Origin of the sequence: Marichromatium sp. PS1 (genome assembly GCF_041155115.1) — a bacterium.
Taxonomy (GTDB): domain Bacteria; phylum Pseudomonadota; class Gammaproteobacteria; order Chromatiales; family Chromatiaceae; genus Marichromatium; species Marichromatium gracile.
This window is the reverse complement of the sequence record NZ_BAAFHB010000002.1, coordinates 186367-242725: the sequence shown is the minus strand read 5'-3', so window position 1 is coordinate 242725 and position 56359 is coordinate 186367. Positions and strand designations below refer to the sequence as shown.

Annotated in this window: 50 protein-coding genes (2 of these 50 running past the window's edge); 29 read left to right on the top strand and 21 right to left on the bottom strand. The window is 69.8% G+C overall.

The window, feature by feature from the left end:
- Window positions 1-795: the 5' portion of an L-lactate dehydrogenase gene (locus ACAM26_RS02355; RefSeq protein ID WP_369613063.1), read on the bottom strand. It extends 348 nt beyond the left edge of the window; only the first 795 of its 1143 coding nucleotides appear in the window; its start codon is at window positions 793-795; its stop codon lies beyond the left edge, outside the window.
- A gap of 266 nt (window positions 796-1061) precedes the next feature.
- Between ACAM26_RS02355 and ACAM26_RS02350 the strand changes: the two genes are divergently transcribed.
- Window positions 1062-2717 carry a methyl-accepting chemotaxis protein gene (locus ACAM26_RS02350; protein ID WP_165913410.1) on the top strand — a complete coding sequence of 552 codons (1656 nt, stop codon included), beginning with the start codon at window positions 1062-1064 and terminating at the stop codon, window positions 2715-2717.
- Here ACAM26_RS02350 and ACAM26_RS02345 read toward each other — a convergent pair.
- On the bottom strand, window positions 2707-3501 hold the full coding sequence (locus ACAM26_RS02345) for an ABC transporter ATP-binding protein (RefSeq protein WP_062271624.1): 795 nt from the start codon (window positions 3499-3501) through the stop codon (window positions 2707-2709). The genes ACAM26_RS02350 and ACAM26_RS02345 overlap by 11 nt on opposite strands.
- A 10-nt stretch (window positions 3502-3511) precedes the next feature.
- Complete coding sequence (locus ACAM26_RS02340) at window positions 3512-4327, bottom strand: ABC transporter permease (RefSeq protein ID WP_223806166.1); 816 nt, start codon at window positions 4325-4327, stop codon at window positions 3512-3514.
- Window positions 4328-4761: 434 nt separating this feature from the next.
- Here ACAM26_RS02340 and ACAM26_RS02335 point away from each other — a divergent pair, with 434 nt between their 5' ends.
- The 3 genes from ACAM26_RS02335 (at window position 4762) to ACAM26_RS02325 (ending at window position 9123) form a co-directional block, all read left to right on the top strand.
- A complete protein-coding gene (locus ACAM26_RS02335; RefSeq protein ID WP_223806933.1) occupies window positions 4762-5916 on the top strand; it encodes a GNAT family N-acetyltransferase/peptidase C39 family protein in 1155 nt (384 codons plus the stop codon).
- Window positions 5909-7417 carry a RimK family protein gene (locus tag ACAM26_RS02330; RefSeq protein ID WP_369613062.1) on the top strand — a complete coding sequence of 503 codons (1509 nt, stop codon included), beginning with the start codon at window positions 5909-5911 and terminating at the stop codon, window positions 7415-7417. Before ACAM26_RS02335 ends, ACAM26_RS02330 begins: the two co-directional genes overlap by 8 nt.
- Before the next feature lie 185 nt (window positions 7418-7602).
- A complete protein-coding gene (locus tag ACAM26_RS02325) occupies window positions 7603-9123 on the top strand; it encodes an RsmB/NOP family class I SAM-dependent RNA methyltransferase (protein ID WP_369613061.1) in 1521 nt (506 codons plus the stop codon).
- Between the two features lie 88 nt (window positions 9124-9211).
- Here the strand turns inward: ACAM26_RS02325 and ACAM26_RS02320 are convergent, their stop codons facing one another.
- From ACAM26_RS02320 to gshB, 10 genes are all read right to left on the bottom strand, one after another.
- The gene (locus ACAM26_RS02320) at window positions 9212-10201 is read right to left on the bottom strand and encodes an IS110 family transposase (protein ID WP_369613000.1); all 990 of its coding nucleotides are present in this window, start codon (window positions 10199-10201) and stop codon (window positions 9212-9214) included.
- Between the two features lie 365 nt (window positions 10202-10566).
- Window positions 10567-11604 (bottom strand): type IV pilus twitching motility protein PilT, encoded by a 1038-nt coding sequence (locus ACAM26_RS02315; RefSeq protein ID WP_369613060.1) that lies wholly within the window; start codon window positions 11602-11604, stop codon window positions 10567-10569.
- 86 nt (window positions 11605-11690) lie between these two features.
- A complete protein-coding gene (locus ACAM26_RS02310; protein WP_123141770.1) occupies window positions 11691-12989 on the bottom strand; it encodes a dihydroorotase in 1299 nt (432 codons plus the stop codon).
- Complete coding sequence (locus tag ACAM26_RS02305; protein WP_005223002.1) at window positions 12979-13980, bottom strand: aspartate carbamoyltransferase catalytic subunit; 1002 nt, start codon at window positions 13978-13980, stop codon at window positions 12979-12981. Before ACAM26_RS02305 ends, ACAM26_RS02310 begins: the two co-directional genes overlap by 11 nt.
- On the bottom strand, window positions 13977-14531 hold the full coding sequence (pyrR, locus tag ACAM26_RS02300) for a bifunctional pyr operon transcriptional regulator/uracil phosphoribosyltransferase PyrR (RefSeq protein WP_123141769.1): 555 nt from the start codon (window positions 14529-14531) through the stop codon (window positions 13977-13979). The genes ACAM26_RS02305 and pyrR overlap by 4 nt, the downstream gene beginning before the upstream one ends.
- The gene (ruvX, locus tag ACAM26_RS02295; protein ID WP_005222999.1) at window positions 14488-14934 is read right to left on the bottom strand and encodes a Holliday junction resolvase RuvX; all 447 of its coding nucleotides are present in this window, start codon (window positions 14932-14934) and stop codon (window positions 14488-14490) included. Before ruvX ends, pyrR begins: the two co-directional genes overlap by 44 nt.
- A 29-nt stretch (window positions 14935-14963) precedes the next feature.
- Entirely contained in the window at window positions 14964-15527 is a 564-nt protein-coding gene (locus ACAM26_RS02290; protein WP_123141767.1) for a YqgE/AlgH family protein, read from the bottom strand.
- 148 nt (window positions 15528-15675) lie between these two features.
- A complete protein-coding gene (locus tag ACAM26_RS02285) occupies window positions 15676-16632 on the bottom strand; it encodes an energy transducer TonB (RefSeq protein WP_132228371.1) in 957 nt (318 codons plus the stop codon).
- Window positions 16629-17711 carry an FAD:protein FMN transferase gene (locus ACAM26_RS02280; protein ID WP_123143431.1) on the bottom strand — a complete coding sequence of 361 codons (1083 nt, stop codon included), beginning with the start codon at window positions 17709-17711 and terminating at the stop codon, window positions 16629-16631. The genes ACAM26_RS02285 and ACAM26_RS02280 overlap by 4 nt, the downstream gene beginning before the upstream one ends.
- Window positions 17712-17772: 61 nt before the next feature.
- Window positions 17773-18729: a glutathione synthase gene (gshB, locus tag ACAM26_RS02275; RefSeq protein ID WP_123141764.1), complete on the bottom strand. Its 957-nt coding sequence runs from the start codon at window positions 18727-18729 to the stop codon at window positions 17773-17775.
- Window positions 18730-19173: 444 nt separating this feature from the next.
- Here gshB and ACAM26_RS02270 point away from each other — a divergent pair, with 444 nt between their 5' ends.
- From ACAM26_RS02270 to argE, 7 genes are all read left to right on the top strand, one after another.
- A complete protein-coding gene (locus ACAM26_RS02270; RefSeq protein WP_062276543.1) occupies window positions 19174-19599 on the top strand; it encodes a PleD family two-component system response regulator in 426 nt (141 codons plus the stop codon).
- A gap of 8 nt (window positions 19600-19607) precedes the next feature.
- Window positions 19608-20036: a PleD family two-component system response regulator gene (locus tag ACAM26_RS02265; RefSeq protein ID WP_223806174.1), complete on the top strand. Its 429-nt coding sequence runs from the start codon at window positions 19608-19610 to the stop codon at window positions 20034-20036.
- Window positions 20037-20040: 4 nt separating this feature from the next.
- Window positions 20041-20619 carry a chemotaxis protein CheW gene (locus ACAM26_RS02260; protein WP_123141763.1) on the top strand — a complete coding sequence of 193 codons (579 nt, stop codon included), beginning with the start codon at window positions 20041-20043 and terminating at the stop codon, window positions 20617-20619.
- 82 nt (window positions 20620-20701) lie between these two features.
- Entirely contained in the window at window positions 20702-22714 is a 2013-nt protein-coding gene (locus ACAM26_RS02255) for a methyl-accepting chemotaxis protein (RefSeq protein WP_132228375.1), read from the top strand.
- Between the two features lie 87 nt (window positions 22715-22801).
- The gene (locus tag ACAM26_RS02250) at window positions 22802-28540 is read left to right on the top strand and encodes an Hpt domain-containing protein (RefSeq protein WP_369613059.1); all 5739 of its coding nucleotides are present in this window, start codon (window positions 22802-22804) and stop codon (window positions 28538-28540) included.
- Entirely contained in the window at window positions 28537-29007 is a 471-nt protein-coding gene (locus ACAM26_RS02245) for a chemotaxis protein CheW (protein WP_062274163.1), read from the top strand. The genes ACAM26_RS02250 and ACAM26_RS02245 overlap by 4 nt, the downstream gene beginning before the upstream one ends.
- 97 nt (window positions 29008-29104) lie before the next feature.
- Complete coding sequence (gene argE, locus ACAM26_RS02240; RefSeq protein WP_369613058.1) at window positions 29105-30259, top strand: acetylornithine deacetylase; 1155 nt, start codon at window positions 29105-29107, stop codon at window positions 30257-30259.
- 52 nt (window positions 30260-30311) lie between these two features.
- On the opposite strand, the gene argH is transcribed toward argE, so the two are convergent.
- Window positions 30312-31706, bottom strand: coding sequence for an argininosuccinate lyase (argH, locus tag ACAM26_RS02235; protein ID WP_369613057.1), 1395 nt, complete (start codon window positions 31704-31706; stop codon window positions 30312-30314).
- 343 nt (window positions 31707-32049) lie between these two features.
- Here argH and ACAM26_RS02230 point away from each other — a divergent pair, with 343 nt between their 5' ends.
- The 4 genes from ACAM26_RS02230 to rpmG all read left to right on the top strand — a co-directional run bounded on the left by ACAM26_RS02230 (window position 32050) and on the right by rpmG (window position 35182).
- Entirely contained in the window at window positions 32050-32802 is a 753-nt protein-coding gene (locus tag ACAM26_RS02230) for a LytR/AlgR family response regulator transcription factor (RefSeq protein WP_369613056.1), read from the top strand.
- Between the two features lie 66 nt (window positions 32803-32868).
- Entirely contained in the window at window positions 32869-34677 is a 1809-nt protein-coding gene (locus ACAM26_RS02225) for a cation:proton antiporter (protein ID WP_369613055.1), read from the top strand.
- An 86-nt stretch (window positions 34678-34763) separates the two neighbouring features.
- Window positions 34764-35000 (top strand): 50S ribosomal protein L28, encoded by a 237-nt coding sequence (gene rpmB / locus ACAM26_RS02220; RefSeq protein WP_369613054.1) that lies wholly within the window; start codon window positions 34764-34766, stop codon window positions 34998-35000.
- Window positions 35001-35014: 14 nt separating this feature from the next.
- The gene (gene rpmG, locus ACAM26_RS02215; RefSeq protein WP_012969431.1) at window positions 35015-35182 is read left to right on the top strand and encodes a 50S ribosomal protein L33; all 168 of its coding nucleotides are present in this window, start codon (window positions 35015-35017) and stop codon (window positions 35180-35182) included.
- 123 nt (window positions 35183-35305) lie between these two features.
- Here the strand turns inward: rpmG and ACAM26_RS02210 are convergent, their stop codons facing one another.
- Window positions 35306-35671 carry a 4a-hydroxytetrahydrobiopterin dehydratase gene (locus tag ACAM26_RS02210; RefSeq protein WP_369613053.1) on the bottom strand — a complete coding sequence of 122 codons (366 nt, stop codon included), beginning with the start codon at window positions 35669-35671 and terminating at the stop codon, window positions 35306-35308.
- 123 nt (window positions 35672-35794) lie between these two features.
- Between ACAM26_RS02210 and pabB the strand changes: the two genes are divergently transcribed.
- The 6 genes from pabB (at window position 35795) to ACAM26_RS02180 (ending at window position 41765) form a co-directional block, all read left to right on the top strand.
- Complete coding sequence (gene pabB, locus ACAM26_RS02205) at window positions 35795-37177, top strand: aminodeoxychorismate synthase component I (RefSeq protein ID WP_369613052.1); 1383 nt, start codon at window positions 35795-35797, stop codon at window positions 37175-37177.
- 135 nt (window positions 37178-37312) lie between these two features.
- On the top strand, window positions 37313-38236 hold the full coding sequence (hemF, locus tag ACAM26_RS02200) for an oxygen-dependent coproporphyrinogen oxidase (protein WP_369613051.1): 924 nt from the start codon (window positions 37313-37315) through the stop codon (window positions 38234-38236).
- Window positions 38237-38353: 117 nt separating this feature from the next.
- Window positions 38354-39367 (top strand): porphobilinogen synthase, encoded by a 1014-nt coding sequence (hemB, locus tag ACAM26_RS02195; protein WP_369613477.1) that lies wholly within the window; start codon window positions 38354-38356, stop codon window positions 39365-39367.
- A gap of 150 nt (window positions 39368-39517) precedes the next feature.
- Window positions 39518-40339: a shikimate dehydrogenase gene (gene aroE / locus ACAM26_RS02190; protein ID WP_123143443.1), complete on the top strand. Its 822-nt coding sequence runs from the start codon at window positions 39518-39520 to the stop codon at window positions 40337-40339.
- 33 nt (window positions 40340-40372) lie between these two features.
- Window positions 40373-41032, top strand: a complete 660-nt coding sequence (locus ACAM26_RS02185) for a hypothetical protein (protein WP_369613050.1) — start codon at window positions 40373-40375, stop codon at window positions 41030-41032.
- 85 nt (window positions 41033-41117) lie between these two features.
- Complete coding sequence (locus ACAM26_RS02180) at window positions 41118-41765, top strand: carbonic anhydrase (protein WP_062274195.1); 648 nt, start codon at window positions 41118-41120, stop codon at window positions 41763-41765.
- 28 nt (window positions 41766-41793) lie between these two features.
- On the opposite strand, the gene ACAM26_RS02175 is transcribed toward ACAM26_RS02180, so the two are convergent.
- A complete protein-coding gene (locus tag ACAM26_RS02175) occupies window positions 41794-42573 on the bottom strand; it encodes a zinc-dependent peptidase (protein WP_369613049.1) in 780 nt (259 codons plus the stop codon).
- Between the two features lie 540 nt (window positions 42574-43113).
- Here ACAM26_RS02175 and ACAM26_RS02170 point away from each other — a divergent pair.
- From ACAM26_RS02170 to ACAM26_RS02155, 4 genes are all read left to right on the top strand, one after another.
- Window positions 43114-43764: an SCO family protein gene (locus tag ACAM26_RS02170; protein WP_369613048.1), complete on the top strand. Its 651-nt coding sequence runs from the start codon at window positions 43114-43116 to the stop codon at window positions 43762-43764.
- Window positions 43764-44219, top strand: a complete 456-nt coding sequence (locus ACAM26_RS02165; RefSeq protein ID WP_369613047.1) for a copper chaperone PCu(A)C — start codon at window positions 43764-43766, stop codon at window positions 44217-44219. The genes ACAM26_RS02170 and ACAM26_RS02165 overlap by 1 nt, the downstream gene beginning before the upstream one ends.
- 217 nt (window positions 44220-44436) lie before the next feature.
- On the top strand, window positions 44437-45069 hold the full coding sequence (locus ACAM26_RS02160) for a cytochrome c (protein ID WP_123141196.1): 633 nt from the start codon (window positions 44437-44439) through the stop codon (window positions 45067-45069).
- A gap of 129 nt (window positions 45070-45198) precedes the next feature.
- A complete protein-coding gene (locus ACAM26_RS02155) occupies window positions 45199-45993 on the top strand; it encodes an endonuclease/exonuclease/phosphatase family protein (protein WP_123141197.1) in 795 nt (264 codons plus the stop codon).
- Here the strand turns inward: ACAM26_RS02155 and ftsX are convergent.
- The 3 genes from ftsX to ftsY all read right to left on the bottom strand — a co-directional run bounded on the left by ftsX (window position 45990) and on the right by ftsY (window position 48951).
- Complete coding sequence (ftsX, locus tag ACAM26_RS02150) at window positions 45990-46946, bottom strand: permease-like cell division protein FtsX (protein WP_123141224.1); 957 nt, start codon at window positions 46944-46946, stop codon at window positions 45990-45992. The genes ACAM26_RS02155 and ftsX overlap by 4 nt on opposite strands.
- 2 nt (window positions 46947-46948) lie before the next feature.
- Window positions 46949-47617, bottom strand: a complete 669-nt coding sequence (gene ftsE / locus ACAM26_RS02145; RefSeq protein WP_005222939.1) for a cell division ATP-binding protein FtsE — start codon at window positions 47615-47617, stop codon at window positions 46949-46951.
- 80 nt (window positions 47618-47697) lie between these two features.
- Window positions 47698-48951 carry a signal recognition particle-docking protein FtsY gene (ftsY, locus tag ACAM26_RS02140; RefSeq protein ID WP_369613046.1) on the bottom strand — a complete coding sequence of 418 codons (1254 nt, stop codon included), beginning with the start codon at window positions 48949-48951 and terminating at the stop codon, window positions 47698-47700.
- Between the two features lie 470 nt (window positions 48952-49421).
- On the opposite strand from ftsY, the gene ACAM26_RS02135 reads away from it, so the two are divergent.
- The 4 genes from ACAM26_RS02135 (at window position 49422) to ACAM26_RS02120 (ending at window position 53556) form a co-directional block, all read left to right on the top strand.
- A complete protein-coding gene (locus tag ACAM26_RS02135) occupies window positions 49422-50798 on the top strand; it encodes a pitrilysin family protein (protein ID WP_123141198.1) in 1377 nt (458 codons plus the stop codon).
- Window positions 50788-52134, top strand: coding sequence for a pitrilysin family protein (locus ACAM26_RS02130; protein ID WP_123143127.1), 1347 nt, complete (start codon window positions 50788-50790; stop codon window positions 52132-52134). Before ACAM26_RS02135 ends, ACAM26_RS02130 begins: the two co-directional genes overlap by 11 nt.
- A complete protein-coding gene (gene rsmD, locus ACAM26_RS02125) occupies window positions 52121-52699 on the top strand; it encodes a 16S rRNA (guanine(966)-N(2))-methyltransferase RsmD (protein ID WP_123141226.1) in 579 nt (192 codons plus the stop codon). The genes ACAM26_RS02130 and rsmD overlap by 14 nt, the downstream gene beginning before the upstream one ends.
- Window positions 52700-52929: 230 nt before the next feature.
- Window positions 52930-53556 (top strand): LysE family translocator, encoded by a 627-nt coding sequence (locus tag ACAM26_RS02120; protein WP_190287965.1) that lies wholly within the window; start codon window positions 52930-52932, stop codon window positions 53554-53556.
- Between the two features lie 193 nt (window positions 53557-53749).
- On the opposite strand, the gene gspD is transcribed toward ACAM26_RS02120, so the two are convergent.
- Both gspD and ACAM26_RS02110 read right to left on the bottom strand, forming a co-directional pair.
- Window positions 53750-55876 carry a type II secretion system secretin GspD gene (gene gspD, locus ACAM26_RS02115; RefSeq protein ID WP_369613045.1) on the bottom strand — a complete coding sequence of 709 codons (2127 nt, stop codon included), beginning with the start codon at window positions 55874-55876 and terminating at the stop codon, window positions 53750-53752.
- A gap of 31 nt (window positions 55877-55907) precedes the next feature.
- Window positions 55908-56359, bottom strand: the 3' portion of a protein-coding gene (locus ACAM26_RS02110) for a type II secretion system protein N (RefSeq protein WP_132228399.1). 97 nt of this gene lie beyond the right edge of the window; 452 of the gene's 549 nt are visible here — the last part of the coding sequence; its start codon lies beyond the right edge, outside the window; its stop codon occupies window positions 55908-55910.

Here is a 56359-nt window from a genome sequence, read left to right as displayed (position 1 = left end):
CGCGACACAGGCGCGCGCGTCCTCGGCCTCCATGATCCCCTTGATGATCAGCGGCCCGTCCCACCACTCGCGATAGCGCTTGATGTCGTCCCAGCCGAGCTTGGGGTCGAAGGAGGCGGCGGTCCATTGCATCAGGTCGCGCATGTCCTCGACCCCGGTGGCGCAACCCTGGATGTTGCCGAAGCCGCGGTTGCGGGTGGCGAGCATGCCGAGCGCCCAGCGTGGACGCCGGGCGATATCGATGAGATTGGGCAGGGTCAGGCGCGGCGGTGCGGTCATGCCGTTGCGGTGATCGGCGTGACGCTTGCCGATCATCTGCAGGTCGAGGGTGAGCACCAGCGCCGAGCAGCCGACCGCGCGGGCGCGCTCGATCAGCTTGCGGGTGAAATCGCGATCGCGCTGAACGTAGAGCTGGAACCAGAACGGCTTGGTGGTGTGGCGCGCCACCGTCTCGATCGAGCAGATGCTCATGGTCGAGAGGGTGAAGGGCACGCCGAAGTCCTCGGCGGCCTGGGCGGCCTTGACCTCGCCGTCGGGGTGCTGCATGCCGAGCAGTCCCACCGGGGCCAGGGCGACGGGCATCCGCACCGGCTGGCCGACCAGGGTGGTGGTCAGGGTACGCGGTTCGAGATCGCGCGCCACGCGTTGGCGGAAGAGGATGCGCTGGAAGTCGGCGCGGTTGAGTGCGAGCGTCTGCTGGGTCCAGGAGCCCGACTCGCAGTAACCCTGGAACATCCTGGGGACGCGGCGATGATAGAGGCGTTGCAGGTCGGCGAGTTCGCAGATCACGGTCATGGTGAAGGGTCCTGTCGCTCAAAAACACGAGGCTACACCAAGATCTGCCCGCCGGGTCGGCGTGCCGGCATCGTGTCGACGGCGTGGATTCCGACGAGCGAGGGTTGAATCACGATCAGCGACACCAGTTACCAGTGGGGCAATGCGTTATTGCGGAACGGCTGACGGCGCCAGGCTCCGTCCGCCGTGCCCCCGAAGGTATGCGATCGATGTCGGTCGTTGAGAATGTTCACCCCTTTCAACTCGGACAGGATGGAGGCGTCTCCGTGCAATGGTTTCGTGACCTGAGCTTCCGCTGGAAGCTCGCCCTGCCGATCCTGCTCATCGCCGCGATCATGGTGGTGAACGCGCTCCTCGCCCTCAACGGTATCGCCGCCCTCAAGCGGGAGTCGCAGTCCGTCTCGCGTGGTTTCCTGCCCGGGATCGATGCCCTGATCGAGGCCGATCGCGATCTCTATCAGGCGCTGCTGGCCGAGCGGACTGCGCTCTTCGCCGCCCCGGGTACGCCCGAGTTCGCGGCGGCCCTGGCCTCGCACGAGGAGAACGCCGATCAGGCCAGGACCCGGGTGGGACGCTTCGCCACGGCGATCCGGCTGACCGGGATCGAGCGGCCCGAGGAGATCGAGACCCTGTTGCGAGGCTTCGATCAACTCTATGCTCAGTGGCTGGAGTCGAGCCGGCGGGTCATCCGGTTGCGCCAGGGCGAGGGGCGGGAGGGCGCCGAGGCTTTGAGTTACGGCACGGCCGCCACGCGCTTCGAGGAGATGCGCGAGGTGCTCGACACCCTGACCGAGCGCTCGCTCGTCGCCGCCGACCACGCCAGCGAACGGATCGATCAGGTGGCCCTGGGCTCGACCCTGTCGAGCCTGAGCGGGCTGCTGCTGGGGTTGGTGCTGTGCACGCTGCTGGCGGTGCTGTTTCCCGGCATGATCACCAGGCCGCTGTATCAGATCATCGCGCGGCTGGAAGACATCGCCCAGGGCGAGGGCGACCTGACGGTGCGCCTGAGCGCTGACAGGCGCGATGAACTCGGCCGTCTGGCGGCGGCCTTCAACCGCTTCGTCGACAAGCTCCAGGGGCTGATCGGGCGGATCGCCGGCGCCACCGCGCAGGTCGCTACCGCCGCAGAGCAGGTCTCGACCGTCACCGCCGAGGTCACCGACGCGCTCACCCAGCAGGAGGCGATGACCGATCAGGTGGCCACCGCGGCCAATCAGATGGCGACCACGGTGCAGGTGGTGGTGAGCAATACCAGCGAGGCGGCGCAGGCCGCCGCGCACGCCGATCGCGCCTCACGCGATGGCCAGGCGGTGGTCAATCAGACCGTCGATGCCATGGGGCGCCTGGCGCGCGAGGTCGAGGAGGCCGCCGAGGTGATCCGGCGTCTCGGCAGCGATACCGAGCAGATCGGCTCGGTGCTGGACGTGATTCGCGGCATCGCCGAGCAGACCAACCTGCTGGCGTTGAACGCCGCCATCGAGGCCGCGCGCGCCGGTGAGCAGGGACGCGGCTTTGCGGTCGTCGCCGCCGAGGTGCGGACCCTGGCCAGCCGCAGCCAGCAGTCGACCCAGGAGATCCAGACCATGATCGAGCGTCTGCAGTTGGCCGCGCGGCAGGCGGTCGAGGCGGTCGAGAGCGGTCAACGGCAGGCGCACCAGGGGGTCACCACCGCCAGCGGTGCCGGCGAATCACTGCAGTCGATCGCCGAGGCGGTCGGTCGGATCAACAGCATGAACGGCCAGATCGCGACCTCGTCGGAACAGCAGAGCGCGGTGACCGAGGACATCAGCCGCAACATCAGTCAGATCAGCGAGGTCATGCAGCGCACCGTCCAGGGCGCGCGTCACACCGCCGGGGCGAGCCAGGAACTCTCCAAGCTGGCCGTCGAGCTGCAGAGCCTGATCGGGCAGTTCAGGGTGTGATGATTGAGCGACCGCTCGTGACACGAGACAGACCGTACTGGGCGCGATACTCGGACAGGATGTCTTCCGTCGGGCCGGCGGCGATGATGCGCCCGTGCTCCATCAGCACCGATTTCTCGCACATGCTGCTGAGCAGTTCGTCGTCGTGCGACGAGAGCACGATGATCGAGACCTGCTCGGTGAAGCGTTGCAGGCGCTCGCCGGCCTTCTGCAGGAAGGCCGCGTCACTGGTTCCGATGCCCTCGTCGAGCAGCAGGATGTCGGGCGCGACCGAGGTCGAGATGGCGAAGGCCAGACGCATCTGCATGCCCGCCGAATAGGTGCGGATCGGCAGGTTGAGGAAGTCGCCGAGCTCGGTGAACTCGGCGATCTCGTCCATCTGCGCGCGGATCTGCTTGCGGGTGAGCCCGAGGAAGAGCCCGCGCAGCATGATGTTCTCGTAGCCGGTGCTCTCCTGGTCCATCCCCAGGCTGATGTCGAACAGCGGGACCGTGCTGCCCTGCAGCGCCACCCGACCGCAGTTGGGCTCGTAGATGCCACCGAGCACGCGCAGCAGGGTGGTCTTGCCGGCGCCGTTGTGGCCGACCAGACCGACGCGCTCGCCGTCGCGCAGCGACAGGTTGATGTCCTGTAACGCCTCGACCACCGAGATGCGATTGCCGCCGGCGTCGGCGCGGATCTGTCCGCCGGTGGCGCTCTGCATCAGCCGGTTCTTCAGCGAGCGGGTGGAGGCGCTGTAGACGGGGAAGGAGACCGAGACGTCGGTCAGTTCGATCGAGGCCATGACGACTTCCTCAGACCCAGTAGGCGATGCGCCAGCGGTAGGCGGAATAGAACAGCAGGGTGACGGCCCAGCCGACCGCGGCGAGCAGCAGCACCGCCAGCCAGTTGGTGAGCGCCGGTGGCTGGCCGAGCAGCGGGGCGCGGATCACCTCGACCAAGTGGTAGAAGGGGTTGAGGTGTAGCAGCAGGGCGCGCCCGGGCAGCATCTCCGGCTTCCAGATCACCGGGGTGATGAAGAACAGCACCTGCACCATGCTGGCGATGATCAACGGCACGTCGCGGAAGCGCGCGCTGAGCAGCCCGAAGAACAGCCCGATCCACAGCCCGTTGAGCAGCAGCAGCGCCAGTGCCGGGAACACCCACAGCAGGCTCCAATCCCAGCTCACGCCGAACCACAGCGCCACCCCGACGAAGACCCAGATGTTGTGGGCGAAGGCGATCAGCGCCGACCACAGCTTGCGGTAGACATAGATCGACAGCGGCGCGTTGAGCTGCTTGATCATCCCCTCGGCGGCGATGAAGGCCTCGCTGCCGTCGAGGATGATCGCCGAGATCAGTCCCCAGATGACGAAGCCGGCGGCGAGGAAGGGCAGGTAGTCGTGCAGGTCCTGACCGAAGATCTGGCCGTAGAGCAGGCCCAGGGCGAGCACCATGATGCCCATCGAGATGGTGATCCAGAACGGCCCGAGCTTGGAGCGGCGATAGCGCTGACGGACGTCGTGCAGTCCGAGCGTTCCCCATAACTCGTAGTGCTTCCAGCCGTTGCGGACATCCGCGAGGGCATCGTGAATCTGTTCGCGGCGCAGACCATGACGGAACTGCCTCACGAGGGATGATCTGCCGCTGTCGGCATCTGTAGACATCAGGGTGGTTCCGGGAGCGAAGTCACGCGGTGGTGGCCGTGGACACTAAGTCGACCGGACACGTCCATGTTCGGCGTCGTGTCGGTCAGCCTCCACATCGCGCCAGAGGATGAGCATGCGGCATGCATCCCGGCGTCATCGCGCCATCGGGGAGTGCCTGCGTGCTTCAAGATTGAGTGAGGACCTATCTTAAAAAGTGCCCTTAGGTTCACCCCAGGCATTGCTGCGATGGGCGCGGGCCTAAGGAGAAAAAACACTGCTGAGTATATCACGCCTCTTCGGGGGCCTGCTCCGGGTTCTTCCGCTGGGTCTGGCGGCTTTCGTCGGTCGCGCCCCTTGCGTTTCCCCGGCCACGCGCTAAAGTCAGCGCACTTCCTCCCTTGCGCGTGCTCCGACTCGTGCCCGACCCCGAACCCCATTCCCTCACGCCGCCGGTGTCCACCGGCGAGGCCAGCGTGCGTGCCGCCGCGCTCGCCGATCTCGACGACCTGCTCCGCCTCGAGACCCAGTGTTTCACCAGCGACCGCATCAGTCGCCGGCAATGGCGCTATCTGCTCACCCGTGCCCGGGCGCGCACCCTGGTGGTGACGCGTGCCGATCGGGTGGTCGGCTATGTGCTGCTGCTGTTCAGTCGCGCCACCTCGGTGGCGCGGCTCTACTCGATCGCCGTCGACCCCGACACCCGTGGCGAGGGCGTCGGCCGGACGCTGGTCGAGGCGGCCGAGCGCGCCGCCTGGGCGCAGGATCGCGCCTATCTGCGCCTCGAGATCCGGCGTGACAACCGCGCCTCGCAGGCGTTGTTCGAGGGCGCCGGCTATCGCCGCTTCGCGACGCGCGCCGATTACTACGAAGACCGCATGGCGGCGCTGCGCTACGAGAAGCCGCTGGCCCCGGGGTTGAAGCCGGCCTTCGATCGGGTGCCCTTCTACGAGCAGACCCTCGACTTCACCTGTGGCCCGGCCTCGCTGATGATGGCGATGCGGGCGCTGCGCCCGGCGCTGGTCCTCGACCGCGCCCTGGAGCTGCGGCTGTGGCGCGAATCGACCACCATCTTCATGACCTCGGGACACGGCGGCTGTGGCCCGCTGGGGCTGGCGCTGGCCGCCGATCGGCGCGGCTTCGCCGTCAGCGTCCACGTCAACGACCCCGGGGTGCCGCTGATCGACTCGGTGCGCAGCCCCGAGAAGAAGGCGGTGATGCGCCTGGTGCACGAGGACATGCTCGCCGAGGCCGGGCGGGTGGGCCTGGCGGTGCACTACGAGCGTCTGCCCCTGGAGGCGGTCGAGCGTCACTGGGAGGGCGGCGCGGTGCCGCTGGTGCTGATCAGCTCCTATCGCATCTATCAGGAGAAGTTCCCCCACTGGGTGGTGGTAACCGGGTTCGACGCGCGCTTCGTCTACGTCCACGACCCCTATGTCGACGCCGAGCGCGGCGAGACCCGGCTCGACTCGATGGACATGCCGATCCAGCGCGCCGAGTTCACCCGCATGGCCCGCTACGGGCGGGTCGGGCTGCAGGCGGTGGTGCTGGTGGCGGAGGCGCATCATGGCTGAGCACCTGCTGGTGGTGGAGCGTCCCGCGGCCTGGGCGGGGCGGATGCCGGGGGTGGCCGTGGTCGACGTGCGCGACTATCTCGCCGGTGGCGAGCATGCCGCGCGGCGCGGGCTGCGGGTGATCAATCTCTGCGACAGCTACCGCTATCGCTCGCTCGGCTACTACTGTTCGCTGCTCGCCGAGGCGCGCGGCCATCGCGTCCTGCCGAGCGTGGCGACCATCCAGGAGCTCTCCAGCCGGGCGCTCTATGCCCTAGCCACCGAGGAGCTGGACATCCGCGTACAGCGCCTGCTCGGCGCCCGGCGCAGCGCGGCGCCGATCGGCGCCGAGACCCATGTGCTCACGCTCTACTTCGGCCACTGCGAGGCCGAGGCGCTGCGCGCGCTGGGGCGGCGCATCTTCGAGACCTTCCCCTGCCCGATCCTGCGTGTGACCTTCCGCCGTCAGGGCGAGTGGCGGATCAGCGCGATCGAGGCCCTGCCGACCTCGTCGCTTCCCGACGAGCCCGCCCGTGCCGCGCTGCTCGCGGCGCTGGGCGCGCACCTGTCGCGCCGTTGGCGCCGCCCGCGCGCCCCGCACCCCTATCGCTACGACCTGGCGGTGCTGCGCGACCCGGAGGAGGAACTCGCCCCTTCGGACCCCGGCGCGCTGGCGCGGCTGGTCCGTGCCGGTCGGGCGCTGGGGGTCAACGTCGAGCTGATCGGGCGGCGCGACTACAGCCGGTTGGCCGAGTACGATGCGCTGTTCATCCGCGAGACCACCCGCATCGCCCATCACACCTTCCGCTTCGCCAAGAAGGCCGAGCGCGAGGGACTGGTGGTGATCGACGACCCACGCTCGATCCTGCGCTGCACCAACAAGGTCTATCTCGCCGAGCTGCTCGCCGCGCACCGCGTCCCGCGTCCGCGCACCCTGGTGTTGCGGCGCGAGACGCTGCTCGAGGCCGAGCGCGAGATCGGCTATCCGGTGGTGCTGAAGATCCCCGAGGGGTCGTTCTCGCGCGGGGTGTTCAAGGCCGAGGATCGCGCCGCGCTGCGGCGCATCGGTACGCGGCTGTTGCGCGCCTCGGACCTGATCCTCGCTCAGGAGTATCTCTACACCCCCTTCGACTGGCGCATCGGCGTGCTCGGGCGCGAGCCGCTCTATGCCTGCAAGTACTTCATGAGCCGGGATCACTGGCAGATCGTCAAGCACGGGGTCGACGGCGGGTGTGAGGAGGGCGGGTTCGAGACCCTGGCGCTGGAGGCGGTGCCCCCGGCGGTGCTACGGGTGGCGCTGCGTGCGGCCGAGCCGATCGGCGACGGGCTCTATGGCGTGGACATCAAGGAGACGTCGCGCGGTCCGGTGGTGATCGAGGTCAACGACAACCCCAGCATCGACGCCGGCGTCGAGGACGCGGTGCTGGGCGATGCGCTCTATCGTCGACTGATCGAGTTCTTCGTGTGCCGCCTCGACCGTCAGCGCCAGCGCGGCGAGCCGCGCAGGGCCAAGGGGGCGTAGGGCGGGCGCGCGGCGCCGCGCCCAAACCCTTGGCGGCCTTCGCGGCCGTGCGGTTCAATCCCCTGACGGCTGGCCTTGTCGCGGGCGCTTCTCTATCATCGGTCGCCTTCGCTCCGTCCCGTGTCGCCGCGCGGCCCCGTCCGTGCCGGGCGTGCGCGGGTTTCCTGTCACCGAGTACCCGATCCATGACCGACCGATCCCCCCGCGGCAGCGCTGCCGCGTCGTGTACCCCGGCGCAGATCGCCGCCTCCGCGCTGACCCGTTACCGTGACCTGATCGATGACTGGGACGCCTTCGTCGCCGCCCTCGGGCGTCCACTGGCGCCCTGCATCTGGGCCAACCCGACACGGATCTCGGTGGCCGGGCTGGCGGCGCTGCTCGCCGAGGAGGGGGTCGCGGCCGAGCCGCTGGCGGCGCTGCCCGGCGCGCTGCGTCTCGCCCCCGAGGCGCGCACCGGTCAGCACTGGTGGTATTGCGCGGGGCTCGCGCACGCCCAGGAGCTGGTCTCGCAGCTGCCGGCGCTGCTGCTCGATCTCGCCCCGGGACAGCGGGTGCTCGACATGTGCGCCGCCCCCGGTGGCAAGACCGCGCAGATCGCCTTCGCCCTCGGCAACCGTGGCACCCTGGTCGCCAACGACATCTCCAGCGATCGCATCAAGGCGCTGCAGGGCAATCTCGACCGGCTCGGGGTGATCAACGTCAGCACCACCTGCAAGGATGCCTCGAACTGGCCGCTGCGCGGTGGTCAGTTCGACCGCATCCTGCTCGACGCGCCCTGTTCGAGCGAGGGCACGCTCAGGCGTACCCCCTCGCTGCTCGGCAGGCTGGGGCCGGAGAACGCCGCGCGGCTCGCGCCCAAGCAGCGCTTGCTGCTGGAGAAGGCGGTGCGGCTGCTGCGCCCCGGCGGGCGACTGGTGTACTCGACCTGTACCTTCGCGCCGGAGGAGAACGAGCTGGTGCTCGACGCGGTACTCGCCGCCGCGGGCGAGGGGCTGCGGCTGTTACCGGCGGCGCTGCCAGGTATCCGCTGCGCGCCGGGGCTCACCGAGTGGCAGGGGCGCGCGCTCGACCCGCGGCTCGCCGGCTGCATGCGTATCTGGCCGCACCACAACGACAGCGGCGGTTTCTTCATCGCGGTGCTGGAGAAGCCCGCCGAGGTCGCGGCGAACCGTCAGGGCCATGTGCCGGTGACGCCGCCCGGCGATCCGGCCGAGATCGCCCCCTGGCTGGAGGGGGTGGCGTCGCGCTACGGCCTGCCCGAGGACATCTGGGCACGCTATCGGGTGCACCGCCAGACCAAGCGCGGTCTGCACCTGAGCGCCGCCGATCACTGCCCGCCGCGGGCGCCGCGTCCCGAGGCCAGCGGCCTGTTCTTCCATCGCACCAATGTACGCCCGCCCAAGCCGACCACCGCCGGGGCGCTGCTGCTCGGGCGCGAGGCGAGCGCGCACCGCATCGAACTCGACGCCGAGCAGCGCGATCGTTACCTGCGCCGCGAGACCTTCGCGCCACACCCCGAGCAGCTCGCCGCCGGCGCCTATGGCCAGGTGGTCGCGAGCTATCGCGGGCACGTGCTGGGGATGGCCGTGGTGCACCGCTCCGGGGTGGTCGAGAGCCTGTTCCCGAGCCGCTGGAGCGGCTGTACCGCGGCATCGGGCGGTCAGCCTTCAGCGGCCAGCCCTCAGCCGTCAGCCACCAGTAATTGAGGCTCGGCGGCTTGCCTTCAGCCGCCAGCGGGTGCGTTATCGTCGCATCATTTAGAGAGAATGAACCGCCAAGATACCGTCTTTCCCGTCAAGCCGCGGAAGCGTAATCGGGCTGGTAGGGGCGACGGTTCTTGAACACGCCGAAGCAGATGTGGGCGAGTTTCCGCATGGCGGCGCCGAGGGCGACCATCTTGGGCTTGCCGCGCGCCAGGAGGCGTTCGTAGAGGTCCTTGACGTGTGGGTTGTAGCGAATGGCGGTGACGGCGGCCATGTAGAGGGTGGCGCGGGCATGGGCAGGCCCGGCCTTGGAGAGTCTGGCGCGCCCCTGCACGGAGGTGCCCGACTGTCGCTCGACGGGCACGAGCCCGAGGTAGGCGGCGAACTGTTGGGCCGAGGTGAAGGGACGGCTTTGCAGCAGCGCCACGAAGCGCTGAGCGACCTTGAGGCCGACGGCGGGGATCGAGGTGAGGAGGTCGACGTCCTCGCGTAGCTGAGGATGGCCGTCGAGGTGGTCGTCGATCTGTTGCTGGAGCTTGGCGAGGGCTTCTTCGAGGAAGGCGATACTCTCGCGCACCGAGTCGCGCACCAGCGCCGGGGTGTGGGTCGCCTCGACCTTCTCCAGGCGGTTGCGCTCGCGGCGCAGGTCCTCGATGAGGGCGCGCTGACGGGCCAGCAGCGCCCGCAGGGCGCGCACCTCGGGCGAGGGCGGCGTCCAGGGCGCGGGCTTGAGGAGCGCGCCGAAGCGCGCCAGCACCTTGGCATCGACCGCGTCGGTCTTGGTGCGCACCGCCAGACCGCGAGCGAAGTCCCGGGCCTGGGCCGGGTTGACGATCGAGACCGTCAGGCCACGCCCGTGGAGCAGCTCGGCGGCCGTCTCGTGGTAAGGGCCGGTGGCCTCCAGCACCGCATGGACCGCCTCCGGCCTCGCCCCCTGACGCCCCAGCCAGTCGATCAGCGCCTCCACCCCCGTGGCGGTATTGGGCACCGTCTTGGTCTTGAGCTTGACCCGCTCCTGCTCGCTCAGCTCCAGCGCGGTGTGCAGCTTCGCCTTCGAGACATCGATTCCGAGAGACATCATCGTCGTCCACTCCTTGATCCTGGGCCAGTCCTCATACCCACTCGCCTTGTCCATGCAGGGTTCGCCCCTTGGATACCGTTCAGTGTCGAGACTGGCATGAGAAGAGAGATCGAGGGCTTGGTCTTAGCGACAAGGTCCAGGCCTTCAGGCGCAATCGAGCTGCCTCAATCTCGCGTGGTGGGAGCTAACCACCACGGGGTGGCAAGATACAAGACGCGAAGGGCGCGAAGGGATCGCAAGGATGAAGGGGGCGAGCGGTGTGCGCGCTTTTCGGCCTCTAGTTTCAGCCGCAGTCGCCTTTGAGCAGCTCGCTCCAAACCCTTAGCGACCTTGGTGTCTTCGCGGTTCAATAATCCCCCGGCCGCTTACATGAAGCTGTCCTTGTTCTGCGCCTTCAGGGTGGCGTCCTTGCGGCTGATCACGCCGCGCTGCACCAGTTCCTTGAGGTTCTGATCCAGGGTCTGCATGCCGTGGGCCTGGCCGGTCTGGATCGCCGAGTACATCTGCGCGACCTTGGCCTCGCGGATGAGGTTGCGGATCGCCGGGGTGCCGATCATGATCTCGTGCGCCGCCACCCGGCCGCCGCCGATCTTCTTGAGCAGGGTCTGGGCGATGACCGCGCGCAGCGACTCCGAGAGCATCGCGCGCACCATCTCCTTCTCGGCGGCGGGGAAGACGTCGATGATGCGGTCGATGGTCTTGGCCGCCGAGGTGGTGTGCAGGGTGCCGAACACCAGGTGACCGGTCTCGGCGGCGGTGAGTGCGAGACGGATGGTCTCGAGGTCGCGCAGCTCGCCGACCAGGATGATGTCCGGGTCCTGACGCAGCGCCGAGCGCAGCGCCTCGCTGAAGCCGAGGGTGTCGCGATGGACCTCGCGCTGGTTGACCAGACACTTCTTGCTGGCGTGGACGAACTCGATCGGGTCCTCGATGGTGAGGATGTGGGCGTAGTCGTTGTCGTTGAGGTGGTCGATCATCGCCGCCAGCGTGGTCGACTTACCCGACCCGGTGGGGCCGGTGACCAGCACCAGGCCGCGCGGCACGTTGACGATCTCCTTGAAGATCGCCGGGGCGTGGAGGTCCTCGAGGGTGAGGACCTTGGAAGGGATGGTGCGGAACACCGCGCCGGCACCGCGCTTCTGGTTGAAGGCGTTGACACGAAAGCGCGCCACCCCGGGGATCTCGAAGGAGAAGTCGGTCTCGAGGAACTCCTCGTAATCCTTGCGCTGCTTGTCGTTCATGATGTCGTAGACAAGCGAGTGCACGGCGCGATGGTCGAGCGCCGGGACGTTGATCCGACGCATGTCGCCGTCGACCCGGATCATCGGCGGCAGACCGGCCGAGAGGTGGAGGTCGGAGGCGTTGTTCTTGACGCTGAAGGCGAGGAGTTCGGCGATGTCCACGGCGGCGGTCTCCGTCCGGTTGTCGATGGTGCCCGGGTCCATCCGTGGCGCCGCCGAGCAGGGCGGCGCCACGGTGGGGCGCGGGCTCAGTCCTGCTCGACGCGCTCGAAGACGACGCGCCCGCCGAGCAGGGTCCAGCTCACGCGTCCGTGCATCTCGGTCCCGATGAAGGGGGTGTTGCCGGCGCGACCGAGCAGGGTCTCGGGCGTCAGCGTCCAGCGCGCCTCGGGGTCGAGCACGCAGACGTCGGCGATCTCGCCGATGCCGAGTCGGCCATAGGGCTGGTCGACGACCCCGGCCGGTCCCGTGGTGAGCCGGGCGATCATCTCGGGCAGCCCGATCACGCCCTCCTCGACCAGTCGCAGCGCGAGCGGCAGCAGGGTCTCGAGCGCGGCGATCCCGGGATCGGTCTCGGGGAAGGGGGCGAGCTTGGCGTCGGCGTCGTGGGGCTGGTGGTCGGAGCAGACCGCCTCGAGGTCGCCGTTGACCACGGCCGCACGCAGCGCTTCGCGATCGGCCAGGGTGCGCAGCGGCGGCAGCAGATGACAGTTGGCGTCGAGCCCGGCGAGGTCGTCCTCGGTGAGGAACAGCTGGTGGATGCTGACATCACCGCTGGCGCGCACGCCGCGGCGCCGCGCCTCGGACAGCAGGGCCACGGCACGCGCCGTCGACAGACCGCGGAAGTGGATGCGTGCGCCGGTCTGCTCGGCCAGCGCCAGACCGCGGGCGACGGCCAGGGTCTCGGCGGCCTCGGGGATGGCGGGCAGGCCGAGTCGGGCGCTGATGCGGCCCTCGTGGGCGCAGCCACCGGCACTCAACTCGGGGTCGAGCGGGTGGAGGAACACCGGCATGGCGAAGGAGGCGGCGTACTCGAGCGCGCGGCGCAGCACATGGGTGCTGCGGATCGGGCGCTCGGCCTCGCCGAGCGCCGGGCAGCCGGCGCGCTTGAGCGCGGCCATCTCGGCCAGGGTCTCGCCCTTGAGCCCGCGGGTCAGTGCGCCGATCGGCAGCACCCGGGCATAGCCGTTGCGGTTGGCCGTCTGCTGGATGAGCTGCGCCACCGCCGGGGTATCGATCACCGGCTGGGTGTCGGGCGGACAGCACAGGGTGGTGATCCCCGAGGCGGCGGCGGCGCGGGTCTCGCTGGCGATGGTCGCCTTGTGCTCGTGACCGGGCTCGCGCAGCCGCGCCGAGAGGTCGACCAGGCCGGGCAGCACCAGCCTGCCGCTGGCGTCGAGCGTGCGGTCGGGCTGGAAACCGGAGGGCGCGGCGCCGATGGCGGCGACCCGGCCCTCGGCGATGTGCAGGTCGGTCTGGCTGTCGATGCCGGAGGCCGGGTCGATCAGCCGACCGTTGCGAATGGTGATCTTGGGACTACTGGCCATCGGTGGCTCCGGCGCTCTGGGAATGCTGCAGGTTCTGGTTGCCGAGACACATCGACATCACCGCCATGCGCACGGCGATGCCGTTGCTGACCTGCTCGAGGATCACCGAGCGCTCGCCGTCGGCGACCTGGGAGTCCATCTCGACCCCGCGGTTGATCGGGCCGGGGTGCATCACGATCGCCTCGGGGTGGGCGACGGCGAGACGCTCCTCGGTCAGGCCGTAGAGCCGGAAGTACTCGTGCTCGCTCGGCAGCAGGGCGCTGCTCATGCGCTCGCGCTGCAGCCGCAGCATGATCACCACGTCGACGTCACGCAGTCCCTCGCGCAGGTCGTGGCACACCCGCACCCCGAGCGCCTCCTCGGCCTGGGCCGGGATCAGGGTGCGCGGACCGATCACCCGCACCTCGGGGACGCCAAGGGTGTGCAAGGCGATGATCTGCGAGCGCGCCACCCGCGAGTGCAGGATGTCGCCGATGATCGCCACCCGTAGCTGGCTGAAATCGGCCTTGTGGCGATGGATGGTGAGCATGTCGAGCATCGCCTGGGTGGGGTGGGCGTGACGCCCGTCACCGGCGTTGACCACGCTGACGTGTGGTGCGGCGTGATCGGCGATGAAGTGCGCCGCGCCGCTGGTGGCGTGACGCACCACGAACATGTCGACGTGCATCGCCTCGAGGTTGCGCAGGGTGTCGAGCAGGGTCTCGCCCTTGGCGGTCGCCGAGGTGGAGATGTTGAGGTTGAGCACGTCGGCCGAGAGCCGCTTGGCGGCCAGCTCGAAGGTGGTGCGGGTGCGCGTGCTGGTCTCGAAGAAGAGGTTGGCGATGACCTTGCCGCGACACAGCGGGACCTTCTTCACCGCCTGGTCGGAGACGCCGAGGAAGCCGCTGGCGCGGTCGATGATCTCGTGCAGCAGCGCAGCATCCAGTCCCTCGAGGGTGAGGAAGTGGCGGAGCTTGCCGTTGGCGTGGAGCTGAGGGGTCAGTGCGCTCATGCCTGCGCCCCCTGATCGTCGCTGTCCGGGGTGTGCCCGAGCAGCATCACCAGCGGCTCGGGACCGCTGAGCTTGATCTGGGTGTCGGGGTCGAGCTGGGCGCGCAGACCGACGACGTCGGCGGCGATCGGCAGCTCGCGCTCGGCCTCGCGCTCGGCGAGGGTGGCGAGGGTCACCGAGGCCGGACGACCGTAGTCGAACAGCACGTTGAGCGCGGCGCGGATGGTGCGCCCGCTCTGCAGCACGTCGTCGACCAGGATCAGGTGACGGTCGTCGACCCCCACCGGCAGGTAGGAGGGATGGACCTGGGGGTGCAGGCCGATGCGGGTGAAGTCGTCGCGATAGAAGGAGATGTCGAGATGACCGAGCGGGGCCTCGAGTCCGAGACGGGCGTGCAGCCGATCGGCGACCCACACGCCGCCGGTGTGGATGCCGATCATCAGCGCGTCGTCGATCGCGCGTCGCTTGAGCAGGTCGGCGAGATCGTCGGCCATGCGGGCGATGGCCTCATCGATCTGCGCGGCGTCCTTCCAGATGTTGGTGTTGCTCACAGAGCCAGGTTTCCAGGATGAGGGCCGCCGCGAATGCATCGACGGCGTCCGGCGTTGTCGATTTGGCTGTTGCGGGTCCTTCTGCGATCAGCCGTTGGGCCTCGAGCGAGGTCAGGCGCTCGTCGATCAGATGGACCTCGAGCCCGAAGCGGCCATTGAGCTGACGGGCGAAGCGGTGCACCCGTCCCGACCAGTCGACCTCGGTGTCGTCCATGTTGAAGGGCAGGCCGACCACCAGCGCCTCCGGCTGCCACTCGCGAATCAGCGACTCGATACGAGGCCAGTCGGGTTTTTCCTGGCGGTTGCGCAGGGTGGTCAGCGGGGTCGCCGAACGGGTCACCGTCTGACCGACGGCGATGCCGATCTTGCGCGTCCCGAAGTCGAAGCCGAGCAGGGTTGCCATGGGTGCTCCAGATCGCGCTCGCCGCGCGCTCAGGCGTGGCCGGCTTCGCCGCTGAGCAGGTTGAGATCGACCCCGAGCAGCTGCGCCGCGGCCAGCCAGCGCTCGCCGGTATCCATGTGGAAGATGATGTCGTCGCTCGCCGGGCCGTTGAGCCAGGCGTTGGCGCTCATCTCCTGTTCGAGCTGACCGGCGCCCCAGCCGGCGTAGCCGAGGGCCACCAGGCTGCGTTCCGGTCCGTCGCCGCGGGCGATCGCCTCGAGCACGTCGCGCGAGGTGGTGACGCTGATCTCCTCGGTGATGCCGAGGGTCGAGTCGTAGGTCGGCCCGGCGGCGTGCAACACGAAGCCGCGGTCGGTCTGCACCGGTCCGCCCTGATAGACCGGGCTCGCCTGCAGCTCGGCGTCGTCGGTGGGGATCTCGAGCTGCGCGAGCAGCTCGCCGAGGGTCACTTCCAGCGGGCGATTGATGACGATGCCCATCGCACCCTGCTCCGTGTGCTCGCAGACATAGGTCACGGTACGCGCAAAGTTGGGGTCCTGAAGACCCGGCATCGCGATCAGGAAGTGATTGGTCAGTGAGGAGCTGTAGGCCATGGCCCCTAGTATCCGGTGCGGCGCAACCCGAGGCAAGTGCGAGGATGCGCCGCTCGGCGCCGCCTTGACCGAAGGGGTGCGGTTGATGTGGTTGCGGATGGTCCGAGCCGTACCCCTTCGGTCTGGATGGATGGCACCGCTCACGCGATTACTGCTCCCAGCCGAGGGTGTCGCCGCGCATGAACTGCCAGTTGCGGACGATGTCGAGCACGTCGGTCTCGGCGGCGATGTCCGGCGGGAAGGGCGAGAAGGGCGCGGCCAGCTCGACGATGCGCACCGCCGCCTGGTCGAGCAGGTCGTAGCCCGACGAGCGGACCACCCGCACCTGGACGAGACTGCCGTCGGCGCGGATCGAGACGTGCAGCAGCAGACTGCCGTAGATGCGCTGTTCCTTGGCCGCCTGGGGGTAGTTGATGTTGCCGATGCGCTCGACCTTGCGCGTCCAGGCGGCGAGATAGCTGGCGTAGCGGATCTCGCGGGTGCTGGTGCTCACCGCGCGTCGGCGCAGCCCGTCGGGTTGCTCGAGTCCGGGTGCCGGTTGTGCGGCCAGTCGGGCGACGGTGCGATCGCGACTGGCGAGGATCTGCGCGGCGTCGATCGCTGGTGGCTGCGGCAGTGGTGGTGGCAGTGGCTGGGGCGCGGCGCCTGGGCGGTCGCTGCCTTCGAGGCTCAGTGCGGTGAGCGGGGCGGGTGCCGTCGGCGGGGGCGCGGGGGGCGAGGGGGCCTGCGCCGTCTCGGTGTCGGGTGGCGGCGGGACGGGCGCGAGCGCGCCCGGGGGCGGCGTCTCGCCATCGCCTTCCTGGCTGTGTGCGGCATCGCCGTGGATCGACTCGCCGCTGCGGTTGCGCAGCCCGCCGGGGGCCTCGGGCTGAGGCTGATCGGTGTTGCTCGGGCTCTGTACCAGCAGCACCTCGAGCGCCGAGTCCGGGATCGGGCGCTGCTGCGCTGGCATGGGACGCGCGGCGAGCGCGAGCAGTGCCGCCAGGTGCAGCAGGACGGCGGCGCCGAGCGCGAGCGCCAGGGTACGGTTGTCGCCCTTGGGCGAGGGCGGGGTCAGCAATTCTGCCGGCAGCGAGGCCGGTGACGGGGTCGGGCGATCGGTCATGGGGCGATGGTTGCAGCCTCGGTGGTGATCGGGTTGACGCGGTGGATGCGGGCGCCCGGGTCGATGCGCTCGAGCCGGCTCCACAGCGCCTGGGTGACATGGACCTCGCCGCTGCGATCGATCAGCAGCGCCTCGGTCACCCCCATCCGCTGTGCGACCTCGAGCCAGTGCTCTGGACCGGCGACGAAGAGCGCGCGGGCGGCCACGGTGGCGCTGGCCAGATCGGGCAGGAGCACGGTGACCGCACGAGTGGCGCGCGCCGGGCGACCGCTGCGCGGGTCGAGCACGTCATGATAGATCCTGCCCTGGTGGATGAAGTCGCGCTGGTGGTCGGCCACGGTGCCCAGCGCCTCGTCGCGGCGCAGCGCGACGATGGCGAGCACCCCGGAGCCACCGGCGCGCAGGATCGGCACCCGCCAGGGTTGGCCGCCACGGTCGCCGCTGGCGCGCCAGTCGCCGTCGCGCTGGATCAGGGCGTTGACGATGCCCAACTCGTGCAGCCGCGCGATCGCCAGGTCGACGGCCAGCGCCGGTGCCAGCCGACCGAAGTCGAGCCGGGTCCCGGGCGCGGCGGCGCGGATCTCGATGCCGTCGAGTTCGATCTGGTCGATGCGCGGTGCCGAGTTGAGCAGTGTCTCGAGCTGCCGCTGGGTCGGCGGCGCGGCGCGTGGCGGGACGCGATCGAATCCCCAGAGCGTGATCAGCCCGCCGAGGGCGGGATTGTAGAGCCCTTCGCTCTGTGCGGCGAGCCGCTGCCCGGTGCGCAGCAGCGGCAGTACCGAGGGTGGCGCGGTGACCGGTGCGCCGGTGGCCAGTCGGCGGTTGAGGTCGGCCAGGGCGCCCGGCGTCCACGGGTTCCAGGCTCGGGTGCGGAAGGCGAGATCCTCGGCGAGTTCCGCCCGGGCGCGTCTGGCCTGCTCGGGCGCGACCCCGACCAGGGTGAGGTCGAGCGATTCGCCGAAGGCCTGCAGCCTGGTGGTGTTCACCGGCGTGGCCTCGCGGCAGCCGCCGAGTGCGAGCAGCAGTAGTGCCAGCAGGGCGGGGCGGACGACGACCGACAGGGGGTGCGTGAACGACATGGGGCACTCCTCGGGGTTGCGGCGGTCTGGTGCGGCCGGCCCTGAGGGGCGCGATCCCGGATCAGTCCCGGGCGTCGAGTCGGGCCGCGATGCGATCCATCAAAGCGCCAGCGATATCGAGCCCGTGGGCGGCGTCGAGTTCGCGGATGCAGGTGGGGCTGGTGACATTGATCTCGGTGAGATGATCGCCGATCACGTCCAGCCCGGCGAACAGGATGCCGCGCGCGCGCAGCTCGGGGCCGACCTGGGCGGCGATCCAGCGTTCGCGCTCGCTCAGTGCCCGCGCCTCGGCGCTGGCCCCGGCGGCGAGATTGCCGCGGCTCTCGCCGGGCGCGGGGATGCGCGCCAGACAATAGGGTACCGGCTCGCCGTCGACCATCAGGATCCGCTTGTCGCCGTCGGCGATCTCGGGCAGATAGCGCTGTGCCATGCAGTAGCGACGGCCATGCAGGGTCAGGGTCTCGATGATGACACCGAGATTGGGGTCGTGAGCGCCGACCCGGAACACCGAGGCCCCGCCCATGCCGTCGAGCGGTTTGAGCACGATCTCGCCGTGGTGCCCGAGAAAGGCGCGGATGTCGGTGGCGCTGGCGGTCACCAGGGTCGGCGGGGTGCACTGCGGGAAGCGCGCGGTGAACAGCTTCTCGTTGGCGTCGCGCAGGCTGCGCGGGTCGTTGACCACCAGACAGCCGGCGGCCTGGGCGTGCTCGAGCAGATAGGTCGAGAACACGTACTCCATGTCGAACGGCGGGTCCTTGCGCATCAACAGGGCATCGAGCGCGCCGAGCGGACGGACCTCGGGCTCGCCGAGTGTGTACCAGTCGGCGGGGTCGTCGCGGACCTCCAGCGGGCGCATCCGCCCGAGCGCGCGATCGCCGTCGAGCGCGAGGTCGCCGAGCTCCATGTACCAGGGGCGCCAGCCACGCCGCTGCGCCGCCAGCAGCATGGCGAGGCTGCTGTCCTTCTTGGTGTTGATCGACCCGATCGGGTCCATCACGATGCCGATGTCGATGCTCATGGAGGGCAGTGTACTGCAGCCACCAGCCACCAGCCACCAGCGACCAGCCGCCAGCGACCAGTCGCCAGCCATCAGCGACCAGCTACCAGTCGCCAGCCGCTAGATACCAGTGATGGGCTGGTCGTTAGCGACCAGTCGCCAGCCACAGGTGCCAAGCTTCCTCGCTGGAGGCTGGAGGCTGGAGGCTGGAGGCTGGAGGCTGTGGACTCACATTCGTGCGCCGGCGGGCAAATGCCGCCTGGCGATGACGCGCGCAGCGCTGCTAGACTTGCTGCGTCGATAGTCGGCTGGGCCGTCATCGACGAGAGCCCTCCTGCGCGCCTCCCCGCGCCCGTGTTCCGGTGCCGCGAGTGCGATAGCGGCTCCCCGCCGTCGACGTCGACGGTCACCATGGGGCGCGTCCGGGTGTACGCTTCAATCGTGCCGACTCGAGAGGTCGTCAGCGTGACGGATCCTTCGGACCATGCCGATCTGACCGGCGCCAAGATCCTGGTGATCGATGACAGCAAGACCATCCGCCGGACCGCGGAGAACCTGCTGGCCAAGGCCGGTTGCGAGGTCATGGTCGCCGCCGACGGCTTCGAGGCCCTGGGCAAGATCGTCTCCTTCAGACCCGACCTGGTGTTCGTCGACATCATGATGCCGCGTCTCGACGGCTATCACACCTGCGCCCTGATCAAGGGCAACGCCGCGCTCCGCCATACCCCGGTGGTGATGCTCTCGAGCAAGGACGGGCTCTTCGATCGCGCCAAGGGCCGGCTGGTCGGGGCCCAACTCTATCTCTCCAAGCCGTTCACCGGAGAGGAACTATTGGCAGCGGTGCGCGACAACCTCGGTCGCGCCCCCGAACGGAGCCCGTCGGGCTCGTGAGCGCAGCCATGAGACCTTTCTTTCGCAAGACGGACGCGACCGCCGACGACACCACCCAGCCGCCGACCCCCGGCGCCAGGGTGCTGGTGGTCGACGACTCCCCGACCGAGACCCGGATCTTCGCCAAGGTCCTCACCCAGGCGGGCTACCGGGTCGAGACCGCGACCAACGGCGAGGAGGCGATCGCCGTCGCGCGTCGCTCGCACCCGGACCTCATCCTGATGGATGTCGTGATGCCGGTGCTCAACGGCTTCCAGGCCACGCGGATGTTGCAGCGCGATGCCGAGACCGCCGACATCCCGGTGATCATGGTGACCACCAAGGATCAGCAGACCGATCGTACCTGGGGGCTGCGTCAGGGCGCGGTCGATTACCTGATCAAACCGGTCGACGCCGCGACCCTGCTTGACCGGGTGCGCGTGGCGCTGGAGGGTTGAGGGGATGACCGAGACCGCTACCGCCGCGACCGAGCTGCATGCCCTGATCCGTCAGCTCGACGCCAGCTGTCGCGCCCAGCGCACCGCGCTCCCCCATGACGCGCCCCCGCCCGACAGTTGGGCGGCGGTGCTGTTTCGGGTGCGAGACCTGAAGTTCCTGACCCCCTTGGAACAGATCGCCGAGGTGCTCGAGGTCCCGGTCGAGATCACCCGCGTCCCCGGCACCCAGCCCTGGTTTCTCGGGGTCGCCAACAATCGCGGCACCCTGCTGCCGATCAGCGACCTGGCGGTGCTGACCCAGGGAGGGCAGCCCGGCGAGCGCCGTGTCCCGCCGGGGCGGCGTCGCGCCCGCGACCGGGTGCTGGTGGTGCGTCAGGTCGAGTCGCCCTGCGGGCTGGTGGTCTCGGAGACGCTCGGCATGCGTCATGTCCGTCACGACGCCCGGGTCGAGACCCTGCCCGATGGGCTGGGGTTGAGCGCGCGCTATATCGATACGGCCTATCGGGTCGACGACGAGGCGGTGGCGGTGCTGCGCCTGGAACGGCTGCTGGCCGATCCCCTGTTCAATGCCGCACTCGGCTGAGTGCCGATCGGCCGATCCATTCACGAGTGCCCGTCGCCGGAGTCGCGCGGGCGTGATCCACATCTCCGGGAGTCGGTAGCAGATGGCGAAACGAGAGACGCTCAACCCACGCAAGAGACGGCTGGGTGGGTCGCGACAGATCACCCTGGCGTTGGCGCTGCTGGCGCTGACCTTCGCGGTGCTGGCGCTGCTCGGCTATCTCCGGCTCGACCGGGTCGATGCCGCTCACCTGCGCCTCTCGACCCAGGCGAGCACTGCTGCGACCACGGTGGCCGGGCTGGCGGCCGACAGCGCCGCGCTGCTGCAGGGGGACGAGGCGGCGCAGCAGCGCCTGCGTCAGGCCCGCTCCAGGCTGCGCGAGGCGCTCGGCGGCGAGGCCGGGACGCTGCGCTCCGATCTCGTCGGGCTGGAGCAGCCGTGGCGCGCGGCGCGCGACGGCTGGACCGGGTTGCGTGTCGAACTCGAACGTCTGCTCGGCGCCGGTGAGGCGCCGCTGGCCGCGCAGCGCGCGGTACGCGAGGCGCGCGCGCTGGTGGTCCGCGCCGAGACCGCGCTCGCGCGCGCCGGGGAGCGTCTCGCGGCGAGCGAGGCCGCACCGGCGCAGGCGTTTCGCCTCGGCCGGCAGTCGGCGCGGCTGGCGCGGATCGATGCCCTGCTCGCCGCTCTGCCCGCCGGCGAGGAGCGGACCCGCCAGGTGGGCGAGGGCCTGACGCGCGAGGGCGAGGCGCTGGAGGCGGCGCTGGGCGCGCTGGCCGAGTCGACCTCGGCGCCGGCGCTGCGCGACGCGCTCGATGAGGCGCAGCGGGTCTCGGTCGCGCTCGGCGCTGCACTCGAGACCGCGTTCGAGCAGTCCGGGACGGCGAGCGTGGCCTTCGATGCCGAGATCGCGCTCGCCGCCGGCGCCGAGCGACTCGAGCGCGCGCTCGCCGAACTCGCCGCGGCCTATCGCGCCGCGCCCCTGCGTTTCCCGCTGGGCCCCCTGGAGGTCGGCGCCACCCTGGTGCTGGCGACCGCCGGCGCCGCCCTGCTCAGCCTGGCGCTGCTCGCGCTCTACTCGGTGCGCGAGGCGCATCGGCGCGAGGAACTCTCCACCGCCCAGAGCGAGCGTGACGAGCAGGCGATCCTGCGCCTGCTCGACGAGATGGGCAATCTCGCCAACGGTGATCTCACCGTCGAGGCCTCGGTCACCGAGGACAAGACCGGGGCGATCGCCGACGCCATCAACTATGCCGTCGACGCCTTGCGTGCCCTGGTCACCACCATCAACGAGACCGCCTCGCGGGTGAACCGCTCGGCGCAGGACAGTCGCACCATCTCGACGCGTCTGGCCGAGGCGAGCACCGCGCAGTCGCAGCAGATCCAGCAGGCCTCCACCGCGGTGCAGTCGCTCACCCAGCAGATCGACGAGGTGGCGCGCCATGCCGGCGAATCGGCTGAGGTCGCCTCGCGTTCGGTCGAGGTCGCCGGGCGCGGCGCGCAGACGGTGCGCGATACCATCCAGGGGATGGACGCCATTCGCGACCAGATCCAGGAGACGGCCAAGCGCATCAAGCGTCTCGGCGAGAGCTCGCAGGAGATCGGCGAGATCGTCGAGCTGATCGACGACATCGCCGACCAGACCAACATCCTCGCGCTCAACGCCGCGATGCAGGCGGCGATGGCCGGCGAGGCCGGTCGCGGTTTCGCGGTGGTCGCCGACGAGGTGCAGCGTCTGGCCGAGCGCTCGCGCAACGCCACCAAGCAGATCGAGGTGCTGGTGCGCACCATCCAGGCCGACACCAACGAGGCGGTCAGCTCGATGGAGGCGAGCACCTCCGGGGTGGTCGAGGGCGCCAACCTGGCCGAGAACGCGGGCGACGCGCTGCACGAGATCGAGAACGTCTCGGCCTACATCGCCGATCTCACCAAGCGCATCGCCGACTCGGCGCAGCGTCAGTCGCGCCAGTCCGCGGAGATCAACGACACCGTCCAGGCGATCCGCGCGCTCACCGAGGAGAACAACGACGGCACCCGGCGCGCCGCGGCCTCGGTCGAGCAGCTGGCCAACCTCGCCACCGAGCTGCAGCGCTCGGTGGCCGGATTCCGCCTGCCCTGAGGCGGCGGGACATCCGCAGCGGGGGCGGGGCGTGCGCCGTGCGGTCGCCCGCGACCTTTCCTTGAATCAGGCAGGAGCGGCGCTCCCATGGCAGAGAAGAAGGTCATCGGTGGTTTGAACTGGGTCAAGGGCGAGATCGACTCGGCCCTGCGTCCGGCCCGTGATCTGGCGATCCTCCAGGCGGCGTCCGAGACCCCGCAGGATGCCGCCGAGGCCGGTGACGCGCTGGCCCAGGTGCAGGGTGTGTTGCTGGCGCTGCAGCTGCCGGCGCCGGCGCGCCTGGCCGAGGAGCTGGCGCGTCTCACCGCGCGCATCGGCGCCGGTGAGCTGGTCGAGCTGCAGGCCGGCGCGCGCGCCCTGACCAACGCCCTGGTGGCGCTCGCCGACCATCTCGACCGTCTCGATGCCGGGCACGACGACTCGCCGCTGAGCCTGCTGCCGGCGATCAACGAGGTGCGCGCGGTACTCGACACGCCGGCGCTGACCCAGACCGAGCTGCTTGCCGTGGCCGCGCTCGGCGGCACGAGCGATCCGCTGCAGGCCTCGCCCGAGGCGCTCGATGCGTTGGCCGAGGCGCTGCGTCAGGTGCGCCCGCAGTTCCACCGTCATCTGGTCGAGTGGTATCGCGCCGGTGGCGACGGGCGCGGGCTGGTCCAGCTCGGGCGCCTCTTCCACCATCTCCACGGTTATCTCGGCGAGGGACTGCTGGCCGACGTCTTCCGGCTCGCCGAACACCTCGCCGAGGCCCTGCGCCAGGGCTGGCTCGAGGCCGGCGCCGAGCAGCGCACCCTGCTCGGTCACCTCGACTGGATCCTCAAGCCGCTGGTGCAGCGCCCGCCGCAATGGCCGCAGGCGCAGATGATCGCGTTGATCGAGCGTCTGCTGGCGGCGCTCGCCCCGCTCGACCCGGCCCGACTGCCCGATCTGGAGTCGCTGCGCGCGCGCTACGGTGTGGGCGCGAGCGTCCCCGGAGATGCGGGCGACGAGGCCCTGGCCGCGGCGGCGGCCGAGGTGTTGGAGACCTTTCCCGAACTGGAGGGGCGCTTCGAGCGTCTCGCCCTGGGCGGCGGCCGCCCCGATCCCGGCGAGCTGGCGCTGATGGAGAGTGGACTGCGCCGCCTCGCCGAGCGTCTGGAGGTCCCCGGCGGCGACGAGCTGGTGGCCGAGCTACGCCGCTTTGCCGGTGAACTCGGCTCGGCCTTCGACGGCACCGACGGGGGCGGACGACTCGAGACCCTGGCCACCGGCCTGCTCGCGCTCAAGTCGCGGTTGCGCGCCTGCGCCGAGCGCCGCGTCGCGGCGCTGCCGGGCGCCCTGCCGGGGATCGATCTCGGCGAGCTGGCCAGCACCACGCTGCGCGAGGCCGGCTACGAGCTGGTCCAGGTCAAGGAGGCGATCGCCGCCTGTCATCTCGATCGCGACAACCTCGCGCCGCTGGCGCCGGTGCCCGGATCGCTGGAAGGCGTGGCCGGCGCGCTGCGGATCCTCGACGAGCAGCCCGCCGCCGAACTCGCCGAGTCGGTCGCCGCACTGGTGCGCGGGCTGGGTACGGCGCAGGCCCCGACACCGGGCGAGCGCGAGTTCGAGCACCTGGCCGACACCATCGCCGCGCTCGAGCTCTATATCGCCCATCTGCAGGACGGTCAGCCGTTCGGCGACAACCTGATCGAGCACGCCCGCAACTCGCTCGCCGCGCTGCAGGAGAGCCTCGGGAGCGCGTCGCCCGAGCCCGGCGCGCCGTCGCCAGCGGTGGCGACCGAGACCGATGCGGGGATCGGCGCCGTCACCTCGGAGTTCCTCGAGATCTTTCTCGAGGAGGCCGAGGAGGAGATGACCTCGGCGCGGGCCCAGTTCGCGCGCTGGTCCGAGGCCAACGAGGACTGGGACGCGCTGACCACGCTCAGGCGCAGCTTCCACACCCTCAAGGGCAGTGGCCGGCTGGTCGGGGCGCGCCAGGTGGCCGAGGTCGCCCAGGCCAACGAGATCCTGCTCAACCGCGTGCTCGAGCGCACCCTGCCGGTCTCGCCGCCGCTGATCGCACACATCGCCGCGGTGCTCGAACGGCTGCCCGAGCTGATCGGCGCCGAGGCCGAGGGGCGGGTGGTCGACACCGCGTCGCTGATCGCCCCGGCCGAGCGCTTGCTCGCGCCCGCAGCGGCGCCTGCCAGCGAGACCGGGCCAGTCCTCGGCCCGGCGCCGCCGAGCGCCGTCGAGGCCTCGGCAATCGACCGTGACGAGCCCGTCTCGCTGGATCCGGAGACGGTGCCGCTGCCAAGTCTGGGGCCTGACTCCGAACTCGCCGCGGGCCGCGAGGGCGCTGTGGACCCGGCCGCGCTGCTCGGAGTCGACGAGGCCGGTGAGCTGGAGCTGCCCGACCTGGAGCTGCCCACGCTCGATCTCTCCGAGCTGGAGCTGACCCCGCCGCCGCCCGCCGCGACCGAGACGCGTGTCACGCCGGACGACCCCCGGGTGTTGTCGCCGTCGCCGGCGCCCGAGCCCTTGCCCGACCCGGGGCTTGCCGCGCTCGATGCCGGCAGCCTGCTCGAGGAGGACGAGGAGCTGCTCGAGATCTTCCGCGCCGAGGCCGCCGAGCACCTGCAGCAGGTCACCGCCGCGCTGGACGAGTCACGCGCGGTCGACGAGCCGCTGCTGCGCGCGCTCCACACCCTGACCGGCAGTGCGCGGATGGCCGGGATCGACACCATCGCCACGGTCACCAAGTCGCTCGAACTGCGACTCAAGGGGTTACAGGCACGCGCGCTCGATCCCGACTCGAGACGCTGGCTCGAACGTGCGCGTGCGCTGATTGCCGAGCGGGTCGCCGAGCTGCCGGGCGTCGGGCCGGCGGGCTCGGCGCTGCAGGCGCTGGCCGTCGAGCTGGAGATGGCGCCGGCGCCGCGTGTCGGTGTGCCGACAGGGCCAGAGGCCCCGGCGGAACGCGCGGTAGCGATGCCGCCGCCCCTGCCGGAGCCCGTCGTCGAGCCAGCCGGGTCACCGCCGGCCGCGAGCGAGGCGGTTGTCTCATCGGGGGATGCCCGGTTCGGCTCGCACGGGCCGTCCGAGCCCGCCGTCGAGGCGATGACGGAATTGGAGCTGCCGGCCCTGGAGGATCCGCTGTTGGCAGCGGGGGCCTCGGTCGACGGGGCCGAGGAGGATGAGTCGCGCCCGGCCATGGCCGAGGGCGCGGAGCTGCCTTCGCTCGGTGCTGGTGATGCGGCGGGGGAGGTCCCCGGGGCCTTGACGTCGCCCGAGCCGGAGGCGAGCCTGGAGCCAGAGCCAGAGCCAGAGCCAGAGCCAGAGCCAGAGCCAGAGCCAGAGCCAGAGCCAGAGCCAGAGCCAGAGCCAGAGCCAGAGCCAGAGCCAGAGCCAGAGCCAGAGCCAGAGCCAGAGCCAGAGCCAGAGCCAGAGCCAGAGCCAGAGCCAGAGCCAGAGCCAGAGCCAGAGCCAGAGCCAGCGCCAGCGCCAGAGCGCCCCGCCGTCGCCGCCTCGGTCGACGTCGAAGAGGACAGCGTCGCCGCGCCCGACCCCGAGCTCGCGACCCTGTTCCTGGAGGACGCGCGCGAGCTGCTCGACAAGCTCGACGCCGAGTTCCAGGCCTGGCAGCTCGCGCCCCAGCAGCTCGAGCCGCTCGACGGCATCAACCGCATCCTCCATACCCTCAAGGGCAGCGCCCGGCTCACCGGGCTGACGGTGATCGGTGACCTCAGTCACGCCCTCGAGACCCGGCTCAAGGCGATCCACGACGATCAGCGCGCGATCACCGACACCACCCTGGAGCTGGCGCAGCGCGCCGTCGACGCCCTCGCCAATCAGGTCGAGGCGCTCGAGCGCGGCGCCCCGGTGCCGCGCCTCTCGGCGCTGGTGGCGGCGCTCGACGGGGTCGAGGAGCAACCGAGTGGCGCCGGCGGGACCCCGACGCCGGTCGCCGAGCTGCACCCGCTCACCTCCGAGGTCCCGGCTCAGCCGACACCGGCGACGCCGGCGCCGAGCGTGCCGGAGACCGCCGCGGCGCAGATCCGGGTGCGCGCCGACCTGCTCAACCAGCTCGTCGACGACGCCAGCGAGATCAGCATCTATCGCGCCCGTCTCAGTCAGCGCAACGCCCAGTTCGGCTTCAGCCTCGGCGAGCTGGAGCAGACGTTGAGCCGGCTGCGCGGCCAGCTGCGCGCCCTCGAACTGGAGACCCAGCGTCAGCTGCGCGGCCGCGGCGAGGAGACGGAGACCGATGAGGGTGGCGAGCAGGGCTTCGACCGGCTCGAGTTCGATCGTTTCTCGAACCTGCACCAACTCTCCGGGAGCCTCGCCGAGACCCTCGACGATCTGGGCAGCGTCAAGGAGTTGCTCGGCGGCTATCAGCGCGAGGTCGCCGATCTGCTGACCCAGCAGGCGCGGCTCGCCGACGACCTCCAGCACGGCCTGTTGCGCACCCGGCTGGTGCCCTTCGTGCAAGTGGTGCCGCGGCTGCACCGACTGGTGCGCCAGACCGCCGAGAGCCTGGGCAAGTCGGCGCGACTGGAGGTGATCGGTCCCGAGGTGGCGCTCGATCGCGCGGTGCTCGACCGGCTGGTGGCGCCGCTCGAGCACCTGCTGCGCAACGCCGTCGATCACGGTCTGGAGACCCCCGAGGCGCGCCTCGCGGCGGGCAAGCCGGAGACCGGCGCGCTGGTGCTGGCGCTGCGTCGCGAGGGCAACGATGCGCTGATCAGCCTGAGCGACGACGGCAAGGGGATGGATCTGGATGCGATCCGCGCCAAGGCGATCGCCCGCGAGATGCTCTCGCCCGAGGCCGAGATCCCCGATGAGGCGCTGCTGCAGTTCGTCCTCGAACCCGGCTTCACCACCCGCAGCGAGGTCACCCAGATCTCCGGGCGCGGGGTCGGGCTCGATGTCGTCGCCTCCGAGATCAAGGCCGCCAACGGCGGCATCGATCTCACCTCGCGCCGCGGTCAGGGGGCGACCTTCACCATCCGTCTGCCGTTGACCCTGGCGATGATCGAGGCCTTCCTGGTCAAGGTCGGCGAGAACGTCTACGCGGTGCCGCACAGCAGCGTCGAGGCGGTGGCGCGCATCGATCGCGAGCAGCTCGCCGCGATCCACGCTGGCGCCCAACGTCGCTTCAGTCATCTCGGCCAGGACTATCAGGTGGTCTATCTCGGCGGCGTGCTCGACCCGCACCAGGAACCCGAGCTCGGCGAGCAGCGCCGCTTGCCGCTGCTGCTGGCACGGGTCGGCGAGCAGCGCGTGGCGCTGCAGGTCGACAGCCTGATCGAGAGCCAGCGCATCCTGGTCAAGCCGCTCGGTCCGCAGCTGGCCGATGTGCGCTGGCTGAGCGGCGGCACCGTGCTGCCCGACGGTCGGGTGGCGCTGATCCTCGATGCCCTGGCGCTGCTGCGCTCCAAGGCGCTGCAGGAGTACCGCCCGGCCCGCGGCGCCGACACCCGCGGCGAGAGTCCGGTGTGCGTGATGGTGGTCGACGATTCGCTGACGGTGCGCCGCGTCACCAGCCGCCTGCTGCGACGTGAGGGCATGGAGGTGATCACCGCCAAGGACGGGGTCGAGGCGCTGACCCTGCTCGATGCGCGGATGCCCGACCTGCTGCTGCTCGATATCGAGATGCCGCGGATGGACGGCTTCGAGCTGACCCGCCACATCCGTCGCTCCGAGCGACTGCGCGCGCTGCCGATCATCATGATCACCTCGCGCACCGGCGAGAAGCACCGCAAGCACGCCCTCGATCTCGGTGTCGACCGCTATCTCGGCAAGCCCTATCAGGAATCGCAGCTGCTCGGCGAGATCGCCTCGGTGCTCACGGGGGCTGCGTCATGATCCCGCGACAGGGAGGCGCCGATCACGGCGAGGTGCGGGTGATGTTGCTGCCCACGCAGGGGCGCGATCTGCTGGTGCCGGCGAGCGCGGTGGCCGAGATCGTCTCGGCAGACGCGGTGCAGCCGCTCCCCGATACGCCCGAGTGGCTGCTCGGTGAGCTGCAGTGGCGTGGTCGGCGGGTGCCGGCGGTGGCCTTTGCGCCACCGCCCGAGGGGCAGGGGCGAGGGCGGGCGCATGCGCGGGTGGTGGTCTGCTTCATGCCCGCGGGGAACCCGGCGCTGCCCTTCGTCGCGCTCTACAGTCGCGGCATGCCGCGGCTCGAGCGGGCGGCGCCGGACAACCTGATCACGGAGCAGGACCCGCACCCCTTCGCCCTGTCGGCGCTCGCGCTCGGCGAGCGTCACGCCTGGCTGCCCGATTTCGCCGCGCTCGAGCGCGCCCTGCTCGCCGCCCAGGCGTCGGACTGACTCGTCCCGGCGGCGCGAGCGGCACTTGAACCGTGTCTCCCGGTCCGCTGTCGCCGTCACTCGACATGCCCATCCTCGACCCTCAGGAGTTCGTCATATGTCCGTCGATCCACCCCGGCTCGAGCAGATGCTCGGGGCACTCGTCTCGACCGCGTCGGTGATCTGTGTCGACCCCGCCCTCGATCAGAGCAATCGCCCGCTGGTGGCACTGCTCGCCGAGTGGACGGAGCGGGCCGGTTTCCGCGTCGAGGTGCTCGATGTGCCGGGGCATCCCGGCAAGGTCAATCTGGTGGCGACCCTGGGCGCGGGGACGGACGGGCTGGTGCTCGCCGGACATACCGATACCGTCCCCTTCGACGCGTCGCGCTGGAGCCACGATCCGCTGCGCCTGACTGAGGTCGACGGGCGTTACTACGGGCTCGGCATCGCTGACATGAAGGCCTTCTTCGCGCTCGTCCTGGAGGCCGCACGCGGGCTGGACGGCGCCGATCTGCGCGCGCCGCTGACGCTGCTCGCTACCGCCGACGAGGAGTCGGCGATGAACGGGGCGCGGGCGCTGGTCGCCGCCGGGCGCAGGCTCGGTCGTCACGCGCTGATCGGCGAGCCCACCGGGCTGCGTCCGGTGCGGTTGCACAAGGGGGTGATGAACGAGTCGCTGCGGTTGATCGGGCGCAGTGGTCACGCCAGTGATCCGGCGCTCGGCAACAGTGCGCTGGAAGGCATGCACGAGGTGATCGGGGCGCTGCTGGCCTGGCGCGAGGAGCTGCGTCAGGGGCATCATCACCCGGCCTTCGCGATCCCCACGCCGACGCTGAACCTCGGCCATATCCACGGCGGCGACAACCCCAACCGGATCTGTGGCGAGTGCGAGCTGCTGATCGATCTGCGGCTGTTGCCGGGGATGTCGGTCGAGACGGTGCGCGCCGCGCTCGCCGAGCGGGTCGCCGGAGTCGCCACGCGGCGCGGGCTGGGGTGGACGGTCGCGCCCCTGTTCGAGGCCATCCCGCCGGCCGAGACCGCTGCCGACGCGGCCATCGTGCGGGCCTGCGAGCGGCTCACCGGGCACCCGGCCGAGGCGGTCAACTTCGGCACCGAGGCGCCCTTCTTCAATCAGCTGGGGATGGACACCGTGGTGCTGGGGCCGGGCGACATTGCCCAGGCCCACCAGCCCGACGAGTTCCTCGCGCTCGAGCGCATCCCGCCGACGCTGGCGTTGCTGCGCGGCTTGATCCGCGAGTTCTGTCTGAACTGAGTCCGCGGCGTGCGCCGCGCCACCCCGCGCCGTCGGCGCGGGGTGGGTGCGTTCAGTCGGCGAGGCGCGGGCGGGCGCGGGCGATGGCTGCGCGTACCTGGTTCGGCGCGGTGCCGCCGAGGTGGTCGCGTGCGGCGACCGAGCCGTCGAGGGTGAGCACCGCGTAGACGTCGTCGGTGATCGCATCGGAGAACTGCTGCAGCGATTCGAGCGGCAGCTCGGCGAGGTCGCGACCCTCGCGCACGCCGAGGGCGACGGCCTTGCCGACGATCTCGTGGGCGTCGCGGAAGGGGATACCCTTGCGCACCAGATAGTCGGCGAGGTCGGTGGCGGTGCTGAAGCCCTGGCGCGCGGCCTCGCGCATGCGCTCGTGGTTGCAGCTGACGTGGGCCATCATGTCGGCGTACACCTTGAGCGAGCCCTTGAGGTTGTCGACGGTGTCGAACAGCGGCTCTTTGTCCTCCTGGTTGTCCTTGTTGTAGGCCAGGGGTTGGGCCTTCATCAGGGTCAGCAGGCCGATCAGGTGGCCGAAGATGCGACCGCTCTTGCCGCGCACCAGCTCGGGCACGTCGGGGTTCTTCTTCTGCGGCATGATCGAGGAGCCGGTGCAGAAGCTGTCGGAGAGCTCGACGAAGCCGAACTGTGCCGAGGACCACAGGATCAGCTCCTCGGAGAAGCGCGACAGGTGCATCATCAGGATCGCCGCATCGGCGCTGAATTCGATGGCGAAGTCACGGTCGGAGACAGCGTCGAGCGAGTTTTCGGCAGGGCGGTCGAAGCCGAGCAGCTCGGCGGTATAGGCACGATCGATGGGGTAGGTGGTGCCGGCGAGCGCGGCGGCGCCGAGCGGCATCACGTTGAGCCGGCGGCGGCAGTCGACGAGGCGGTCGTGATCGCGATCGAGCATCTCGAACCAGGCCATCATGTGATGACCGAAGGTGATCGGCTGGGCCACCTGCAGGTGGGTGAAGCCGGGCAGCACGGTGTCGGCCTCGCGCTCGGCGAGATCGAGCAGCGCCCGCTGCAGACGACGGATCTCGCCGGCGATGGTGTCGATCTCCTCGCGCAGCCACAGGCGCACGTCGGTGGCCACCTGATCGTTGCGCGAGCGCCCGGTATGGAGCTTCTTGCCGGCGTCGCCGATCGCCTGGGTGAGCGCCGACTCGATGTTCATGTGGACGTCCTCGAGCGGGATCGACCAGTCGAACTCGCCGGCCTCGATGCGCGCCCGTACCTGCTCCAGTCCGGCGACGATGGCGTCGCGCTCGGCGCCGCTGAGGATACCCTGACGGGCGAGCATGGTGGCGTGGGCGATCGAGCCCTGGATGTCGTAGCGATAGAGTCGACGGTCGAAGTCGACCGAGGCGGTGAAGGCCTCGACGAAGGCGTCGGTGGGGGCGTTGAAGCGCCCGGCCCAGGGTTTGGCAGATTGATTGGTGTCGTGCATGCTCAAGTGATCCGGGGGTTGAGAATCCTTTGATTCTACACGTTGTCCGGCGCCTGCTGGCAGGTGCCCCGCGGGCGTTGGTTCGGGATGGGGCGGCGTGGCGCGCGCTGCGTTACGCACGGCCGACTTGAGCCGGGCCCGGCAACGGCCCATCCTTGAGGGCGTGACGACGGCTCCGTCGGGGGCGTCGTGCACAGGGAAGGGCCGGGGGTGGGGTTGAGACCCCCCCTCAGAAGACCCATTGGAATGCGAATGCGCAGGGTGTGAGCCACCCTGCGGCGGGGGCGGCACTGCTCCACTCCCGTGAACGCTGTAATCCATCCATGGATAGGGGTGAGTCAGCATGAAGATCCTGGTCGTCGATCATGAGACCTCGGCACGCGAACGGCTGCGTCAGCTGCTCGCCGAGACCGAGGGAGACCACGAATTGGCCGGAGAGGCCTGCAACGGGCTTGAGGCGATCGAGCGTTGCCGTCGTCAACCCATCGACCTGGTACTGCTCGATCTGCAGATCCCCGGACTCGACGGCCTGCAGACGGCGGCGCGTCTGGCCACCCTGGAGCGGCCGCCGCGGGTGGTGTTGATGACCCCTGGCGAGCGCGCTCGTGGTGGCCAGCTGCTGGCCCCGCCGGCGGTGCTCGAGCGGCTCGACAAGCCGGTCGAGGGTGAACGACTGGAGGCGGTGCTGCGCCGCGGCCAGGGACTGGTTTGGGGGCGTCAGGCAGCCAACCGCCCCTCCTGGCCGGGCGGCGGCGAGGAGCGGCGCACCGAGATCAGCGCCCCTTATCGCGGCAGTGTGGTGCGGGTAGCGGTGCGCGATGTCGTCTATCTGCAGGCCGAGCACAAGTACGTCACCGTTTACCACCCCGAGGGCCAGCTGCTGGTCGACGAGTCATTGCGCTCCTTTGAGCGCGAGTTCCCCGAGCTGTTCCTGCGCATCCATCGCAATGCGCTGGTCGCGTGCAGTCGCTTGGAGGGGTTGGAGAAATGCCCCGACGGCTCGACCGTGGCGCGGCTGCGGGGACGTCCCGAACGGCTGACGGTGAGCCGTCGCCATCTCGCCCAGATTCGTCGCTGGCTGCGCGCCGGGCCGTAATCGCGGGCGTCCCTGCGGGCTGCTCGCGGGCTTGGGATCCGCCGGGCCGCCCCCAAGGCTCCACTCATGTCCAACCTGACCGAGACCCTCGCACTGGTCGCCGCGCTCGGTATCGCCGTGCAGTGGCTCGGCTGGCGCGCGCGGGTGCCGACCATCGTGCTGCTGCTCGGCTGCGGCCTGCTGGCCGGACCGGTGTTGGGGGTGATCCGACCGAGTGAGTCGCTGGGGCCGGCCTATCCGGCGCTGATTGAACTCGGGGTGGCGGCGATCCTGTTCGAGGGCGGGCTCAGCCTGCGCTGGCACGAGCTGCGCCAGACCGCCGCCGGGGTGTGGCGTCTGGCCACCTTCGGGGTGGCACTCAGCCTCGGGTTAGGGGCGCTGGCCGCGCATCTGCTCGGCGGGTTGTCGTGGCCGGTGGCGCTGGTGTTCGCCGCCATCGCCGTGGTCACCGGGCCGACGGTGATCCTGCCGCTGCTGCGTCAGGCGCGACTGCGTCGTCGCCCGGCCTCGCTGCTGAAGTGGGAGGGCATCGTCAACGACCCGATCGGGGCGCTGCTCGCGGTGGTGCTGTTCGAGGCGATGATCTCGCCCGGTTCACCGGAGTTCGGTCATACCCTCGCCGAGTTGTTGCTGGGTCTGGCCGGTGCGGCGGCCTTCGGCGTCGCGACGGGCTGGTCGCTGGGGCGGCTCTATCTCGCCGGTCAGGTGCCGGAGTATCTCAAGGGGGCGCTGGCGCTCGGGGTTGCGCTCGGGGTGTTTGCGCTGGCCAACCTGGTCTTCGTCGAGTCCGGGCTGGTGGCGGCGACGGTGATGGGGGTGGTGCTTGGCAACATGGGGCTGCCGAGCATCGAGGAGGTGCGCCGCTTCAAGGAATCGGTTGCGGTGTTGCTGGTCTCAGGGATCTTCCTGCTGCTCTCGGCCGATCTCGACCCCGAGATCCTGCTCGCGCTCGACTGGCGCAGCGCCCTGTTGATCGTCGCCATGGTTCTGGTGGTCAGGCCGCTGGCGGTGTGGCTTGCCACCCTCGGCTCCGGGTTGGAATGGCGCGAGCGGGTGCTGCTCGGTTGGATCGCGCCGCGCGGGATCGTCGCCGCGGCGGTCGCCGGAGTGCTGGGGCCGGGGCTGGTGGCGGGCGGCTTCGCCGACGGCGCCCTGCTGCTGCCGCTGGTGTTCGTGCTGATCCTGGTTACCGTGGTGGCGCACGGCTTCTCGCTCGGCTGGTTGGCGCGGCGTCTGGGGTTGAGCGCGGCGGCCCGCGAGGGGCTGCTGATCTGCGGCGCCAGCCCCTGGAGTTGCGCCCTCGCCGAGACCCTGCACGCCCAGCAGGTGCCGGTGCGCCTCGCCGATCGCTCCTGGCACCGGTTGCGCGCAGCGCGCCAGGCCGGGGTACCGGTCTATTATGGTGAACTGCTCTCCGAGCACGCCGAGGGCGAGCTGGAGTTGACCGATTTCGGCAGCCTGCTGGCGATCAGCGGCAACGATGCCTATGATTCGCTGGTCTGCGCCCAGTATGCGCCGGCCTTCGAGCGACGCCGGGTCTATCAGTTCCCGATCGAGCCCGGGCATGCGCAGCGTCGTCCCGGCGCCGGGTCGCGGGGGCGGCCCTTCCTCGCCGAGGGGCTGCAGTTCGAGGACCTGCAGCGTGAGTGGTATCGCGGCTGGACCTTCCAGGTCACCCGGCTTGGCGAGGGTTTCGATCTCGATGCACTGCGCCGCAGCCTGCCCGAGGGCGCGCGTCTGGTGTTGCTGATCGATGCCGCCGAGGGGGTGCGTCTGGCCGCCGCCGACATCCCCTTCAGGGCCGCTGTGGGGCAGCGGGTACTGTGGTTCGGGCCCAAGGGCGAACGGGGCGGGGAAGGTGACGAGCGGGGGTGAAGCTCTTGCATCTAATTGAATTCTCGTGCTAGCATCCCGCTTCTTTATGCACTCAAACGCTCGACGACTTCGTAGAGATCTTCGCCATGTCCAAGGTATGCCAGGTAACCGGTAAGCGTCCCATTACCGGCAACAATGTCTCGCACGCTCACAACAAGACCAAGCGTCGCTTCCTGCCGAATCTGCACGTTCACCGCTTCTGGGTAGCGAACGAGAATCGCTGGGTGCGTCTGCGGATCTCGGCCAAGGGCATGCGGATCATCGACAAGAAGGGAATCGACACTGTGCTCGGCGATATCCGCGCACGTGGCGAGCGCGTCTAACCGGAGAATCCACCATGGCCAAGGCAGCACGCGAAAAGATCCGTCTCAACTCGAGCGCAGGGACCGGTCACTTCTACACCACGACCAAGAACAAGCGCAATCAGCCCGGCAAGATGGAGATCAAGAAGTTTGATCCCGTCGCTCGCCAGCACGTGATGTACAAGGAAGGCAAGATCAAGTAAGTCCGCTCATGCGGCATGATCCGCCCCTGCAGTCGACCGAGCGCCGGTCGCGATCTCGGTACCTCGCGCCCGAGCATCGAAAAAAGCCCGCATGTCGCGGGCTTTTTTCGTGTCAGCCGCCCATCATCCTGCATCGTCGATGAGATAGGCATGTTCCGCCGGGGTGCCGCTCAACGCCGAGTCTGGTCCCGGACGCCATCCGAGCCAGCGCTCGATCTCTTCGGCCAGCGCCAGGTCCAGGTCGGTGACCCCGCCAGCCGAGTGGGTGCTGAGCCGGATCCCGATGTGATCGTAGCCGAGCTCCAGCTCGGGGTGGTGCCAGGCGAGCTCGGCGAGATGCGCGATGGCGTTGGCTGCAAGCAGTGTCGCCCGCCAGCCGCTGGTGCGGTAGTCGCGCCTCAGCGCGCCGTCCTGATGACGCCAGTGTGGCAGCGCCTCGTTCAATCGCCGGTTGATGTCCGATGATAACAGTGGTCGTGGGGTCGCCATGGTCGTCGCTCCTCCGCAAGTCCGCGGGCGCGGCTGCATCCCGCCTCGTCGCTTCGAGAGTAAGGGTGGGACAGGGAATCGCCAAGTCTGCCAGCGGTCGTCAGTCTCGAGAATCGACTACCGATGCCTGATTGCCCCCCGGCGGGTCCGCTGATCCGCGAGATCCCCTATGTCGAGGATTGCACGGCGTGCTTTGCGCCGTTGTTGCAACGCCGCTGGCCGGTGTGGCTCGACAGCGGGCGCCCCTTCACCGTTCAGGGGCGCTACGACATCCTCAGTGCCGATCCGCGCCGGGTGCTGGTGACGCGGGGGGGCGAGACCACGCTGATTGATGCCGACGGTGCCCGGCGTTGCTCCGGCGCCGACCCCTTCGTCCTGCTCGCCGACGCCCTCGGTCCGCCCCGCCCCGCTCCGGATGGGCTGCCCTTCGCCGGTGGTGCCATCGGTTTCTTCGGCTATGACCTCGGGCGCCGTCTGCAGGGGTTGCCCGAGCGTGCCCGCGAGCCGGGTGCGCCACCCGATCTTGCCGTCGGGCTTTATGACTGGGGCGTGGTGGTCGACCACCACACCCGTCGTGCCTGGCTGTTCGCCCCGACCGATGATGAACTCGATCGCCGCACCGGTCTGCTCAAGGCCCCGGTGCCGCGGCTGCCGCCCTATCGCACCCACGGTGCGGTGCGCCCCGACTGGTCGCACGCCGCCTATGTCGAGGCGATCGCGCGCATCCATGCCTATCTGCACGCCGGCGACTGTTATCAGGTCAATCTCGCGCAACGCTTCTCGGTGCCTGCCAGCGGTCATCCCTGGCACGCCTATCGGCTGTTGCGTGAACTCAATGCCGCGCCCTTCTCGGCCTATCTGCAGGGGCCCGACTGGCAGGTGCTGAGCTCTTCGCCGGAGCGCTTCCTGGAGGTGCGTGACGGGCTGGTCGAGACCAGGCCGATCAAGGGAACCCGTCCGCGCGACCCCGATCCGGCGCGTGATCGTGCCCTTGCCGAGACGCTGCGGCTCAGCCCCAAGGACCGCGCCGAGAACCTGATGATCGTCGATCTGCTGCGCAACGACCTGGGACGGGTGTGCGACTACGGCAGCGTGCGCGTGCCGGCGCTGTTCGCAATCGAGCACTATGCCCGGGTGCATCATCTGGTGAGCACGGTCAGCGGGCGGCTCGCGCCCGGACGCTCCGCCGTCGAGCTGTTGCGCGCGGCCTTCCCCGGCGGCTCGATCACCGGTGCCCCCAAGCGTCGGGCGATGGCGGTGATCGACGAGCTCGAGGCGGCGCCGCGCGGTCCCTACTGCGGTGCCATCGGCTATCTCGGCCATGACGGTGCGATGGACACCAATATCGCCATCCGCACCCTGGTGCACGCCGCGGGTCGGACTCGGCTGTGGGCCGGTGGTGGCATCGTCGTCGATTCCGAGGCTGAGGCCGAGTATCGCGAGACCCTCGATAAGGCCGCTCCGCTGCTCGAGCTGCTCGAATGCTTGCGTGATCGCAACGGTTGAGTGAAGTCCGCCGGGGCCTGTGCATGGGTGGACGTCGCGCCGGGCTGTTCTATGATCGATCCCCGGTGGGGTGTCACCATGCTCGTGTGTGGTGCGACCCCGCTCATCATCGAACCCAGCATGAGGCGCACACCGATGTCCAACCGACCCGATACCCTGGCCGTGAAGTCCTATCTGCTGATGTTGCAGGATCGTATCTGCAAGGCGTTGCGCGACACCGATGGCGGCGCCGGTTTTCGTGAGGATCTGTGGGAGCGCCCCGATGGGGGGGGCGGTCGCACCCGGGTGATGCAGGACGGGGTGCTGTTCGAGCAGGGCGGGATCAACTTCTCGCACGTGCGCGGCGAGGCCCTGCCGGCGGCGGCGAGCGCCTCGCGTCCTGAACTGGCCGGGCGCAGCTACGAGGCGATGGGGGTCTCGCTGGTGGTCCACCCGCAGAACCCCTATGTGCCCTCATCGCACCTCAATGTCCGCTTCTTCCTCGCCGAGCACCCAGAGACCGAGCCGGTGTGGTGGTTCGGCGGCGGCTTCGACCTCACCCCCTATTACGGCTTCGAAGAGGATGCGGTGCACTGGCACCGCAATGCCCAGGCCGCCTGCGTGCCCTTCGGCGAGGATCTCTATCCGCGCTACAAGCGCTGGTGCGACGAGTACTTCTTCCTGCCGCATCGCAACGAGCCGCGCGGTATCGGCGGGATCTTCTTCGACGACTTCGATCGGGACGGCTTCGATAACAGCTTTGCCTTCATGCGCAGTGTCGGCGATCACTATCTCAGCGGCTATCTGCCGATCGTCGAGCGACGCTGGGCACATGTCTACGGCGAGCGCGAGCGTGACTTCCAGTGTTATCGGCGCGGGCGCTACGTCGAGTTCAACCTGGTGTGCGACCGCGGCACCCTGTTCGGGTTGCAGTCGGGAGGCCGCACCGAGTCGATCCTGGTCTCGCTGCCACCGGCAGTGAGCTGGCGCTATGACTTCACCCCCGAGCCCGGCAGCCCCGAGGCTGAACTCCACGAACACTTCCTCGAGCCGCGCGACTGGTTGACCGAGACCGCTTGAATCGTGGTCTTGCTGCCGTCGTGACTGGAGCCACGACGGCGGCTGAGCTATGTTACCCGGCTGAAGCGCCGGGATAGGCCCGGTCGCCCAGGATTCGCCCCCCGAGGTTTGATGTCGATGTCACCCCTTGATACTTCGCGTGCCGCCTTCCCTGTCACCCGCATGCGCCGGATGCGTCGCGACGACTTCTCGCGCCGGATGATGCGTGAGACCACCCTGACCCCGGACGACCTGATCTACCCGGTGTTCGTGCTGGAGGGTAAGGGTGAGCGCGAGGCGGTCGAATCGATGCCCGGGGTCGAGCGCCTGAGCGTCGACCTGCTGGTCGAGGAGGCACGCGAGGTCCATCGCCTGGGGATCCCGGCGCTGGCGCTGTTCCCGGTCACCCCGGACTCGGTCAAGTCGCTCGACGCGCGCGAGGCCTACAACCCCGATGGCCTGGCCCAGCGTGCGGTGCGCGCGATCAAGGATGCGGTGCCCGAGCTTGGCATCATGACCGACGTCGCCCTCGATCCCTTCACCACCCACGGTCAGGACGGCCTGATCGACGACCAGGGCTACGTGATGAACGAGCCCACCGTCGAGGTGCTGGTGCGTCAGGCCGTCTCCCATGCCGAGGCCGGCGCCGACATCGTCGCCCCCTCCGACATGATGGACGGGCGCATCGGCTCGGTGCGTGCCGCGCTCGAGCAGGACGGTCATATCCACACCCGCATCATGGCCTACTCGGCGAAGTACGCCTCGAGCTACTACGGCCCCTTCCGTGACGCCGTCGGCTCCTCGGCCAACCTCGGCGCGGGCAACAAGTACACCTACCAGATGGACCCGGCCAACACCGACGAGGCGCTGCACGAGGTCGGTCTCGATCTCGCCGAGGGCGCCGACATGGTGATGGTCAAGCCCGGCATGCCCTATCTCGACATCGTGCGTCGGGTGAAGGACCAGTTCGGTGCCCCGACCTTCGTCTATCACGTCAGCGGCGAGTACGCGATGCTCAAGGCCGCGAGCATGAACGGCTGGCTCGACGAGCGCGCGGTGGTGCTCGAGGCGATGGTGTCGATGAAGCGCGCCGGTGGTGACGGTATCCTCACCTACTACTCCAAGGACATCGCCCGCTGGCTGGGGGCCTGATCCCCTGATGTCCCCGGGCGCGCGGCACCGCTTCGCGCGCTCCGGCTCCCGGGCGCTCGCGCCCTCGATCGACAGTTTCCTGACCCGCGCCGGGCCTCCGGGGCGGGTCTTTGCGAATGCGCCTCACCGCGCCGGACAGGTCGCCCCGAGATGCTCCATCGTTACGCCGTCATCGGCAATCCGATCGAACACAGTCAGTCGCCGACGATCCACGCCGCCTTCGCCCAGCAGTGCGGGGAGGCGATCGACTATGGCCGGATCCTCGGTGATCGGCACGACTTCGCCGGCGATGTCCAACGCTTCTTCGCCCAGGGCGGGCTCGGCCTGAACGTCACCCTGCCGTTCAAGGAGCAGGCCTGGGCGCTGGTCGAGGAGCGCAGCGAGCGCGCCGAGGTCGCCGGCGCGGTCAACACCCTGATCGCGCTCGCCGACGGCCGGTTGCGCGGCGACAACACCGACGGCATCGGGCTGGTGCGCGATCTCGCCGACAACCACGGCTTCGTCTTCGCCGGCACCCGGGTGCTGCTGCTCGGCGCCGGCGGCGCGGCGCGCGGCGCGCTGGTGCCGTTGCTCGAGAGCGGGCTGCGCGAGCTGGTGATCGCCAACCGTACCCCGGAGCGCGCCCATACCCTGGCAGCGCTGGGCTCGGGCGCGGTGCCGGTCTCCGGCTGCGGCTTCGAGGCGCTGGCCGGCGAGCGCTTCGACCTGGTGATCAACGCCACCTCGAGCGGGCTCTCGGACACGGTGCCGCCGATCCCCGCCGATCTGCTCGCCCCCGGCGGCTGGACCTACGACATGCTCTACGGCGCGGCGCCGACCGCCTTCTGTCGCTGGGGACGGGCACACGGCGCGGCGCACAGTCTCGACGGCCTGGGCATGCTGGTCGAGCAGGCCGCCGAGTCCTTCCGGCTGTGGCGCGGGGTGCGTCCGCGCACCGCCGAGGTCATCGCCATGCTGCGCGCCGCCGACTGAGCGCGCCGATCCCTCATCACGCTGGAGCGCGTCATGGAGTCGAACCACATCCCCGGGCGCCGCGAGCGCCAACTGCTGCGCGGTCAGGACAATCCGCTCTTCGGCTGGCCGCCGGCGCCGCTCGATCCGGCGGCGCTGGAGGCCGCGCGCACCGCCGATCGGGCGGCGCTCGAGCGCTTTCGCGAGCGCTTCGCGCAACAGCTGGAGCGCGCCGCCAAGCTCGGCGAGCACGGCGACGGTACCGAGGTGATGGCGCTCAAGGAGACGCTCGAGCAGCTCTACGAGGAGAGCTTCGGGCTGCCCGCGGCGCTCGAGCGCGAGCGCGAGGCGCTCGCCGGGCTGATCGAGACGATCGCCCGCAGTCTCGCCCGCGCCACCCGCGACGACCCCGAGGCGAGCGCCGCGCTGGCCGAGTTCGAGCGCGCCCGCGCGACCCATTTCGCGCTGCTGCGCCAGCCGCTGGTGGGCGATCTGCTCGACCCCGAGGGGCCGATCGGGCCGAGCGAGCTGCTGCCGACCCTGCTGAGCGTGCCCGCCGAGGAGTTCGACGCCGCGCTCGCGCTGTTCGACGAGCTGCAGCGTCGCACCCTGGTGCGCGACGGCGAGGCGCTGCTCGCGCGCCTCGAGGCGGCGGGTGTCGACTGCGTCGAGCCGCGCCGCCGGCTCGCCGCGCTCGTCGACGTGGCCCGCTGAACGCCCCGGTCGCGGGTGAGGTTTCCCGGACGCGCGGACTCCGTCCGCCGTCCATCTTCGCGACGACAACGACTGAGACTGCTTCATGACCAACAAGATCTCCGCCGTGGATGCCCTGCGCCGTCTGCGCGATGGCAACCGCCGCTTCGCCGCCGAACTCCGCGCCTCCAACAACGCGATCACCCATGCCGACTTCGCCGGGTTGCTGTCGGGGCAGAGCCCCTTTGCCATCGTCCTCGGCTGCTCGGACTCGCGGGTGCCGGCCGAGCTGGTCTTCGACCAAGGCTTCGGCGACCTGTTCGTGATCCGGGTGGCGGGCAACATCGTTGCGCCCTCGCAGGTCGGCAGCGTCGAGTTCGCCGCCTCGCGTTACGACACCAAGCTGGTGGTGGTGCTGGGTCACTCCTGCTGCGGTGCGATCAGTGCCACCCTGGAGACCATGCTCGACGGCGCCGACAGCGAGTCGCGCAACGTCGCCGCCATCGTCGACCGGGTGAAGCCCTCGATCGAGGGGTTGCTCGAGACCGAGCTGCGTGAGGATCGCGAGGCGCTGCGCCATGCCGCCGTGCGCGCCAACGTGCGCGCCTCGGTCGACCATCTGCGTCACGGCTCGGCGATCCTCGAATCGCTGATCGAGCGCGAAGGGCTGATGGTGGTCGGTGCCGAGTACTCGCTCGAGACCGGGCTGGTCGACTTCTTCGACGGCGTGCCCGAGGGTTGGGATCAGGAGTGACCCGTTTGCGCCTGGGTCCGCGTCGGGCTCAGGCGTCCGCCGCCAGTCGCGCCAGCGGGTGTTGGCGGTAGAAGGCGCGCAGCTGTGCGTAGACCGCCGGATAGGTCTCGATCAGCAACTCAGGCCACTCGAAGAAGTATTCGCTCGTCACCGCGAAGAATTCCGCCGGCGATTCGCTGGCATAGGGGTCGATCGCGGTCTCCTCGTCGGCCTCGACCCGGGTGCAGAGGTCTGCATAGGCGGCGGCGAGGTCACGCTGCCAGTCGGCGCTCGACATCCCCGGGTGCAGCGGCGGGCAACCGTTGGGCGCGCCGGCGCGCATGTCGAGCTTGTGGGCGAGCTCGTGGATGACGACGTTGTAGCCCTCGCCGCGGCCACCTGCGACGACATCGGCCCAGGACAGGATCACCGGGCCCTGTTCCCAGGACTCGCCGCTCTTGGCCTCCTGTTCGATCCACACCACGCCGTCGTCACCCATCACCTCGCGTTCGGGGACGAACTCCTCGGGATAGACGATCACCGCGTACCATCCGCGGTACCAGTCGAGCCCCAGCTTCAGCACCGGCAGTGCCGCCTGCAGCGCGATCCGCAGTCGCTCGGTAGCCGTGAGCGCGACGCCCTGGGCACACTCGATGCGTTTGGTGCGGAGGAACTCGAGCGCCAGGGTCTCCAGCCGCTCGGCCGTCTCCGGGTCGAACCCGGCGAGCAGTGGCAGCGCCTCCCAGGCCGACTCCCAATCGCGCGTCGAGAACATCCGACTCACCCGCTCGATCCGGCGCGCGCGCCACCACTGACTCAGCGCGCCCATGCGCGCCGTCCGTCCGCTGCCTGATCCATCGAGGGGCTCCTGTGAAGGCGGGTTAAAGAGGGCATTGAAACCGATCGGGGGCGCGGGGCAAAGGGGGGGCGATCAGCCTTCAGCCTTCAGCCTCCAGCCGCCAGTTGCCAGCCGCCAGCCGCCAGCCGCCAGCTGCCAGTAGCCAGCCGTCAGCCGCCAGCCGCCAGCCGCCAGCCGTCAGCCGTCAGCCGTCAGCCGCCAGTCGCCAGTCGCCAGGAATTTTGAACCGCAAAGGCCCAAAGGGTGCGAAGGGGGGGAGGGCTATCAGCTACCAGCTACCAGTTGCCAGCCATCAGCCATCAGCCATCAGCCATCAGCCGCCAGCCGCCAGCCGCCAGCCGCCAGTCGCCAGTCGTGGGGCGAGGGGCGAGGGGCGAGGGGTGGCGCGATGACGCTCGCTGGCGGCTGAAGGCTGACCGCTTGCGGGGCTCCGGCTTGATGTCGGTCGCGACTCCACGCACTATTGGACCATCGTGGGGTTGCGAGCCGAGCCGCTCGGCAGGGAGATCCATGCAACGGACGCCATCGCTCCTGGTCACCATCGCGCTCTCGCTGGTGCTGCTCGTGCCGGTCGGCTGGCTGTTGTTCGAGCGCCTGTCCCCGTCCGTCCCCGGACCCGCCCTCGCCTCGGCGCCGCGAGGGGGCGACTTCACCCTGGTCTCCGCCGCTGGACCGGTGAGCCTGTCGGGACTGCGCGGCAAGGTCGTGTTGATCTATTTCGGCTACACCTGGTGCCCGGATATCTGTCCGACCAACCTCGCCCTCATCGCCCATGCGCTTGGCCAGCTGACCCCGGAGGTCCGCGAGCGTGTCCAGGTGCTCTTTGTCAGCGTCGACCCCGAGCGCGACGACCCCGAGCGGTTGCGTCAGTACACCGCCTATTTCCATCCCGCGATCATCGGTCTGACCGGTCCCCCCGAGCAGCTGGCCGAGATCGCCGCACGCTACGGCGCGGCCTACCGGCGGGTCGAGCAACCGGACTCGGCGCTCGGCTATCTGGTCGACCACTCGGCCAATACCGTGCTGGTCGATCCCGAGGGACGCCTGGTGGGGCAGCTCCCCCACGCCACCGCGCCCGAGCGGATCGTCGAGCGTATTCACGGGTTGCTCGGTCTTGCGCCGACCGGGTCGGCAGGCCCATTCCATTCGGAGGAGTCGTGATGAGGAGCCTTCTGCTGATCGTGTTGCTGTCGTGCTGGCTGGCGCCGTTGTGGGCGGCCCAACCCGACGGCGTGGTGGTCGATGAGGCCTATGTGCGTGCCGTGCCACCGGGGCAGCCCAACAGCGCGGCCTTCATGGTGCTGGAGAACGACGGTGCGGTGGACCGGGCCGTGGTCGCGGCGACGAGCCCGGTGGCCGAGGTGGTCGAGCTGCACACCCACCGCGAGGAGGGCGGGATGATGCGGATGCGCCGGATCGAGCGTATCGCGCTACCCGCCGGTGAGCGGGTACGCCTCGCCCCCGGTGGGCTGCACCTGATGTTGATCGGGCTGCGACAGCCCTTGCTGGTCGATGAGCTGGTGGCGCTGGAGCTGCAGCTCGACGACGGTTCCCGGATCGGACTCGATGTCCCGGTGCGTGCGCTCGGAGGCGGGGTGGGGCACCAGGGTCATTGAGGCCTCGCCCGCATCGACCCCGCGCTCGACGAGAGACGGTCGGGATCTTTACGGCTGCTGGTCTGTCTCTGCAGAGACATGTCGGGAACGGCGTGTAATTTGACCCATATGACGAAATTCTGATATATATCGCAGGATTTTCTCCACCTTCTTCCTCGAGGCCCACCCGTCACCGGACGGCGGCGCGGCCATGAACCACGAACACTGGGCATTTGCAATGATGAAGACTTGGCTGATTTCGGTTTCGGCGGCGGCGGTATTGATGAGCGGCGCGGCGATGGCCGCGGACGGATTCGAACTGGGCGACCCCAAAGCGGGCGAGGCCAAGGCGAAGGCAATCTGTCAGGCGTGTCACGCGGCTGACGGCAACAGCATCGTGCCGCTGTGGCCGAAGCTCGCCGGTCAGCACCCCGAGTACGCCTATAAGCAGCTGGTGCAGTTCAAGAACGGCGAGCGCTACAACGTGCAGATGACCCCGATGGCGATGCCGCTGACCGAGAAGGAGATGCGCGACGTCGTCGCCTACTACTCGCAGCAGGTGCAGACCGGTGGTGTTGCCGATCGTGAGCTGGCCGCACTCGGCGAGAAGATCTATCGCGCCGGCAACCCCAAGAGCGGCGTGCCCGCCTGCAGTGGCTGTCACGGGCCGGCCGGCATGGGCCAGGGGTTGTCCAAGTTCCCGCGTCTCGCCGGTCAGCATGCCGACTACGTCAAGCAGACGCTCGAGTACTTCCGCAAGGGCGAGCGCGCCAACGATCCCAACGGCATGATGCGCGGCGTCACCGCGCGCATGACCGACAAGGAGATCGCCGCGGTGTCGCAGTACATCCAGGGTCTGCGCAACGACTGATCCAGCGACCGCGCGCATCACGCGAAAGGGCAGCCTCGGCTGCCCTTTTTCTTTTTCGGCCAGGTGCTTGGTCGAGTCGGCGGGCTGTGCTAGGGTCTGGCCACCGACGAGCAGTCCGACGAGCCGAACATGCGGCAACTGAATCTGCTGAGCTACAACGTCCAGGCGGGGATCTACTCGCGTCGGTACAGCGACTATTTCACCAATAGCTGGAAGCATCTGCTGCCGCATTCCGAGCGGCTGATCAACCTTGCGCGCATCGCCCAGCTGCTGCAGCGCTTCGACGTGGTCGGGCTGCAAGAGGTCGACGCCGGCAGCCTGCGCAGCGCCTATGTCGACCAGATCCAGTATCTCGCCCGGCAGGGCGCCTTTCCGCACTGGTACCGGCAGGTCAACCGCAATCTCGCGCCCTTCGCCCAGCACAGCAACGGGTTGCTCAGCCGGTTGCGACCGCAGCGGGTGAGCGAGCACCGCCTGCCGGGTTTGCCCGGGCGCGGGGTGATGGTGGCCGAATTCCCCTTCGAGCAGGGCGGTCGTCTGGCCGTCGGTATCGTCCACCTCGCCCTCGGTTGGCGGGCGCGCCGCCGCCAGTTCGGCTATCTGCTCGAGCTGGCCGAGGAGTATCCCTATCTGGTGCTGATGGGTGACTTCAATTGCGGCTGCGGCTCCAAGGGGCTGCGCGCGATGGTGGTCGACTCGGGGATGCGTGGTCTCGACTGCGAGCGCAAGACCTTCCCGAGCTGGCGTCCCCGGCACAACCTCGACCACATCCTGGTCTCGCGCCCATTGCGGGTGACCCGCGCCGAGGTGATCGACTACGCCCTCTCCGACCACCTGCCGCTGAGCACCACCATCGAACTCCCCGAGGGGCTGGACTTCGCCGACCCCGGCATCCCGCGTCGCGTCGCCAACCCGCTGGTCTAGTCCGCCTCGGCCCCGCGCAGGTGACGCCCGACCGCGATCCAGCTCCCCACCAGTCCGAGCGTGATGCCGGCGAGCAGCACCACCAGGGTGCCGTCGAGCCCCAGTCCGGCGAGCCGGAATTCACCGCCGTAGAGCGCGGCGAGTCGCGACACCGAGCCCTGCAGCGCCCCGGTCGAGAAGGTCACCAGCAGGGTGGCGCAGAGCCCGCCGAGCAGTCCGTACCAGGCACCGGCATAGAGGAAGGGACGGCGGATGAAGGCGGCGGTGGCGCCGACCAGCTCCATGATCTCGATCTCGCCGCGCCGATTGAGGATCTCCAGCCGGATGGTGTTGCCGACGATCAGCAACACCCCGAGCCCGAGCAGGGCGCCGAGCAGCAGGGTGGCGGTCTCGGCGAGGGCGAGGATCGCCTGCAGCCGCTCGATCCACAGGGTGTCCATGCGTGCGAAGTCAGCCTCGGGCAGGGTCACCATCTGCTGTTCGAGCGCGCGCAGCTGCCCGGTGGTGGCGTGACTCGGGGTCGGGTAGAGCGCCAAGACCGCCGGCAGCGGGTTGTCATCGAGCGCCTCGAGCGCGCCCTCGAAGCCGCCGAGTTCCTTGAACTCGGCGAGCGCCTGCTCGGGCTCGATCAGCTCGACACGGGCCAGCTCGGGGCGCGCGCGCAGGCGCTCGGCGAGCGCCCGCGCCGCGCTGCTGTCGACCTCGTGACGGAGGAACAGCGAGATCGCCGCGGTCTGGTCCCAGCGCCCGGTCATCGCGCGCAGGTTGTCGGTGCCGACATAGAGGGTGGCCGGGAGTGCCAGCGAGATGCCGAGCACCGCCACCGTCATGGTCGTCGGCAGCGGCATGCCGAACAGCCGGCGCAGCGACTCGCGGGCGCTGCGCAGATGGTGGGCGAGCCAGATCAGCAGCAGCTCGGAGGGACGGGCACTGGGACGGCGCACGCGCGACATGCTCACCATCCCCCGGAGTCGTTGACCAGCCGACCGTCGGCCAGGGTCAGGGTGCGATAGGGCATGCGCGCCACCAGGCTGAGATCGTGGGTGGCGATCAGCAGGGTCACGCCGACGTACTGGAAGCGCTCGAACAGCTCGAAGATCTCGCGCGAGAGCTCGGGGTCGAGGTTGCCGGTGGGCTCGTCGGCGAGCAGCAGCGGCGGGCGCGCGACCACCGCGCGAGCGATGCCGACACGCTGCTGCTCGCCGCCGGAGAGCGCCACCGGGGTGGCGCGCTCGCGCTTGAGCAGGCCGACGTGATCGAGCGCGGCGCGCACCCGTCGGCCGATCTCGCGCTGGCCGTAGCCCATCACCTGCAAGGGCAGGGCGACGTTGTCGAACACGCTGCGATCGGCCAGCAGACGGTGGTCCTGGAAGATCATCCCGACCTGGCGACGGTGCAGCGGGATCTGGCGGCGGGGCAGGGCGCCGAGGTCGCGTCCGTCGACCACCACGCGCCCGCGGCTGGGGCGTTCGAGCAGCCCGATGAGCCGCAGCAGGGTGCTCTTGCCCGCGCCCGAGTGACCGGTGAGGAAGGCCATCTCGCCGGCGGCGAGCGCGAAGCTGATGTCGCTGAGCGCCTCGCCGCGTTCGGGGTAGCGTTTGTGGACGTGGTCGAACTCGATCATCGCGCGGTGCACTCCGGGCACGGCCCCGGCGCGGTCGCCGGGGCGGCGGTTGGGCGGCTCGGTCGCGCCTCCAGCGGCGCTCAGCCGAGCAGGGCGTCGACGAACTCGTCGGCGTCGAAGTAGCGCAGGTCCTCGATCGTCTCGCCGACGCCGATGAAGCGGATCGGCACCTGCAGCCGCTCGGCGATCGCGAACACGATCCCGCCCTTGGCGGTGCCGTCGAGCTTGGTGAGGGTGATGCCGGTCAGCCCCACCGCGCGATGGAAGTGCTCGGCCTGGGCGAGGGCGTTCTGCCCGGTGGTGGCGTCGACCACCAGCATCACCTCGTGCGGCGCCTCGGGGTCGATCTTCTTCATCACCCGCGCCACCTTGCTGAGCTCGTCCATCAGGTTGCTCTTGGTGTGCAACCGCCCGGCGGTGTCGGCGATCAGCACGTCGGTGCCGCGCGCGGTCGCCGCCTGCAGCGCGTCGTAGATCACCGAGGCCGAGTCGGCGCCGGTGTGCTGGGCGATCACCGGGATGTTGTTGCGCTCGCCCCAGGTCTGGAGCTGCTCGACGGCGGCGGCACGGAAGGTATCGCCGGCGGCGAGCATCACGCTGTTGCCCTCCTCCTGCAGCCGCTTGGCGAGCTTGCCGATGGTGGTGGTCTTGCCGGCGCCGTTGATGCCGACCATCAGCAGCACCTGAGGCTTGCCCTCGGCGGGCTGGGCGACCGGGGCGTCGGCCTGTTCGAGGATGCCGCGCAGCTCGGCCTTGAGGGCGTCGACCAACGCCTGCGGGTCGGTGAGGGTCTTGCGCCGCACCTGCTCGGTGAGATCGCCGATGATCCGGGTGGTCGCCTCGATGCCGACATCGGCGGTGATCAGCAGGGTCTCGAGTTCCTCGAGCAGCTCGTCGTCGATCCGCTTGCGTCCGAGCACCAGCTCACCGATGCCGCCACCGAGCTTGACCCGGGTGCGGCTGAGTCGCTCGCGCAGCCGACCGAACAGCTTGCCGCCGCCCTCCGGCTCGGGCTCGGGGGCCTCGTCGGGGAGGTCGGGCAGTTCGAAGGCGACGGGCTCCTCGCGACGCTGCTCGAGCGCGCGCGGCACGAAGGTGCGCTGCGGCGGCTCGGGCGGCGGCTCGGGTGCGGGCGTGGACTCGGCGCTCGGCGCGGCTGGCGCCGGGGCTGCGCGCTCGAGTTCCGCGACCGGCGCCTGTTCGGGCGTCGTGGTCTTGTCCTTGCCGCCGCCGAACAGGCGTCCGAACAGCGGCTTGCGCGACGATTGTTCCTGCGCCTCGGTTGCGGGCGCGTCGCTGGATGCGGTCTTGTGCTTCTTTCCGAAACCAAACATGTCGACGGGAATTCTCGTGTTGATGGGGCGGTGCGCGCGGGCGCGCCGAGCGGGGCGGTCGCGACCGCCCCGGGATGTCGCAATGCTAACAGATCGACGGCTGATCGCCGCCAGGCGGCAGCCTTCGGCCTTCGGCCACCAGCTTCCAGCCACCAGCCGCCAGTCGTCAGCCGCCAGCCTGATCGGCTTGGCAAGGTGCAGCATGCCGATGAGCCGGGGTGATGGGGTGCGTGACCGGATAGGGTCGATGTCAATCGCCGGCGTCGGCGCACGGTCACGCATCCCATCCTACGTCTCGACCCCTTCGTGTCCTTCGCGTCTTTGTGGTTGGATCTCCCGCTGGCCGCTGGCCGCTGGCCGCTGGCCGCTGGCCGCTGGCGCCGCCATTGCGCTTCGACGCTGCCCGGAACTCGGGGACCGGTTAAGCTGACCATATCTATCGTCCTTGTCTTTCCGACTATGGGGTGTCCATGTCACGACGATTCATTGCGACCCTGGTCTGTCTGCTGCCGCTGGCGGCGGGCGCGGGCCAGACGGTTTACGAACACCAGCTCGACAACGGGCTCAAGGTCCTGGTCAAGCCCGATCATCGCGCCCCGGTGCTCACCAGTCAGGTGTGGTATCGGGTCGGTTCGAGCTACGAGTACGGCGGTATCACCGGTATCTCGCACCTGCTCGAGCACATGATGTTCAAGGGCACCGAGCGACTCGCCCCGGGCGAGTTCTCGCGCATCATCGCCGCCAACGGTGGTGAGGAGAACGCCTTCACCAGCCGCGACTACACCGCCTATTTCCAGAACCTCGCCAGCGATCGGCTGGAGATCGCCTTCGAGCTCGAGGCCGAGCGCATGCGCAACCTGGCGCTCGACCCGGAGGAGTTCGCCAAGGAGCTGGAGGTGGTCAAGGAGGAGCGGCGGATGCGCACCGACGACGACCCGCAGTCGCTCACCTACGAGCGCTTCAACGCCACCGCCTACGACGCCTCGCCCTACGGCATCCCGGTGATCGGCTGGCCGGGCGACCTGGAGGAGCTCCGGGTCGAGGACCTGCGTGACTGGTACCGGCAGTGGTACGCCCCCAACAACGCCACCCTGGTGGTCGCCGGCGATGTCGATCCCGAGCAGGTCTTCGCCCTCGCCGAGCGTCACTTCGGGCCGCTGCAGGCCGAGTCGATCGCCACCCCGAAGCGCCGCCCCGAGCCCGAGCAGCTCGGCGAGAAGCGGCTGCGGGTCAAGGCCCCGGCGCAGGAGCCCTATCTGCTGATGGGCTACAAGGCCCCGGCGGTGATCGATGCCGAGACCGCGTGGGAGCCCTATGCGCTCGAGGTCCTGGCCTCGGTGCTCGACGGCGGCAAGAGCGCGCGTCTCGAGCGCGAGCTGGTGCGCGGGCGCGAGGTGGCCGCCTCGGTCGGCGCCGGCTACAGCGCCTTCGGGCGGCTGCCCGGGCTGTTCCTGTTCGAGGGTGTCCCCGCCCAGGGCCACGCCATCGACGAGCTCGAGCAGGCGCTGCGCGATGAGATCGCGCGGCTGCAGGACGCGCCGGTCGACCCCGCCGAGCTCGAGCGGGTGCGCAATCAGCTCATCGCCGACAAGGTCTATGAGAAGGACTCGCTGTTCTATCAGGGCATGCTGCTCGGTCAGCTCGAGACCGTGGGGCTCGGCTGGGAGCTGGCCGATCGCTATGTCGATGCGCTCGCCGCGGTGACCCCGGAGCAGATCCAGGCGGTCGCGCGCAAGTATCTGGTGGCCGACCGGCTCACCGTCGCCGTGCTCGATCCGCAACCGATCGATCCCGCCGCCGCACCCGCACCCGCCATGTCCCATCGAGGAGCCGCTCATGTCCGTTGATCGCTTCCGCCCGCGCCTCTGGCTCGGCGCCCTGCTGCTGTGCGCCGCCGGGCTCGTCCAGGCCACCCCCGAGATCCAGACCTGGGAGACCGACAACGGCGCCCGGGTGTTGTTCGTCGCCGCACCTGGGTTGCCGATGGTCGATCTGCGCCTGGCCTTCGATGCCGGCAGCGCGCGCGACGGCGCCCGTCCCGGGCTGGCCTCGCTGACCGCGGCGATGCTCGCCCAGGGCGCCGGTGAGTGGGACGCCGATACCATCGCTTCTCGTCTCGAGGGCGTCGGCGCCGAGTTCGGCAGCGGGGTCGATCGCGACATCTTCTCGGTGTCGCTGCGCAGCCTGACCCGTGAGCCGGCGCTCGATACCGCCCTCGACACCCTCACCGCCCTGCTCGCCGCGCCGCGCTTCCCCGCGGTCGATCTCGAACGGGTGCGCGAGAATCGTCTGGTGGCGCTGCGCCAGCAGCAGGAGTCGCCGCGTACCCAGGCCAGCCGTGCCTTCTATCGGGCGATCTATGGCGATCACCCCTATGCCGAGGACCCGTCCGGCACCGCCGAGGGGGTGGGTGCGATCACCCGCGACGATCTGGTCGCCTTCCACCAACGCTATCTGGTCGGTGCCAACGCGGTGGTGGCGATCGTCGGCGCGCTCGATCGCGCCGGCGCCGAGCGTCTCGCCGAGCGCGTGGTCGGCGTGCTGCCGCGCGGCGAGGCGGCCCCGGCGCTGCCCGAGGTGGCGGCGCTCGAGCAGGCAGCGCAGCGCCACATCGCCTTCCCGTCGAGCCAGACGGCGGTGCTCGTCGGTCAGCCGGGGATGCGTCGCGGTGATCCCGACTACTTTGCGCTCTATGTCGGCAACCATATCCTCGGCGGCAGCGGGTTGGTCTCGCAGCTGATGCACGAGGTGCGCGAGCAGCGCGGACTCTCCTACAGCGTCTACAGCTACTTCCTGCCGCTGGACCGCCCCGGTCCCTTCCTGATGGGGCTGCAGACCCGCAACGATCAGGCCGAGCAGGCGATCGCGGTGATGCGCGAGACCCTCGAGCGCTTCATCGCCGAGGGGCCGACCGAGGACGAGCTCGACGCCGCCAGGCGCAACATCACCGGCGGCTTCCCGCTGCGCATCGACAGTAACGGCGACATCGTCCAGTACCTGGCGATGATCGGCTTCTACGACCTGCCGCTCGATCATCTCGCGCGCTTTGCCGAGCGTGTCGAGGCGGTCGATGCCGCGCAGATCCGCGATGCCTTCGCGCGTCGGGTCGATCCCGAGCGGATGGTGCTGGTGCAGGTCGGCGGTGGCGCCGGACAGACGGCACGGGCCGATGCGCCCGAGTAGGTCGGGGCAGCACCAACTGCGCATCGTCGGCGGCCGCCATCGCGGTCGTCGGCTGCCGGTACTCGATCAGCCGGGGCTGCGCCCGACCGCCGATCGGGTGCGCGAGACCCTGTTCAACTGGGTGGCGCCGACGATCGCCGGGGCGCGCTGTCTCGACCTCTTCGCCGGCAGCGGCGCGCTCGGGCTCGAGGCCTGCTCGCGCGGCGCCGGCGAGGTGGTGCTGATCGAGCGCGCCGCGGCCGCGGCGCGTCAGCTCGAGGTCAATGTCCGTACCCTCGGCGAGCGGTCGGTCGAGGTGGTCCGCGCCGATGCGCTGGACTGGCTCGCCACCACCCCGCCGCGCCCCTTCGACCTGATCTTCCTCGACCCGCCCTTCGCCGCGGACCTGCTCGCCCCGGCGCTGACGCGACTGATCGAGGACGGCTGGGTGGCGCCGGGCGGGCGTCTCTATGTCGAGCGCGGACGTCAGGAGGGGTTGCCGGAGGCGCCGCCGGGCTGGGTGCTGCTGCGCGACAAGTGTGCCGGTCAGGTTCGTTACGGGCTGCTCGCCGAGGATCTCGAATGACGCTGTTTTCGAGTCAGTCGCCAGCTTCCAGCCGCCAGTCGCCAGGAATTTGAACCGCAAAGGCCCAAAGGGCGCGAAGGAGGGATGCGCTTCCAGCTTCCAGCTACCAGCCGCCAGCCGCCAGCTGCCAGGCTCCAGGGGGCAGCTGACGGTCTCGGGTGGGGCGGGGTGCGCGGGCGGGGTGCGCGTGGTATTGATGGGCGATCGTTCTTCTTCACGGTCGCCCCATCATGCTGCCCCTCGATACCGCGCTGCTGTTCTTCGCCGCCTCGGTCGCCCTGGCGCTCGCGCCCGGGCCGGACAACATCTTCGTCCTCACCCAGTCGGCCCTGCACGGCCGGCTGGCGGGGATCTTCGTCACCCTCGGGCTGTGCACCGGGGTGATGCTCCATACCGCTGCGGTGGCGCTCGGCGTGGCCGCGCTGTTCGCCGCCTCGGCGCTCGCCTTCACCGTGCTCAAGGTGCTCGGCGCGCTCTATCTGCTCTATCTCGCCTGGCAGGCGTTCCGCGCCGGGGCCTGCGCGCTCGACGGCAGCGGCGCCACTGCGCCGCGCCCCGCCCAGCTCTATGCCCGTGGCGTGCTGATGAGCGCCACCAATCCCAAGGTGGCGATCTTCTTCCTCGCCTTCCTGCCCCAGTTCGCCGACCCCGCGCGCGGCCCGCTGACCCTGCAGCTGTTGCTGCTCGGTGCGCTGTTCATGCTCTCGGCGCTGCTGGTGTTCTCCGCCATCGCCTGGTCCTCGGGCACCCTCGGCGCCCGGCTGCGCCGCTCACCCCGCGCCCAGTTGATGCTCAACCGGCTGGCCGGCACCGTCTTCGCCGGCCTCGCCCTCAAGCTCGCCACCGCCTCGCGCTGAGGCGGGCGCTGGGGAAGTTGAACCGCAAAGGCGCGAAGAACGCGAAGAAAGTCAATAGATACAGTGGCATAGGTTGCTTGGTGCGGTCTGAGGTCAGCCGCCGGCTTCCAGTCGGAAGCCGCAACGATACCCGCTGATCAAAGTCCTTTGCGCCCTTCGCGCCTTTGCGGTTCAGTCTTCTGAGAACCGAGCATTAGAACTCCAACCCCTTGACCTTGCTGCGGAAGTCGCGGGTGACGGCCTCGAGGTCCTGGTCGCTGGCGATCACCCTGGGGGTGAGGATGACCACCAGTTCGGTGCGGTTGGCCTTCTTGCTGCGCTCGCCGAACAGGGCGCCGGCGATCGGCAGGTCGTAGAGCCCGGGGACGCCCTGCTTGCCGTCCTCGCGCTGGTCCTGGATCAGTCCGCCGAGCACCACCGCCTGGTTGGAACGCACCGCCACCGAGCTGGTGATGTTGCGGGTCTGGAAGGTGGGCGAGTCGAGGTTCGAGCTCTCGGTGGTGGCCACGGTGCTGACCTCTTGCTCGATCTCCATCTGCACCATGCCCCCGGGGGTGACGCGTGGTTTCACCGACAGCATCACCCCGGTGTCGCGGTACTCGATGCTGTTGACGATGCGGTCGGTGGTCGAGGTGCTCTGCTGCTGGGCGGTGGCCACCGGCACCTGCTGGCCGACCTGCATCTTCGCCGTCTGGTTGTCGAGCACCATCACCGAGGGCGAGGAGAGCACGTTGACGAGGTTGCGCCCGGCCAGTGCGCTGAGCGTGGCGCGAATGGTGTCGGGGCGCGAGATCACCGACCAGGTGAAGCCGGGGAAGATGGCCCCGATGCCCGAGTCCTTGGCGCCGTCGAGGGTGCCGTCGAGACGGAAGTTGCTGCGCTGGTCGGCGGTGGCGAGGCCGAAGAAGTCCCACTGCACGCCGTATTCGAGATTGCCGGTGAGGGTGATCTCGACGATGGTCGCCTCGACCAGCACCTGCAGCGGGACGATATCGAGCTGCTTGAGCGCGTCGAGGATCTTCTGATAGTCGCGGGCGCTGGCCTTGATCAGCAGCGAGTTGTTGACCGCGTCGGCGACGATGCTGACCCCGGTGTCGAGACGGTGGGCGCGGGCCCGGGAGCGGGCGCTCGCGGTCTCGCCACCCTCGCCGCCGGCATCGAGGTTGACCCGCTCCATCCCCGGGGCCACCGCGCCGAGGCTGCGCTGCCCCTCGCTCCGACCGCCCCCGAACAGCTCCGAGAGGATCTCGGCGAGTGATTCGGCGTTGCCGTGACGGACGCGATAGACGAACAGCCGCTCGGTCGCCTCGCCCGATGCCTCGGCCATGTCCAGACGCTTGATCCAGTCGCGCGCGCGTTCGACATAGCGCTGCTGCGGCGAGACCACCAGCAGCGCGTTGGCGCTCTCGATCGGGACGAAGCGGAACACCCCGTCGAGCGCGCCGCCCTCCTTGGTGTCGAGCAGGGTGGTGAGCTGCTCGACCACCGCCTCGGCCTTGGCGAACTCGAGCATGAAGAAGCCGACCGAGAGCCCGGCCATCCAGTCGACGTCGAACACCCGGATGGTGTCGAGCAGGTTGGCCATCTCCGGGCCGGTGCCGGCGAGCACCACCAGGTTGCGCTGGGTGTCGACCCGGAGGATGCTGCCCTCGGGGGCGAGCGGCTCGAGGATGCGCCCCATCTCGGCGGCGCCGATATAGCGCAGCGGTATCACCTGGACGCTGTAGCCGGCCGGCAGCGCGCGGCTCGATTCGCCGAGCTGGGGCACGACCTGGCCCTGCAGCGCGTTGGTCAGCGGCAGGATCTGGTAGCCGCCGCCGTGCTCGACCAGTGCCGCGCCGTTCATCCGCAGCAGGGTCTCGAGGGTCGCCAGCAGGTGCTCGCGTCGCAGCGCCTGGGCCTGCAGCGAGACCTCGCCCTGTACCGCGGGATGGAGCACATAGTCGCGCTGCAGCACCTCGCCGAGGATCACCCGTACCACCTCGCGGATGTCGGTACGCTCGAAGTTGAGGGTGACCTCGCCCGGGGTGGTGTCGACCTGGGGGCGGGCGATGCGCTGCACCACGGTGCCGTTGCCGGGGTCGATGAAGTCGCGGGTGCGGGCGCGGGTGTCGCCGTCGCCGAGCGCGATGGTGGTGGCGCTGGTACCGCCACGGTGCTCGCCGCCGCGCTGGCGATCGGCATCGACGACGTGTCCGGCCGGGTCGCCGACCCTGAGCGTGGGGTCCCAGTCGGCGCGCTCGCAGCCACCGAGCACGAGCAGGACCAGCAGCGTCAGCAACAGGGCGCTGGTGGTGCGTGGTCTGGGGTCTGCGTCCATGGGACCTCGGGTCTCGATCTGGCTTCCTGGATCAGGGCCGTGACGACGGTGACGGGCGCCGGTCGGGTCCGCCGGGCGCCGTCGCTGGTGCCGCGCCAGGCCGGGTGAAGTCGCGCAATGGTAGCCGATCGGCCCGGCCCTGTCGCTCGAGCAGGAGGTGGTCGGGGTGGATCGCCGAGACCCTCCAGTCGCCCAGTCGATCGCCGATCTCGACGCGCTGGCTGTCGCCGCCGTCGTCGGCGATGCGCACCCAGGCGGCGCGCTGACGGGGGGTGATCAGGACCGTGGTGAGGGTGAGGCGTTCGAGCGCGATCGCCGCCCGGTGCTGTTCGGCGCTTGCCTGGACGGGGGCCGGGGGTGGGGGAGGGCGACGGTCGGGACGAAACAGCGGTCGTTCGAGCACCTCGGCATAGTGCGCCCGGGGCGGCGGCGCGAGCCGTGCGGCGAGCGGCTCGTCGGCGTGTTCGGTCACCGTCGCCCGAG

Coding starts and splice junctions, on each gene's coding strand:
- ACAM26_RS02345 (WP_062271624.1), bottom strand. CDS start 3,501: ATGGCCTCGATCGAACTGACCGACGTCTCGGTCTCCTTCCCCGTCTAC.
- ACAM26_RS02330 (WP_369613062.1), top strand. CDS start 5,909: ATGGCTGAGCACCTGCTGGTGGTGGAGCGTCCCGCGGCCTGGGCGGGG.
- ACAM26_RS02325 (WP_369613061.1), top strand. CDS start 7,603: ATGACCGACCGATCCCCCCGCGGCAGCGCTGCCGCGTCGTGTACCCCG.
- ACAM26_RS02320 (WP_369613000.1), bottom strand. CDS start 10,201: ATGATGTCTCTCGGAATCGATGTCTCGAAGGCGAAGCTGCACACCGCG.
- ACAM26_RS02310 (WP_123141770.1), bottom strand. CDS start 12,989: ATGGCCAGTAGTCCCAAGATCACCATTCGCAACGGTCGGCTGATCGAC.
- ACAM26_RS02305 (WP_005223002.1), bottom strand. CDS start 13,980: ATGAGCGCACTGACCCCTCAGCTCCACGCCAACGGCAAGCTCCGCCAC.
- ruvX (WP_005222999.1), bottom strand. CDS start 14,934: ATGGCAACCCTGCTCGGCTTCGACTTCGGGACGCGCAAGATCGGCATC.
- ACAM26_RS02290 (WP_123141767.1), bottom strand. CDS start 15,527: ATGGCCTACAGCTCCTCACTGACCAATCACTTCCTGATCGCGATGCCG.
- ACAM26_RS02285 (WP_132228371.1), bottom strand. CDS start 16,632: ATGACCGATCGCCCGACCCCGTCACCGGCCTCGCTGCCGGCAGAATTG.
- ACAM26_RS02280 (WP_123143431.1), bottom strand. CDS start 17,711: ATGTCGTTCACGCACCCCCTGTCGGTCGTCGTCCGCCCCGCCCTGCTG.
- gshB (WP_123141764.1), bottom strand. CDS start 18,729: ATGAGCATCGACATCGGCATCGTGATGGACCCGATCGGGTCGATCAAC.
- ACAM26_RS02265 (WP_223806174.1), top strand. CDS start 19,608: ATGAGACCTTTCTTTCGCAAGACGGACGCGACCGCCGACGACACCACC.
- ACAM26_RS02260 (WP_123141763.1), top strand. CDS start 20,041: ATGACCGAGACCGCTACCGCCGCGACCGAGCTGCATGCCCTGATCCGT.
- ACAM26_RS02255 (WP_132228375.1), top strand. CDS start 20,702: ATGGCGAAACGAGAGACGCTCAACCCACGCAAGAGACGGCTGGGTGGG.
- ACAM26_RS02250 (WP_369613059.1), top strand. CDS start 22,802: ATGGCAGAGAAGAAGGTCATCGGTGGTTTGAACTGGGTCAAGGGCGAG.
- ACAM26_RS02245 (WP_062274163.1), top strand. CDS start 28,537: ATGATCCCGCGACAGGGAGGCGCCGATCACGGCGAGGTGCGGGTGATG.
- argE (WP_369613058.1), top strand. CDS start 29,105: ATGTCCGTCGATCCACCCCGGCTCGAGCAGATGCTCGGGGCACTCGTC.
- argH (WP_369613057.1), bottom strand. CDS start 31,706: ATGCACGACACCAATCAATCTGCCAAACCCTGGGCCGGGCGCTTCAAC.
- ACAM26_RS02230 (WP_369613056.1), top strand. CDS start 32,050: ATGAAGATCCTGGTCGTCGATCATGAGACCTCGGCACGCGAACGGCTG.
- ACAM26_RS02225 (WP_369613055.1), top strand. CDS start 32,869: ATGTCCAACCTGACCGAGACCCTCGCACTGGTCGCCGCGCTCGGTATC.
- rpmB (WP_369613054.1), top strand. CDS start 34,764: ATGTCCAAGGTATGCCAGGTAACCGGTAAGCGTCCCATTACCGGCAAC.
- rpmG (WP_012969431.1), top strand. CDS start 35,015: ATGGCCAAGGCAGCACGCGAAAAGATCCGTCTCAACTCGAGCGCAGGG.
- ACAM26_RS02210 (WP_369613053.1), bottom strand. CDS start 35,671: ATGGCGACCCCACGACCACTGTTATCATCGGACATCAACCGGCGATTG.
- pabB (WP_369613052.1), top strand. CDS start 35,795: ATGCCTGATTGCCCCCCGGCGGGTCCGCTGATCCGCGAGATCCCCTAT.
- hemF (WP_369613051.1), top strand. CDS start 37,313: ATGTCCAACCGACCCGATACCCTGGCCGTGAAGTCCTATCTGCTGATG.
- hemB (WP_369613477.1), top strand. CDS start 38,354: ATGTCACCCCTTGATACTTCGCGTGCCGCCTTCCCTGTCACCCGCATG.
- aroE (WP_123143443.1), top strand. CDS start 39,518: ATGCTCCATCGTTACGCCGTCATCGGCAATCCGATCGAACACAGTCAG.
- ACAM26_RS02185 (WP_369613050.1), top strand. CDS start 40,373: ATGGAGTCGAACCACATCCCCGGGCGCCGCGAGCGCCAACTGCTGCGC.
- ACAM26_RS02180 (WP_062274195.1), top strand. CDS start 41,118: ATGACCAACAAGATCTCCGCCGTGGATGCCCTGCGCCGTCTGCGCGAT.
- ACAM26_RS02175 (WP_369613049.1), bottom strand. CDS start 42,573: ATGGGCGCGCTGAGTCAGTGGTGGCGCGCGCGCCGGATCGAGCGGGTG.
- ACAM26_RS02170 (WP_369613048.1), top strand. CDS start 43,114: ATGCAACGGACGCCATCGCTCCTGGTCACCATCGCGCTCTCGCTGGTG.
- ACAM26_RS02165 (WP_369613047.1), top strand. CDS start 43,764: ATGAGGAGCCTTCTGCTGATCGTGTTGCTGTCGTGCTGGCTGGCGCCG.
- ACAM26_RS02160 (WP_123141196.1), top strand. CDS start 44,437: ATGATGAAGACTTGGCTGATTTCGGTTTCGGCGGCGGCGGTATTGATG.
- ACAM26_RS02155 (WP_123141197.1), top strand. CDS start 45,199: ATGCGGCAACTGAATCTGCTGAGCTACAACGTCCAGGCGGGGATCTAC.
- ftsX (WP_123141224.1), bottom strand. CDS start 46,946: ATGTCGCGCGTGCGCCGTCCCAGTGCCCGTCCCTCCGAGCTGCTGCTG.
- ftsE (WP_005222939.1), bottom strand. CDS start 47,617: ATGATCGAGTTCGACCACGTCCACAAACGCTACCCCGAACGCGGCGAG.
- ftsY (WP_369613046.1), bottom strand. CDS start 48,951: ATGTTTGGTTTCGGAAAGAAGCACAAGACCGCATCCAGCGACGCGCCC.
- ACAM26_RS02135 (WP_123141198.1), top strand. CDS start 49,422: ATGTCACGACGATTCATTGCGACCCTGGTCTGTCTGCTGCCGCTGGCG.
- ACAM26_RS02130 (WP_123143127.1), top strand. CDS start 50,788: ATGTCCGTTGATCGCTTCCGCCCGCGCCTCTGGCTCGGCGCCCTGCTG.
- rsmD (WP_123141226.1), top strand. CDS start 52,121: ATGCGCCCGAGTAGGTCGGGGCAGCACCAACTGCGCATCGTCGGCGGC.
- ACAM26_RS02120 (WP_190287965.1), top strand. CDS start 52,930: ATGCTGCCCCTCGATACCGCGCTGCTGTTCTTCGCCGCCTCGGTCGCC.
- gspD (WP_369613045.1), bottom strand. CDS start 55,876: ATGGACGCAGACCCCAGACCACGCACCACCAGCGCCCTGTTGCTGACG.